The organism is Verrucomicrobium sp. BvORR106 (assembly GCF_000739655.1).
In the GTDB taxonomy this organism is placed as follows: Bacteria; Verrucomicrobiota; Verrucomicrobiia; order Verrucomicrobiales; family Verrucomicrobiaceae; genus Verrucomicrobium.
The window spans coordinates 173015-230063 of sequence record NZ_BATR01000092.1 but is presented as its reverse complement, the minus strand read 5'-3'; the positions used below and the strand labels follow the sequence as shown (position 1 = coordinate 230063).

The 57049-nt window shown below is 60.5% G+C and carries 52 protein-coding genes (1 of these 52 only partly in view); 30 read left to right on the top strand and 22 right to left on the bottom strand.

The features are described from left to right. Positions 1 to 1510: the 5' portion of a DNA polymerase/3'-5' exonuclease PolX gene (gene polX, locus BV106_RS14845; protein WP_038165857.1), read on the bottom strand. Its footprint begins 224 nt before the window's first position; 1510 of the gene's 1734 nt are visible here — the first part of the coding sequence; its start codon is at positions 1508 to 1510; the stop codon falls past the left edge of the window. A 243-nt stretch (positions 1511 to 1753) separates the two neighbouring features. Here polX and ilvB point away from each other — a divergent pair, with 243 nt between their 5' ends. From ilvB to BV106_RS35620, 11 genes are all read left to right on the top strand, one after another. Next, positions 1754 to 3481, top strand: coding sequence for a biosynthetic-type acetolactate synthase large subunit (ilvB, locus tag BV106_RS14840; protein WP_038165856.1), 1728 nt, complete (start codon positions 1754 to 1756; stop codon positions 3479 to 3481). A 52-nt stretch (positions 3482 to 3533) separates the two neighbouring features. Next, on the top strand, positions 3534 to 3896 hold the full coding sequence (locus BV106_RS14835; protein ID WP_038165955.1) for a four helix bundle protein: 363 nt from the start codon (positions 3534 to 3536) through the stop codon (positions 3894 to 3896). 46 nt (positions 3897 to 3942) lie between these two features. Next, positions 3943 to 4488: an acetolactate synthase small subunit gene (ilvN, locus tag BV106_RS14830; protein ID WP_051945865.1), complete on the top strand. Its 546-nt coding sequence runs from the start codon at positions 3943 to 3945 to the stop codon at positions 4486 to 4488. Between the two features lie 238 nt (positions 4489 to 4726). Next, positions 4727 to 6406 (top strand): PAS domain S-box protein, encoded by a 1680-nt coding sequence (locus BV106_RS35630; protein ID WP_265595691.1) that lies wholly within the window; start codon positions 4727 to 4729, stop codon positions 6404 to 6406. Continuing rightward, positions 6351 to 6956, top strand: coding sequence for an ATP-binding protein (locus BV106_RS14825; RefSeq protein WP_051945861.1), 606 nt, complete (start codon positions 6351 to 6353; stop codon positions 6954 to 6956). Before BV106_RS35630 ends, BV106_RS14825 begins: the two co-directional genes overlap by 56 nt. Positions 6957 to 7274: 318 nt before the next feature. Beyond that, the gene (locus tag BV106_RS14820; RefSeq protein ID WP_038165853.1) at positions 7275 to 8600 is read left to right on the top strand and encodes a hybrid sensor histidine kinase/response regulator; all 1326 of its coding nucleotides are present in this window, start codon (positions 7275 to 7277) and stop codon (positions 8598 to 8600) included. Between the two features lie 296 nt (positions 8601 to 8896). Next, on the top strand, positions 8897 to 11161 hold the full coding sequence (locus tag BV106_RS14815) for a TonB-dependent receptor (RefSeq protein ID WP_038165852.1): 2265 nt from the start codon (positions 8897 to 8899) through the stop codon (positions 11159 to 11161). 66 nt (positions 11162 to 11227) lie between these two features. Then, the gene (locus BV106_RS14810; protein WP_051945859.1) at positions 11228 to 11836 is read left to right on the top strand and encodes a YfiR family protein; all 609 of its coding nucleotides are present in this window, start codon (positions 11228 to 11230) and stop codon (positions 11834 to 11836) included. 18 nt (positions 11837 to 11854) lie between these two features. Beyond that, positions 11855 to 13537 (top strand): methyl-accepting chemotaxis protein, encoded by a 1683-nt coding sequence (locus BV106_RS35625; RefSeq protein ID WP_051945857.1) that lies wholly within the window; start codon positions 11855 to 11857, stop codon positions 13535 to 13537. 57 nt (positions 13538 to 13594) lie between these two features. Next, positions 13595 to 15952, top strand: coding sequence for a response regulator (locus BV106_RS14800; protein ID WP_038165851.1), 2358 nt, complete (start codon positions 13595 to 13597; stop codon positions 15950 to 15952). 7 nt (positions 15953 to 15959) lie between these two features. Then, the gene (locus BV106_RS35620; RefSeq protein ID WP_051945855.1) at positions 15960 to 17414 is read left to right on the top strand and encodes a fused response regulator/phosphatase; all 1455 of its coding nucleotides are present in this window, start codon (positions 15960 to 15962) and stop codon (positions 17412 to 17414) included. A gap of 56 nt (positions 17415 to 17470) precedes the next feature. Here BV106_RS35620 and BV106_RS14790 read toward each other — a convergent pair whose 3' ends face one another. The 5 genes from BV106_RS14790 to BV106_RS14770 are packed head-to-tail and all read right to left on the bottom strand — an operon-like array spanning position 17471 to position 22410. Continuing rightward, complete coding sequence (locus BV106_RS14790; RefSeq protein ID WP_051945853.1) at positions 17471 to 18745, bottom strand: response regulator; 1275 nt, start codon at positions 18743 to 18745, stop codon at positions 17471 to 17473. After that, the gene (gene cheB / locus BV106_RS14785) at positions 18742 to 19830 is read right to left on the bottom strand and encodes a chemotaxis-specific protein-glutamate methyltransferase CheB (RefSeq protein WP_038165850.1); all 1089 of its coding nucleotides are present in this window, start codon (positions 19828 to 19830) and stop codon (positions 18742 to 18744) included. The genes BV106_RS14790 and cheB overlap by 4 nt, the downstream gene beginning before the upstream one ends. A gap of 39 nt (positions 19831 to 19869) precedes the next feature. Continuing rightward, complete coding sequence (locus BV106_RS14780; RefSeq protein WP_038165849.1) at positions 19870 to 20424, bottom strand: chemotaxis protein CheW; 555 nt, start codon at positions 20422 to 20424, stop codon at positions 19870 to 19872. Then, the gene (locus tag BV106_RS14775) at positions 20421 to 21932 is read right to left on the bottom strand and encodes a CheR family methyltransferase (RefSeq protein ID WP_051945851.1); all 1512 of its coding nucleotides are present in this window, start codon (positions 21930 to 21932) and stop codon (positions 20421 to 20423) included. Before BV106_RS14775 ends, BV106_RS14780 begins: the two co-directional genes overlap by 4 nt. Beyond that, positions 21922 to 22410 carry a chemotaxis protein CheW gene (locus BV106_RS14770; protein WP_038165938.1) on the bottom strand — a complete coding sequence of 163 codons (489 nt, stop codon included), beginning with the start codon at positions 22408 to 22410 and terminating at the stop codon, positions 21922 to 21924. Before BV106_RS14770 ends, BV106_RS14775 begins: the two co-directional genes overlap by 11 nt. On the opposite strand from BV106_RS14770, the gene BV106_RS14765 reads away from it, so the two are divergent. The 5 genes from BV106_RS14765 to BV106_RS35615 all read left to right on the top strand — a co-directional run bounded on the left by BV106_RS14765 (position 22409) and on the right by BV106_RS35615 (position 24685). Further along, positions 22409 to 22633: a hypothetical protein gene (locus BV106_RS14765; protein ID WP_265595690.1), complete on the top strand. Its 225-nt coding sequence runs from the start codon at positions 22409 to 22411 to the stop codon at positions 22631 to 22633. The genes BV106_RS14770 and BV106_RS14765 overlap by 2 nt on opposite strands. 74 nt (positions 22634 to 22707) lie before the next feature. Beyond that, positions 22708 to 23136, top strand: a complete 429-nt coding sequence (locus BV106_RS14760; RefSeq protein ID WP_038165847.1) for a response regulator — start codon at positions 22708 to 22710, stop codon at positions 23134 to 23136. A gap of 98 nt (positions 23137 to 23234) precedes the next feature. After that, positions 23235 to 23627, top strand: a complete 393-nt coding sequence (locus BV106_RS14755; RefSeq protein ID WP_038165846.1) for a response regulator — start codon at positions 23235 to 23237, stop codon at positions 23625 to 23627. 54 nt (positions 23628 to 23681) lie between these two features. Continuing rightward, complete coding sequence (locus BV106_RS14750; protein WP_038165845.1) at positions 23682 to 24092, top strand: rhodanese-like domain-containing protein; 411 nt, start codon at positions 23682 to 23684, stop codon at positions 24090 to 24092. Between the two features lie 269 nt (positions 24093 to 24361). Next, a complete protein-coding gene (locus BV106_RS35615; RefSeq protein WP_051945847.1) occupies positions 24362 to 24685 on the top strand; it encodes an H-type lectin domain-containing protein in 324 nt (107 codons plus the stop codon). Between the two features lie 14 nt (positions 24686 to 24699). Here the strand turns inward: BV106_RS35615 and BV106_RS14740 are convergent, their stop codons facing one another. Together BV106_RS14740 and BV106_RS14730 are read right to left on the bottom strand one after the other, a co-directional pair. Further along, complete coding sequence (locus BV106_RS14740) at positions 24700 to 25107, bottom strand: type II toxin-antitoxin system death-on-curing family toxin (RefSeq protein WP_038165844.1); 408 nt, start codon at positions 25105 to 25107, stop codon at positions 24700 to 24702. Between the two features lie 270 nt (positions 25108 to 25377). Beyond that, positions 25378 to 27570, bottom strand: a complete 2193-nt coding sequence (locus BV106_RS14730; RefSeq protein WP_051945874.1) for an ATP-dependent RecD-like DNA helicase — start codon at positions 27568 to 27570, stop codon at positions 25378 to 25380. Between the two features lie 155 nt (positions 27571 to 27725). Between BV106_RS14730 and BV106_RS14725 the strand changes: the two genes are divergently transcribed. Continuing rightward, positions 27726 to 28529, top strand: coding sequence for a TerC family protein (locus tag BV106_RS14725; RefSeq protein ID WP_051945845.1), 804 nt, complete (start codon positions 27726 to 27728; stop codon positions 28527 to 28529). Between the two features lie 53 nt (positions 28530 to 28582). Here BV106_RS14725 and BV106_RS14720 read toward each other — a convergent pair whose 3' ends face one another. From BV106_RS14720 to BV106_RS14710, 3 genes are read right to left on the bottom strand one after another with little or no spacing between them, the layout of a single operon-like run. Beyond that, positions 28583 to 28969: a hypothetical protein gene (locus BV106_RS14720; RefSeq protein ID WP_038165840.1), complete on the bottom strand. Its 387-nt coding sequence runs from the start codon at positions 28967 to 28969 to the stop codon at positions 28583 to 28585. Continuing rightward, a complete protein-coding gene (locus BV106_RS14715) occupies positions 28966 to 29487 on the bottom strand; it encodes a CYTH domain-containing protein (RefSeq protein WP_051945843.1) in 522 nt (173 codons plus the stop codon). The genes BV106_RS14720 and BV106_RS14715 overlap by 4 nt, the downstream gene beginning before the upstream one ends. A 10-nt stretch (positions 29488 to 29497) precedes the next feature. Then, positions 29498 to 30412, bottom strand: a complete 915-nt coding sequence (locus BV106_RS14710; RefSeq protein ID WP_265595689.1) for a hypothetical protein — start codon at positions 30410 to 30412, stop codon at positions 29498 to 29500. A gap of 294 nt (positions 30413 to 30706) precedes the next feature. Here BV106_RS14710 and BV106_RS14700 point away from each other — a divergent pair, with 294 nt between their 5' ends. The 4 genes from BV106_RS14700 to BV106_RS38510 all read left to right on the top strand — a co-directional run bounded on the left by BV106_RS14700 (position 30707) and on the right by BV106_RS38510 (position 34546). Next, the gene (locus tag BV106_RS14700; protein ID WP_038165835.1) at positions 30707 to 32221 is read left to right on the top strand and encodes a glycosyltransferase; all 1515 of its coding nucleotides are present in this window, start codon (positions 30707 to 30709) and stop codon (positions 32219 to 32221) included. A 209-nt stretch (positions 32222 to 32430) separates the two neighbouring features. Continuing rightward, positions 32431 to 33594: a L,D-transpeptidase family protein gene (locus BV106_RS35610; RefSeq protein ID WP_051945841.1), complete on the top strand. Its 1164-nt coding sequence runs from the start codon at positions 32431 to 32433 to the stop codon at positions 33592 to 33594. Positions 33595 to 33769: 175 nt separating this feature from the next. Next, positions 33770 to 34255, top strand: coding sequence for a hypothetical protein (locus BV106_RS14690; protein WP_038165832.1), 486 nt, complete (start codon positions 33770 to 33772; stop codon positions 34253 to 34255). A gap of 3 nt (positions 34256 to 34258) precedes the next feature. Further along, positions 34259 to 34546 (top strand): hypothetical protein, encoded by a 288-nt coding sequence (locus BV106_RS38510; protein ID WP_265595688.1) that lies wholly within the window; start codon positions 34259 to 34261, stop codon positions 34544 to 34546. Positions 34547 to 34550: 4 nt separating this feature from the next. Here the strand turns inward: BV106_RS38510 and BV106_RS14685 are convergent, their stop codons facing one another. Further along, positions 34551 to 37115 carry a bifunctional serine/threonine-protein kinase/formylglycine-generating enzyme family protein gene (locus tag BV106_RS14685; RefSeq protein WP_038165828.1) on the bottom strand — a complete coding sequence of 855 codons (2565 nt, stop codon included), beginning with the start codon at positions 37113 to 37115 and terminating at the stop codon, positions 34551 to 34553. Between the two features lie 68 nt (positions 37116 to 37183). Beyond that, positions 37184 to 37942, bottom strand: coding sequence for an outer membrane lipoprotein-sorting protein (locus BV106_RS14680; protein ID WP_265595687.1), 759 nt, complete (start codon positions 37940 to 37942; stop codon positions 37184 to 37186). A gap of 90 nt (positions 37943 to 38032) precedes the next feature. Here BV106_RS14680 and BV106_RS14675 point away from each other — a divergent pair, with 90 nt between their 5' ends. From BV106_RS14675 to BV106_RS14665, 3 genes are all read left to right on the top strand, one after another. Continuing rightward, complete coding sequence (locus BV106_RS14675) at positions 38033 to 39079, top strand: glycosyltransferase family 39 protein (protein ID WP_038165825.1); 1047 nt, start codon at positions 38033 to 38035, stop codon at positions 39077 to 39079. 97 nt (positions 39080 to 39176) lie between these two features. Continuing rightward, complete coding sequence (locus BV106_RS14670) at positions 39177 to 39884, top strand: glycosyltransferase family 2 protein (RefSeq protein WP_038165824.1); 708 nt, start codon at positions 39177 to 39179, stop codon at positions 39882 to 39884. Between the two features lie 132 nt (positions 39885 to 40016). After that, positions 40017 to 40964 (top strand): hypothetical protein, encoded by a 948-nt coding sequence (locus BV106_RS14665; protein ID WP_038165822.1) that lies wholly within the window; start codon positions 40017 to 40019, stop codon positions 40962 to 40964. A gap of 35 nt (positions 40965 to 40999) precedes the next feature. Here BV106_RS14665 and BV106_RS14660 read toward each other — a convergent pair whose 3' ends face one another. The 5 genes from BV106_RS14660 to BV106_RS14640 all read right to left on the bottom strand — a co-directional run bounded on the left by BV106_RS14660 (position 41000) and on the right by BV106_RS14640 (position 45912). After that, positions 41000 to 41788, bottom strand: a complete 789-nt coding sequence (locus BV106_RS14660) for a hypothetical protein (RefSeq protein ID WP_038165820.1) — start codon at positions 41786 to 41788, stop codon at positions 41000 to 41002. Between the two features lie 32 nt (positions 41789 to 41820). Further along, positions 41821 to 42969 carry a lipid-A-disaccharide synthase gene (gene lpxB, locus BV106_RS14655; RefSeq protein WP_038165818.1) on the bottom strand — a complete coding sequence of 383 codons (1149 nt, stop codon included), beginning with the start codon at positions 42967 to 42969 and terminating at the stop codon, positions 41821 to 41823. Next, the gene (locus BV106_RS14650) at positions 42966 to 43910 is read right to left on the bottom strand and encodes a Gfo/Idh/MocA family oxidoreductase (RefSeq protein WP_038165815.1); all 945 of its coding nucleotides are present in this window, start codon (positions 43908 to 43910) and stop codon (positions 42966 to 42968) included. The genes lpxB and BV106_RS14650 overlap by 4 nt, the downstream gene beginning before the upstream one ends. A 72-nt stretch (positions 43911 to 43982) precedes the next feature. Further along, positions 43983 to 44864: a UTP--glucose-1-phosphate uridylyltransferase GalU gene (gene galU / locus BV106_RS14645; RefSeq protein ID WP_038165813.1), complete on the bottom strand. Its 882-nt coding sequence runs from the start codon at positions 44862 to 44864 to the stop codon at positions 43983 to 43985. A 43-nt stretch (positions 44865 to 44907) separates the two neighbouring features. Then, positions 44908 to 45912: a GHMP kinase gene (locus tag BV106_RS14640; RefSeq protein ID WP_038165811.1), complete on the bottom strand. Its 1005-nt coding sequence runs from the start codon at positions 45910 to 45912 to the stop codon at positions 44908 to 44910. A 219-nt stretch (positions 45913 to 46131) separates the two neighbouring features. On the opposite strand from BV106_RS14640, the gene deoC reads away from it, so the two are divergent. From deoC to BV106_RS38505, 6 genes are all read left to right on the top strand, one after another. Beyond that, complete coding sequence (deoC, locus tag BV106_RS14635) at positions 46132 to 46926, top strand: deoxyribose-phosphate aldolase (RefSeq protein WP_038165808.1); 795 nt, start codon at positions 46132 to 46134, stop codon at positions 46924 to 46926. A 357-nt stretch (positions 46927 to 47283) separates the two neighbouring features. Then, complete coding sequence (locus tag BV106_RS14630) at positions 47284 to 47961, top strand: hypothetical protein (RefSeq protein ID WP_038165806.1); 678 nt, start codon at positions 47284 to 47286, stop codon at positions 47959 to 47961. Positions 47962 to 47989: 28 nt separating this feature from the next. After that, positions 47990 to 48298: a transcriptional regulator gene (locus BV106_RS14625; protein WP_038165803.1), complete on the top strand. Its 309-nt coding sequence runs from the start codon at positions 47990 to 47992 to the stop codon at positions 48296 to 48298. Between the two features lie 55 nt (positions 48299 to 48353). Continuing rightward, positions 48354 to 49238 carry a 4-hydroxy-3-methylbut-2-enyl diphosphate reductase gene (gene ispH, locus BV106_RS14620; RefSeq protein WP_038165801.1) on the top strand — a complete coding sequence of 295 codons (885 nt, stop codon included), beginning with the start codon at positions 48354 to 48356 and terminating at the stop codon, positions 49236 to 49238. A 53-nt stretch (positions 49239 to 49291) separates the two neighbouring features. Then, the gene (locus tag BV106_RS35605) at positions 49292 to 50080 is read left to right on the top strand and encodes a ferritin-like domain-containing protein (protein WP_051945839.1); all 789 of its coding nucleotides are present in this window, start codon (positions 49292 to 49294) and stop codon (positions 50078 to 50080) included. 47 nt (positions 50081 to 50127) lie between these two features. Next, positions 50128 to 51192, top strand: coding sequence for a hypothetical protein (locus BV106_RS38505; protein ID WP_265595686.1), 1065 nt, complete (start codon positions 50128 to 50130; stop codon positions 51190 to 51192). Between the two features lie 89 nt (positions 51193 to 51281). Here the strand turns inward: BV106_RS38505 and murQ are convergent, their stop codons facing one another. From murQ to BV106_RS14590, 4 genes are all read right to left on the bottom strand, one after another. Beyond that, a complete protein-coding gene (murQ, locus tag BV106_RS37330) occupies positions 51282 to 53132 on the bottom strand; it encodes an N-acetylmuramic acid 6-phosphate etherase (protein WP_265595685.1) in 1851 nt (616 codons plus the stop codon). An 895-nt stretch (positions 53133 to 54027) separates the two neighbouring features. After that, positions 54028 to 54909, bottom strand: coding sequence for a metallophosphoesterase (locus BV106_RS14600; RefSeq protein WP_038165797.1), 882 nt, complete (start codon positions 54907 to 54909; stop codon positions 54028 to 54030). Further along, positions 54906 to 56177, bottom strand: coding sequence for a PQQ-binding-like beta-propeller repeat protein (locus BV106_RS14595; protein ID WP_038165794.1), 1272 nt, complete (start codon positions 56175 to 56177; stop codon positions 54906 to 54908). The genes BV106_RS14600 and BV106_RS14595 overlap by 4 nt, the downstream gene beginning before the upstream one ends. Before the next feature lie 30 nt (positions 56178 to 56207). Further along, the gene (locus tag BV106_RS14590; protein ID WP_038165793.1) at positions 56208 to 57002 is read right to left on the bottom strand and encodes a thymidylate synthase; all 795 of its coding nucleotides are present in this window, start codon (positions 57000 to 57002) and stop codon (positions 56208 to 56210) included. Between the last annotated feature and the right edge of the window lie 47 nt (positions 57003 to 57049).

The following is a 57049-nucleotide window of genomic DNA, read 5'->3' as shown; positions in this document are numbered from 1 at the left end:
TGGCGTTCAGCTCGATGATGGTGCCGGTGGCGGCTGCCGCCTCAATGATGGCGGGGACATTCACTGCATAAGATGGGCGCTGCAGCAGCAGTCGCCCCGTCAGGTGGCCCAGCATGGTCACATACGGGTTCTCAATGGCGCGGATGATACGCTTCGTCATCTCCGCCTCCGGCAGGGTGAAGACGTTGTGCACTGAGGCCACCACGTAGTCGAGCTCCGACATCAACTCATCTGAAAAGTCGAGCGACCCATCCTTCAGAATGTCCACCTCGCTCCCGGCAAACAGCTTGAACCCCTCATAAGTGGCATTCAGCCGGCGGATCTCTGCGATCTGAGCACGCAGACGTTTTTCATCCAACCCGTTGGCCTGGAAGGAAGCCTTGCTGTGGTCAGCGATGCCCAGATACTGCAGCCCCAGCTCCTGAGCCTCCTCGGCCATCTCCTCCAGCGAGTTCACGCCATCGCTGGCCGTGGTGTGGTTGTGAAACACACCCCTCAGGTTCGAGATCTCCACGAGCTTGGGCAGGTCTCCTTCCTCAGCGGCCTTGATCTCGCCAGTGTTCTCCCGCAGTTCTGGCTCCACGAAGTCCAGCCCCAGCGCGCGGTACACGTCAGCTTCATCATAGCACTCGGGACTTTCCCCACCCGGCTGGGTGGGGGACAGCGCGTATTCATTCAGGGACAGCCCCCTCGCCAGCGCCCGCTGGCGCAGGGCCACGTTGTGCTCCTTGCTCCCGGTGAAGTAAACCATGGCGCAGGCGTACTCTGCACTCGTCACTGCCCGCAGGTCACACTGCACGCCGCTTTCCAGCAGAACGCTCGACTTGGTCTCTCCTTGCGCGAGGATCTGAGCCACCATCGGCATCTTCACAAAGTCCTCCATCACCGGTCCAGGATTCTTGGTGGAGACGAGGAAGTCCAGATCATGCACCGTCTCCTTGGCCCGGCGGTAGCTTCCCGCCACCCCGGCACGCGACACATTGGGATGCTCACGCAGCATCCCTAGAATCAGTTCCACGGTGGGCGCCACCTGTTCCAGACGGAATTCATCGGCATGACTCTCACGGAATGCCAGGGACTCCAGGATCTTCGCTGCGGTCTTGTCGCCAAACCCAGAGAGCTTGGCCACCGCCCCGCTTTCGCACGCTGCTTTCAGGCTCGCCAGGTTTCCCACTTGAAGCTGCTCCCATAGCATCTTGATCTTCTTTCCGCCCAGTCCCTGCACATCATAGAGCGCAAGGATCCCCTCCGGGAACTCTGCCCGCAGCCTTTCATAGAACTCCAGCTTCCCCGTGCTGGCCAACTCATTCAGCTTCTGCTGCAGGGCATCGCCCAACCCTTTCACCCCTTTCAGGTCATTGGCGGCGGCACGGGCCACGATGTCCCCACTGAAGGTCTCCACGATCTCCGCTCCCGTATTGTAAGCCCGGGTCTTGAAGGGGTTTTCCCCTTTGAGGTCGAGCAGGAGCGCGATGTTGCGCAAAACGGTGGCCATCACTTCAGCAGTCATGCTGCGAAGAGTGGCGATGAACTCGAACGACGCAACGAAATGTGCGTCACAGCGTAAATCCATCCAATCTTCACACACCCCCACTGCGCCCCAGACGCATTTCGAGAGACAATTCGCCAATTTTAAGACCGGCACAGTTCACGAAAACTTCATTTTGACCAAAAAAATGCAATTTTCGATTGCTGAACAGCCCTTTCATGCGAGCTTAACCCCCTAAATTCGCACTTTTCAGGAGACCAACTCATGACCACCGAAAAATTGGACGGCGCACAAGCGCTCATCAAGACACTCGACCAATTGGGGATCGAGTACGTGTTCGGGTATTCCGGCGGAGCCGCACTGCCGATCTTCGACGCTCTGGAGACCGTGAAATCGAACATCAAGTTCGTCTTGGTGCGTCACGAGCAGGGTGCCGTGCACATGGCTGACGGCTATGCCCGTGCCACCGGCAGGCCCGCAGTGGTGCTGGTGACCTCCGGCCCCGGCGCTGGCAACACCGTGACGGGCATCATGACCGCCCAGATGGACTCCGTGCCGATGATCGTCATTTGCGGCCAGACCGTGTCGTGGATGCTGGGCAAGGACGCCTTCCAGGAGGCGGACATCTTCAACATCACCACCCCTGTGTGCAAACACAACTACCTGGTGAAGAACACGAATGACCTCCCGCGCATCGCCCGTGAGGCCCATTTCATCGCCACCACCGGCCGCCCCGGCCCGGTGCTCATCGACATTCCCAAGGACATCAGCCAGGGCCCCTTCACCGGCGACCTCAATGCTGAGATCGACCTCCCCGGTTATCATCCTGAGGAGTCCCTCAAGATCGACAAGAAGTCCGTTCAAGAAGCCGCCAAGCTCATCATGCAGGCCAAGCGTCCGCTCATCCTCGCCGGCCACGGCGCGATGATCGCCCGCGCCGACAAGGAGCTCATGGCCCTGGCCGAGACCCTCAACTGCCCCGTGACCAACACGCTGCTGGGCAAGGGTGTGTTTCCTGAAACTCACCGTCTGAGCCTGGGCATGCTGGGTATGCACGGCACCGCCTACGCCAACAAGGCCATCTGCGAGTGCGACTGCATCATCAACATCGGCTCCCGCTTCGACGACCGCATCATCGGCAAGCCAAGCGCATTCGCACGCAACGCCAACATCGTCCACTTCGATATTGATGAGGCCGAGGCCAACAAGATGATCAGGGCGGATGTGTTTGTGAAGGGCGATGCCAAAGCTGCTCTCAAGGAGCTGCTCCCGCACCTCAGCCCGCTCGACACCACCACGTGGAACGAGACGCTGGACGGCTACAAGAAGAAGTTCCCGCTGAATTACAAGAAGCAGGGTGGCCTGCGCATGCAGCAGGTGATCGACGAGCTCTACCAGCTCACCAAGGGCAAGGCCATCGTCTCCACCGACGTGGGCCAGCACCAGATGTGGGCGGCCCAGTTCTACAAGAACGACGAAAGCTTCAAGTGGCTCAGCTCCGGCGGCGCCGGCACCATGGGCTTCGGCTTCCCCGCAGCCATCGGCGCCCAGCTCGGCTGCCCGAATGACATCGTGGTTTCCATCAGCGGTGATGGCGGCTTCCAGATGACCCTGTTTGAACTGGCCACCGCCGCCATCCTCAAGCTGCCCCTCAAGATCATCGTGCTCAACAACCACTACCTCGGCATGGTGCGCCAGTGGCAGGAGTTGTTCTTCGACAACCGTGAAAGCGGCGTGGATCTCATCGGCAACCCCGACTTCGTGAAGCTCGCCGAGGCCTATGGCATCAAGGGCTTCCACATCCGCCGCCCCGCCGATGTGGAGCGCGTCCTCCAGCAAGCCCTCGACTACAACGAAGGCCCCTGCCTCATCGAAGCCGAGTGCATCAAGACCGAAAACGTGTTCCCCATGATCCCCGCCGGCGCGGCCCTGGAGGACATGCTCATCGAGCCTCCGAAGCACAAGATGGAGAAGCCCGTGGGTTCGACGTAGTAGCTAGTAAAAAGTGGTAAGTAAAAAGTGAAAAGTGCCGGAGATGGCTGTCATGGGTGAGATCAAGAGTTATCGAGATCTGGTGGTTTGGCAAAAGTCGATGGCACTGGTGCGGGAGATCTACCTGGTCTCCCGCAAGTTTCCCAAAGAAGAGCAGTTTGGACTGACACAACAAATCAGACGGGCCGCCGTCTCCATCCCCTCAAACATTGCTGAGGGAAATGGACGCGGATCATTCCCTGACTACGTCAGATTCCTGCAATTCTCCAGAGGGTCACTTTTTGAAACCCAAACACAACTCGAACTCTGCCGAGACCTCGGCTTTCTCTCGATCCAAGACCACCAATCTCTAGCCGCTCTCAGTTCCGAAATCGAACGAATGCTCAACACGATCATCTCGAAATTCAGCGGCTAGCTCTCCACTTATCACTTTTCACTCTTAACTTTTTACTTTCCCCAAAATGTCCGACCGCAACATCATCACTACCGATCGCAAACCCGCCCCCCAGCCCGACATCGTGAACGTGCACACCCTGAGCATGTACGTGTCGAACAAGCCGGGTGTCCTGGGCCACATCTGTCAGGTGTTCAGCCGCCGCGGCTTCAACATCGACTCCCTCGTGGTGTCGCAGGGCCGTGATCCCCGCTTCTCCCGCATGACCGTGGGCATCAGCGGCCATCCCGAAGGCCTGCACCAGATCATCATGCAGTGCAACAAGCTCATCGACGTGATCCACTGCTACGAGCACTCCGACAAGGATGCCGTGGTGAAGGAACTCGTTCTCATCAAGATCCTGGCCACTGCCGAGCACCGCACGGAGATCCTTCAGATCATCGAGCACTTCAACGGCAAAACGGTGGACCTGCAGGAGCAGTCCATGGTCATCATGATCACCGGCAACAGCGACAAGGTGGACGCCGCCGTCAACCTGCTGGGCCGCTTCGAGATCATCGAAACGGTGCGCACCGGTAAAGTGGTGATGGCACGTGGCGTGGCCGAGACCTAGCCAACATCGGACTGGCCGAATTCCAGACACTTCCCTTTTTGCCCCGCCTGCCCAGTGCATGCGGGGCATTTTTTTGCCTTGCCACCTTCATACCACCAAAGTGGTACCCAGTACCCCTCCCGCCTGCATAGAGGCCGGCTGGAGGCAGGCCTTCAATCTCAAACTACGTTCTTGCCAAGCGGCAAAGCGTTTCGCTACTATTAATAAACGTGGAACAAATCCTGGGGAGATGAGCATCATGAACAGTGACGAAGCCGATCTGAAAAGCTTCTTCGATCACTCCCTGGATCTGATGTGCATCGCCGGATTTGATGGCTATTTCAAGAGGCTGAATCCCGCATGGGAACGCACCCTTGGCTACACCACAGAGGAGCTCATGGCCCAGCCGTACCGGGCCTTTGTCCACCCGGATGACTTTGCCCGGACTGAGGTGGAGGCCAGTCGCATCAACACGGGGTCCAACACCATTGCCTTTGAGAACCGGTACCGGTGCAAGGACGGCACCTATCGCTGGCTCGAGTGGCGGGCCCAGCCTGACATGGAGCGGCAGATCATCTTCGCTGCCGCCCGGGACACGACGCGATTCAAGCAGCTTGAAGATGAGCTACGCGCCAAGAGCGCCCTGCAGCGCGCCATGCTGGACGGGGCCAACCTCGCCATCATCTCCTGTCGCACCGATGGCATCATCCAGGGATTCAACGTCGGTGCCGAGCAGCTTCTGGGCTACAAGGCCGCGGAGGTCATCGGGAAGACCAGCCCCTCGATCTTCCACGATCCACAGGAGATCGCCCGCCGGGCTGCCGCTCTGACCCAGGAGCTCGGCTTCCCCGTTGAAGTCGGTTTCCATACCTTTGTAGCCAAAGCCCTCCTCGGGCCGCCGGACGAAAACGAGTGGACTTACCTCCGCAAGGACGGCAGCCGGCTGCCGGTGATGCTCACCGTCACCATCATGCGGGATGACGCCGGGCAGCCCACCGGCTTTCTGGGCATCGCCAGCGATCTCACCGCCAAGCGCAAGGCCGACCGTACCCAGCACGAGCTGGAAGCCCGCCTCCAGGCCATTCTGGACAATACCACCGCCGTGGTCTTCCTGAAGGACCGGGACGGGGTTTACCAGATGGTGAACCGGCGCTTCGAAGAGCTGTTTCATCTGACCAAGGAACAGATGGCGGGCAAAAATGACTACGACATCTTCCCCCCAGAGTTTGCCCGCGCCTTCCGCGACAACGACGCCAAAGTGCTCGCCACCGGGCAGGCCATGGTGCTGGAGGAAATCGCCCCCCATGCCAGCGTGGCCCACACCTATGTCAGCGTGAAGTTTCCCGTCCTGGATTCGGATGGTCAAGTCATCGCCTTGGGCGGGATCGCCACGGACATCACTGACCGCAAGCAGGCAGAGATGGAGCTTCGCGACCGGGAAGCACGCCTTAGCTCCATCCTGGAGACGGCGGTAGAAGCCATCGTCACCATGGATGACAAAGGCCTCATCCAATCCATCAATCCTGCCGCTGCGCAGATCTTTGGCTACCAGCGGGGGGCAGATCATCGGCCGCAACATCAGCGTCATCGTCCCTGCTCCCAACCTGCTCTCTCCCGCCCACACCGGCCCGGATGCCTCCAGTGCGACGGATGCCGATCGCCAAGGCCAGAGCCGGGAGCTCCTCGGTCGCCGCAAGGACGGCAGCATTGTCCCCCTCATCATGTCGGTAAGCGTGACCCACACCGGAAACCGGGTCATCTACACCGCCATCATGCACGACATCACGAAGCGCAAGCGGTTCGAGGAAGATCTGCGGCGCTCGAATCAGGAGCTGGAGCAGTTCGCCTACATCGCCTCCCACGATCTTCAGGAGCCCCTCCGCATGATCACCAGCTACCTGCAGCTTCTGGAACGCAGGTACAAGAGCGATCTCAATGAGGAGGCTGGCCAGTTCATCGCCACCGCTGTGGATGGTGCTGCCCGCATGCGCAATCTTATCCAGGACCTGCTCTCCTATTCACGGGTAGGCACACGCGGACGCGAGCTTGCGCCCGTCTCCTGCGGACAGCTCGTCCAGTCGGTCCTCACAGATCTGGAAGTCACCATCAAGGAATCCTCGGCCGTCATCACCGCAGACACGCTCCCCACTGTGAATGCGGATGAGCTGCAGTTACGCCAGGTGTTCCAGAACCTCATTGGCAACGCGCTCAAGTTCCGCAGCGAGCAGGCACCACACATTCACGTCAGCGCCCAGCCTTGCCGGGGAGAGTGGGTCATCTCCGTCCGTGACAACGGGATTGGCATCGAGCCCAAGTTCTTTGACCGCATCTTTGTCATTTTCCAGCGCCTGCACGCGAGGGAGCAGTATCCGGGCACCGGCATTGGCCTGGCCCTTTGCAAACGCATTGTGGAGCGTCATCACGGCCAGATCTGGGTGGACTCCTCGCCCGGCAAAGGGGCCACCTTTTTCTTCAGTCTCCCCAGCTAGACTCCCGTAAGTTCCATAATTCACGCCACGGCACTATGGCATTTACAACTGCGTCGCCATAAAGATGGCTTGGAAACGCCTCTTTTAGGATAATTCCCGACCCACGGCTCTGCCATTTACTTATTAAATTGCAATTTTGAATAAACGTGTCATTAATGGGAAAAATCCGCCGCTAAAAATCAAGAATTCCGGCTGATCCAAACTCGGGGGCCAGAGCCCCCACTTTCCATATCACACCCGGCGCGTTTCCACGTGCTGCTTAGGGCGCTGTTTGTTGCGCGTCTCCCCGTTGTTTCACGACTCCTTCTACGTGCTCACATGAATGCCGAAGAAACGCTGCTGGATGGTGCCCAGCTCAAGGCCGCTGATCTGGCCCGCCTCCCCATCCGCATCCTCTGTATTGAGGACAACGATTCCGACTTCCTTCTGCTCCAGGAGCATCTCAAGGACGCTCCCTTCGACAAAACGCCCCAGTTGATTCACGCCCGTTCGTTGCACGATGCCAGTGCCAGGCTGGAGCAGGCAGGTGATGAGCCCTTCGATGTCATTCTGCTGGATCTCAACCTCCCTGACGGTCATGGACCGGAGACCTACCACCGCGTGCGGGAGCTGGCCCCTCTCACCGCCATCACCATCCTCAGTGGCACCACCGACCACGAACTGGCTCTGACCTTCGTGCAACAAGGTGCTCAGGACTATCTCCCTAAAGACTCGATCAACGGGGACCTGCTCATGCGCTCCATCCTCTACGCTGTGGAGCGCCAGCGCCACCGCCGGGAAATGGCTGAACTCAACGAGCGACTGCGCGCTGCCAAGCTGGAGTTGGAGACCGCGCAGATGCAGCTCATTCAGGCGGAGAAGCTCGACTCGCTCGGCCGCCTTGCCGCCAGTGTGGCTCATGAGGTGAAGAACCCGCTCGCCACCATTCAAATGGGCGTGGATTACTTCCAGCGACGTCGCACCACCTTGCCAGAGCCTGCGTGCACCATGATCGACTACATGCAGGACGCGATCACGCGCGCTGAACGCATCATCCACGAGATGCTGGACTTCTCCCGTTCCGAGACATTGCAGATGCGGCCCTGCTCCTTGAATGATCTGGTGACTGACGCCATCCACATGGTGCAGCATGAACTTACTCGCCGGAAAGTGGAGGTGGTGACAGAACTTACCGAGAATGTGCCCGAAATTCGGGCAGATCGCTCCAAGCTGGTCCAGGTCATCATCAACGTCATCATCAACGCGGCACAGGCCATGCCAAACGGCGGTGTGGTGCAAATTCGCACCATGCATGGCGAGTTGATCACCATGCAGCGCAACGAAGGTCTGCGCGAGATGGATCTGCTGCGTCCCGGGGATCAGGTGGTGCTGATGGAAGTGATCGATCATGGCCCTGGTATCCCGCCGGAGATACTGCGTCGCATCTTCGAGCCCTTCTTCACCACCAAGCCCACAGGTGAAGGCACTGGCCTGGGTCTCCCCGTGGCCAAGCGCATTGTGGAACTGCATCGGGGCCACCTTCAGGTGAAGAACCTCGAGGAAGGCAATGGAGTGAGAGTGCGAATCATGCTCAAAGCAGACTTCACCAACATCTCCAAGTTACAGCCCACGGTGGAAGTTCCGGCAGAAGGCGTGGCCTCATGAATCGCGAAGTGAGGTTGCTTTTTTGCATGCATGAACTTTTGAGCTTCCCAACTTATGTCATTTCCGATATCCATTAGTGCAGCAAGCAAACAATGGCCGCGGAAAGTTCAGCCCATGAGCATGTGCATTCTGCCGATGAACGGCGCTGCCCCCATGGTGAACACAGGCTGGCACCACCTCGCGCTTATTTGCTGCCACCTCCCGTGCCGGGATCGATGACATGGCCATGGCCCATGCCCCGGCAGTAGCGCGCACGCCCAAGGTTTTGTCAGTGCATCATTCATCCCAACCCAGCCATGAACTCTTACCATGCTCTGGCCCGGAGCGGTGCGGCAGCCGTCGCCAGGGCGGCCGGCCGTCCAGGCATCGCCGGGGCCGTCGCCCTCCTGCTCTACGCCCCCGCCACCCCCGCCCAGTCTCCCAACGGTGCGGCCCAGATCAGCACTCCCGCACAGACTCAGCAACTCAAAGAACTGAGCCTTGAAGAACTGATGAAGGTGCAGGTGGCCACGGTCACCACCGCCTCAAAAAAGGCCGAAAAAGCCACGGAAGCTCCCGGCACGGTCATTGTCATCGACAGCACAGACATCAACCTGCGCGGCTACACCCAACTCAGTGACGTCGTGCGGGACCTGCCCGGAATGGATGTCTCAGAGTATCTGTTCACAGAGATCGGCACCCAGGTCTCGGTTCGCGGCATCACCGGCAACAACAAGATCGTGGTCCTGGTGAACGGCATGCGCGTGAACCCGCCCGGTGGCGAATATTTCCCGCTGCGCTCTGACTTCAGCGTCCGCGGTGCCGAGCAGATCGAAGTGATCTACGGACCCGGTTCAACGTTGTACGGGCAGGACGCGATCAGCGCCGTGATCAATGTCAAAACCAAGAACCCACCTGCGGACGGGCGATTTGTCATCGATGGAGCCATTGAAGGTGGGTTTCATGCCGAACGCGAAATATGGGGCTCCTTCGGCAAGGTCTTCGACGCCGAAGAGAACATCTCATTGACGGGCTATGTGCAGTACCATGACTCGGAACTCAGCCGGCTGGACCGTGAGTATCCCGACTGGTGGAAGGAGTTCCGTGACATCGCGAAGACCAAGGGCCATGGCACCAGCCTGGATCGCATGGATTATGGCCTGAACGCCTTTGCCAAGTTTGAGTACGGAGACTTCTCCATTCAGAGCTGGTATCGTGATTCTGAGCGCAGCAGCTCCGAAGGCTACGGCCCAGCCGTGCTCGGATTCCTGCCCGAGGCGCGCTGGCAGGATCGTTCCTGGGTTACGGAAGCCAAGCACGTGTGGCACATGACTGACAAGGTCACGTTGGACTCCGCCATCACTTACAACTGGTACGAGGTCGATCCTCACAGCCGCTACGTCTTCCCCCAGGATCAAAACCACTGGTTCTTCAACGACTACAAGTACGCGCAAGGCATCAGCCTCAGCATTGAGGAGACCTTGCGCATCGAGATCTCCCCAACGGTCTCTGCGTTGTTGGGCGGCATCTACACCAATTACGACATCATCCCCAAATCGACTGTCCCGGGTGGTGCCAATCGTGGCAGCGATGGTAGCATCGTGCAGCAGGGTGGGAGTTTCGTGTATTACACGGAGGCAGGCAATCCCGAGTCCCGCCAGGAGATTCCCCGCGTCGTCGAGGTGGATTTTGAGCGGTACGGAGCCTACCTCGAAGTGGGCTGGGAGATCACCCCTTCCCTGAAAGTCATCGCCGGTGGTCGCGTGGACAAGGACACCCGCATTGAGGACCCCTCCTACACTCCGCGCGGTGCGATCATCTACAAGGTGACCGATGAACTGACGGCCAAGTACACCTACTCCTGGGCGTATATCTCCCCCGCTCCGTACTTCGGATTCGCCACCTACGACCGCGGCGACGTCCTCAATACCTCGAACCCTGAGCTCCAGCCGGAGACCTCCAAGACGCATGAGCTCAGCTTCACCTACGTGAAGGACAAGGTGGACCTCGGGGTGAGCATGTACTACGGGGAGCAGAGCAATCTCATCCTCGTTTCCGATGTGGGGTCTGAGCCCAACATCCTCCAGGATCTGGTGTTCCTGGACGTGGCCGGGACTCAGGGCCGCACGCTCACCCGCACGGTGAACAGCGGCACCAGCCACAATGCAGGCGTGGACTTTTACGGCCGGGTCAAACTGGCCCGGAGCCTCAGCACCTGGTTCTCCTATTCCTACACCACCTTTGAGGCCGAGACGGCGGGAGAAGTCAGCGGGCTCAACGGCATCTCTGCTCACAACTTCCGCCTGGGCGCCACCTGGGCCGTGACCGACAAGTTCTTCATCACCCCCAGTCTCGTGGCCCGGTCCACGCCAAGGAACCTGGATCCCGGATATCTCGCAGATGAGATGAACACGCCGTGGGAGCTCAATCTCCACCTGCTCTACAAGCCGACGGACCGCGTGGAGATCTATGCCAGCATCCGCAATCTGACCAACAATCAAAACGCCACCACCGCCTTTCTCCCCGTTGCGCAGCCTCAGGAGACCTTTGGCGGGGTGCTCGGCCTCCGGATCAGTTTCTGACGACCGCCGAAGACCTGACTTGTTGTTTCCACGAATCACTCTACTCCCACCCGCCGCACTCCCTCCATGAATGCCATGGTTAGCAAAGCGCCCCCCAATCCCGCGAGCCTGCTGCGGCCCCGGGACTGCCGCGCCCCCCGGCCGCCCCTGGGTTTCTTTCTTGCCCTGCTCCTCACCTTTCTCGTGCCGCCATCCACGGCGGAGGCCCAGTCCTCGGAATATCAGGTGAAGGCCGTGTTCCTCTTCAACTTCTCCCAGTTCGTCAAGTGGCCAGCAAGATCGTTCCCGGACGCCAATGCCCCTCTGATGATCGGCGTGCTTGGAGACGATCCCTTTGGCGGAGCCCTGCAGTCCGCCACGCGGGGAGAAACCTCCAACGGCCGCAAGATCGTCATCAAAAATGGCCGCCGGGTGGATGACTTGCGCAACTGCCAGTTCATCTTCGTGAGTCGTTCAGAAGCGGGCCGGCTGGGTGAGATCCTTTCCTCCCTGCAAGGATCCGGCATTCTCACAGTGGGAGAGGCTGATCAGTTTTGTGATCAGGGCGGCGTCATCAACTTCACCCTCCAGGGAGGCAAGGTGGGCTTCGAGATTAATGTGAACTCCGCCCAACGCGCCGGTTTGGAAGTCAGCCCCAAGCTGGTCCGCCTGGGTAAAATTCACCGTGGAGGCTGATTCAGGAAGGATCTCACCATGATTCGATTTCGAGATGTGCCCATCAAACGCAAGCTCATGCTGGGCGTGCTGCTGTCGAGCACCGCCTCTCTCCTCCTCGCCAGTCTCGCGTACGTGGCGTATGAGCGCGCCACCTACCGCGCAGACCAGACGCGCACCCTCACCATCCTGGCGGATGTGCTGGCGGCCAACAGCACCGCCACGCTCTCCCTCTCAGAGGCGACTGATACCAAGGGCGAGGCCGAGGAGATTCTCAGCGCCTTGAGCGCGGAGCCAGACATTGTCTCCGCGGCCCTCTACGGAGCCGATGGCAAGCTCTTCGCCACCTTCCTGCGGGAGCGTGGCGAGCCCCCCTCCGCAACGGCGCCCACCGACGAAACCACTGTATTTTCCGGGAACCGCATCATCCTGCCCCGCCCCGTCACGCTGGGAGGCAAGCGCATCGGCACCATCTGCCTGGTCGCAGACACGCAGCGTATCAATGCCCACCTCCGCCGGTATGTGGAGATCGGGGCGGTGGTGCTTGCCGCCTCCATGCTGCTGACAGCTTTCCTTGCCACCATTTTCCAGCGCATCATCTCCCGGCCCATTCTTGCCCTCGCAAGCGCCGCCCAACAGGTGGCAGACAAGAAGGACTACAGTGTGCGGGCGGAACGCTTCGGCGGCGATGAATTGGGCAAGTTCACCGATGTCTTCAACCAGATGCTCACCGCCATCGACCGGCAGAGCAGTGAGTTGAAGACCGCCCTCAAGGAGATCGACGAAAAACGGTTTGCCCTGGTCTCCGCCAATGAGGCCATGCATACGCAGACCACGCAGATCACGGAGAGCGTGGATGTCCTGGGTTACTCCGCACGGGAGATCCTGAACTTCACCACCCAGGCCTCCGCCACTGCTTCCCAAACTGCCACCGCCATCACTGAGACCACTGCCACCGTGGAAGAAGTGCGCCAGACGGTGCACCTCTCCAGTGAGAAGGCACGCAACGTGGTCGAGTCCTCCCAGAAGTCCGCCCAGATCTCCGAGATCGGTCGCAAGTCCGCTGGCTCCAGCGTGGAGGGCATGAACCGCATCCGGCAGCAGATGGAAGCCATCGCGGAGAGCATGGTCCGGCTCAGTGATCAGACCCAGGACATCGGCCAGATCGTCACTGCCGTGGAGGATCTCGCCGCCCAATCCAATCTGCTCGCGGTCAATGCGGCCATCGAAGCTGCCAAGGCCGGCGAGCAGGGCCGCGGCTTCGCCGTCGTCGCTCAAGAGGTGCGCAGCCTGGCCGAGCAGTCCCGGCAGGCCACCACCCAGGTGCGCGCCATCTTGAAGGACATTCAGAACGCGACCAGCGCTGCGGTGATGGCCACAGAGATGGGCACCAAGGCCGTGGACGCCGGCGTGCAACAATCCACCCAGGCCGGCGAGGCCATCGTGGCTCTTACCGAGAGCGTCAAGCAGGCTGCGCAGGCCGCCGAGCAGATCTCCGCCTCCACCCAACAACAGCTCGTGGGCATGGATCACGTGGCCACCGCCATGGAGAGTGTGAAACAAGCCAGCGGACAGAATGTTGAGAGCGCGCGTCACCTCGAAGCCGCCGCCCGTCGCCTCAACGAAATGGGCGAAAAACTGCAGCACATGGCCAGCCAGTCCGCAGCTCCCGCCTTGGTCCTCCCCAAGCCGGTGACTGGCCCGCCCTCAAATGGTGTTTGAGACAGCTGTGGGCCCATCCCTGCCCGTCCCTCCAGTTGACGTCATCCTCCTCATTCCATGACCGACGACGAGTTCCTCGACAAACTCCGCGAGGCCTTCGCGGTGGAGGCCAGTGAACACGTCCAGGCCCTGACTTCCGGCCTGCTCGCAGTAGAGAAGGCCACTGACCCGGAAACGCGCAAGCCCATCTTCGAAACCATCTTCAGGGAGGCTCACAGCCTCAAGGGTGCAGCCGGTGCCGTGGATCACACCAGCATCCAGACCCTCTGCCAGGCTCTGGAGAGCGTATTCTCCCATTGGAAGCAAAAGCCGGCTGTGCACATCAGTCAGGAAAGTTTCGATGTGGTAAACAGCGCCATCGACCTCATCACCAAGCTCCTTCAGGCAGCCCTGCCTGCTGCGGGAACAGTGCCTGTGCACAACATCACCGGCACCGTGCGGCGCATCCAGTCACTGCTGCATCCTGCCCCCCCTTTCGCTGAACCGCCCCCTGCCGCACCCCAGGCTTCAACCTCGTCCCCAGACTCGCCAGCCGCCCCCCAGGAAACGCCGCCACCACCGCCTCCTGCAACTACTGCCAAAAGCCTCCCGGTGATGCCCGCCGAGTTGACAGACCGAACCCCACCTCCACCGCAGGCCGAGCCAGACATCGCCTACACCGCGGAGACCGTTCGCATTCCCGTCAGCCGCATGGATGCCCTCCTCCGTCAGGTGGAGGAGATGGTGGCGGCCAAGCTCGCCAGCCATCAGCATTCCGAGGCCCTGCGCGTGCTCTCCGACCACATGGTCACCTGGCAGAAGCGCTGGTCCAAGGCGCACCGCCAGCTGCGCCCGTCTCCAGGCGAAGACCCGGGCGCGGCCCTTGCTCGCTGCCAGGAATTCATTCAGTGGACTGCGGAACACCTTCGGCTCATGGAGCGGCAGCTGTCCCTCTCCAGCGCCGCCGCCGCCCAGGACGAGCGGTCCATCAGCGCGCTGGTCGAGCAGTTGCTTGATGACACCAAGCGTCTCGTCATGCTCCCCTGTGCCACCTTGCTGGACTTCTTCCCCAAGGTAGTGCGGGATCTTTCCCGTGATCTGGGCAAGGAGGCGGATCTCGTCATTCGCGGCCGGGAGGTGGAGATGGACAAGCGGGTGCTCCAGGAGCTCAAGGATCCCCTGCTGCATCTTGTGCGCAACGCCATGGACCACGGGATCGAGGACAAACAGGTCCGCCTTGAACGCGGCAAGTCGCCAGGCGGCAGTGTGGTGATCAGTGTCACGCCGAGGGACGGCAACAAGGTGGAGATCCGTGTGGAGGATGATGGGGGCGGCATTGACACAGCCCGCATCAAGGCCGCGGCCGTGTCAGCAGGATACCTGAGCGGAGAGCAGGCCGAGCTTTCGGACGAAACACAGGCTCATGAACTGGTCTTCAAGTCCGGACTTTCCACCAGTGCCATCATCACGGAAATCTCCGGGCGCGGGCTGGGCATGGCCATCGTGCAGGAGAAAGTGGAGAAGCTGGGTGGCCGGATCGCCATCAGCAGCACCGCGGGCACCGGCACCTGCTTTACCATCACTGTCCCGGTGACCCTGGCCACCTTCAAGGGCATCCTCGTGGAAGTCTCCGGCCATGTGTTTGTCGTGCCCACCGCCAGTGTCGACCGGGTGAACCGGCACCGGCGGTCCGACATTCAGACGGTGGAGAATCGTGAAACCGTGCTCGTGGATGAACATCGCCTCCCTCTGGTCTCCATGGAGTCGGTGCTGGAGCTGCCCCCGCGGGAACACCCGTTCCCAAGTGATTTTGTTGTTTCCGTGGTCCTCGGCGACGGTGACCGGCGCGTCGCGTTCTCCGTGGACGGCATCCTGAATGAGCAGGAAGTACTGGTCAAACGACTGCGCAAGCCCATCTCCCGCGTCCGGAATGTTGCCGGAGCCACGGTGCTTGCTTCTGGGGCACCGGCGATCATCCTCAACACTTCCGATCTTCTCCAGTCCGCCGCCCGCTCCCCCTCTCCGGTGCGCAAGCGGCATGCGGCCATGAAATCCCGCCGGCTCGGCGCTCCTGCGCGAAAGATTCTTGTCACTGATGACTCCGTGACCTCCCGCATGCTCCTTAAGAACATCCTCCAATCCGCCGGCTACGATGTGTCCGTTTCCGTAGATGGCGTGGATGCTTACACCGCGCTTAAGACCAATGAGTTCGACCTGCTGGTGTCCGATGTCCAGATGCCCCGCATGGATGGCTTTGACCTCACGGCCAAGATCCGCGCTGACAAAAAGCTGGCAGACCTGCCAGTCGTCCTCGTCACCGCCCTCGGCTCCAGGGAGGACCATGAGCGAGGCGTGGACGTCGGGGCGAACGCATACGTGGTAAAGGGCAATTTCGACCAGTCCAACCTCCTGGACGTCATTCGCAAACTCCTCTAAAAACCTCATGAGTGGCCCCGAAGAAATCAGCATGAAGAATGTGGTGGTCCTCAGTGTGGAGGACAGTCCCACCCAGGCGTTGCGGGTCCAGTTCATTCTTGAGCGCCAGGGTTGCCGGGTGGTCAATGCACGCAACGGCCGGGAAGCCCTGCAGACCATGGCCATGAACCGTCCCACACTGGTCATCACCGATATCAACATGCCGGAGATGGACGGCTATGAACTGTGCCGTCACATCAAGGACGACCCGACGCTCGCCAGCCTCCCGGTCATCCTCCTGACCTCACTCTCAGACCCCAAGGATATTCTGAAAGGCCTGGAATGCGGCGCGGACAACTTCATCGTCAAACCGTACGAGGAGGAGTTCCTTCTCTCCCGCATCCAATACGTGCTGGCCAACCTGGAACTCCGCCAAGCCTCTAAGGGCTCCCACGTCAGGGAGATCTTCTTCGCCGGCCACAAATACGAGCTCAATGCCGCGCGGATGCACTCCATCGACTTGCTTCTCTCCACGTACGAAACCGCCGTGCAGAAGAACCTGGAACTCAGCAGTGCCAAAAACAAACTGGAGCAGCAAGCCGGACAGCTTCGCGAAAAGAATGCTGAGATGGAGGCCGACCTGGAGATGGCGCGTGAGTTGCAGTCATCTTTTCTCCCCCGTCATTATCCGGTCTTCCCTGCCACAGCCTCTCCGGAACAGAGTGCCATCCAGTTCTGTCACCGCTACGCCACCACCACCGAGCTCGGAGGAGACTTCTTTGACATCCTCCGCCTCTCAGACCATCAAGCGGGCGTGTTCATCTGCGACGTGATGGGGCACGGTGTCCGTGCCGCCCTCGTCACCGCCATCATTCGGGGACTGGTTGAGGAAATGGGGGCGGCCGCCTCTGACCCGGGCCGTTTCCTCACCGAGGTGAACCGTTCCCTCTGTTCCATCCTCCATCAGACGGTCACCCCGCTCTTCGCCACCGCCTTCTACCTGGTGGTGGATGTGTCCGGCTCCCGTCTCCAATGGAGCAATGCAGGCCATCCTGCGCCCTACCATATCAACCGTACCACCCAGATCGTCTCTCCCATGCAACTCGCGGACCAGAGGCCTTGCCCGGTACTCGGTCTCATGGACGCCGTCACTTATCCCAGTCTGCAACGCGACCTCGCCGCCGGAGATCTCATCATGCTGTTCACCGACGGGCTCTATGAAATAGAGGCACCGGACGGTTCCTACTTCGAGCAGGAGGAGCTGGCCAGACTCGTGGCCCGACACGTCAAGCTCCGCACCCCCGACCTCTTCGACACCGTCATCGCCGAGCTCAAAAGCTTTTCTGCCTCCGGCGATTTTGAAGACGACATGTGTCTGGTCGGAGTGGACGTGCTCCACCTTCACTCCGCGGCTTCGGCTGCCAATCCGGGCACCCCAATAGAAAAAGAAGAGGCGAGCATCGGCGGTGTATCACGCCCATAGGCGCTCCGCGCAGCCCATGCCGCAGAAAGGGCGCTAGGACGCATCCGCTCCCCCGCTCACCGTCCCGGCTGCGCCCCCAGCGTGAAATGAAACGTGGCCCCCCGGTTCACCGCCCCATCTGCCCAGATCCTCCCGCCGTGACGGTTGATGATCCTCTGCACCGTCGCCAAGCCGATGCCCGTCCCCTCGAACTCGTCATCCCGGTGGAGACGCTGGAATACCCCAAAGAGCCTGTGCGCCTGGCTCATGTCAAAACCTGAACCGTTGTCACGGACGAACATCACGTCATCGCCCCCACCTCCTTCCGCCGTGCCGATCTCGATGACGGCACGCTCCTTGAGCCGTGTGTACTTCACAGCATTGGAGATCAGGTTCACGAACACTTGCCGCAGCAACCCGGGATCAGCCCGCAACACTGGCAGCAGCCCCTGATGCCACTCGATGTACCGTCCGGTCGTTTCCCCCTCCATTTCCCTCCGTACCTCTGTGACCAGTTTTCCCACATCCACCTCTTCCAGCTTCAGCTCCGCATGCGCTGTCCGGGAGAAGGACAGCAGGTCGTCGATCAGGCGTCCCATCTTGTCCGTCGCCTGCTGGATCATCTCCAGGTATTCCTTGCCCTGTGCATCCAGTCCAGCACTGCAACGCTTCGCCAGCAGCCCGACAAAGCCCCGCACGTGACGGAGCGGAGCCCGGAGATCATGAGACACGGAGTACGAGAAGGTCTCCAGCTCCTTGTTCGCGGACTCCAGGCGCGCATTCAGCCGCTGCAGATCCTCCTGCGCTCTCGTCAGCTCGCGGTTTCGATGGATCGCGGCATCGTAAGTGGAGAGCAGGAGATTCAGAATCTGGGTCCGGTTCGCGGAAATCTTGTGCTTCCGCCCCTCCACCACGAAGTCCACCCCCGGACTGTCCATGTCCGCCGGCTCGGCCGGCCCCGCCGCCAGCACCTCCCGCACCCGCCCCAGCAGATAGGCCTCGTCATAGGGCTTCAGGATGAAATTGTCGGCATGGCACTTCAGCCCCATGATCACATCCTCCAGATCGGACAGGGCCGTCACCAGGATCACCGGCACTTGCTTCAACTCCGGTGTCTCCTTCAGCCTCCGGCAGAATTCATATCCGTCCATCTCCGGCATGATGACATCGCTGATCACCAGCGTAGGAGGGCGGGCCCGGGCCGACTCCAGCGCCAGCCTGCCGTTGGACTTGGTCGTGACCGAGTAACCCTGTTGCTTGAGGATGTGCTCCAGCCTGCAAGCCTGGGTCGGGCTGTCCTCCGCCACCAGGATCTCCACTTGTTCCGGTTTGTTATCACTGACGGGGTTCATGTCGTTACCTCCCTCTTGCCGGTCTGGTTTGCCAGGACCACGAGTGCCGCGGCAATTCCTTCTGGGGGCAGCACATACATCGCCGCCCCCAGCGACGTGGCCTCGCCAGGCATCCCGTTGACCACGCACGTTTCCTTGTCCTGCACCAGGGTCACCGCACCCATATCCCTCATCCGGCGCAGTTCCGCCGCGCCATCCTTTCCCATACCGGTGAGCAATACACCGATAGTGTCACTGCCACAGACATCTGCCAGCGAGCGGAACAGATGGGACACAGAGGGGCGCAAGCCATTCTCCGGAGGAGCTTCGTTCACACTCAACAGTCCTCCTCCAGTCAGCGCCAGATGCTTGCTGTCCGGTGCCACATACACAGTACCCGGCTGGGCCGACTGCCCGTCCACCGCCAGTTGCACCCGTAGCCGGCTCTCCTTGCCCAACCACTCCGCCAGCCCGGCAGCAAATCCCGGCGTGATGTGCTGCACCACCAGCACGGGGATGGGATAGCTCCCCGGCAATGCGGAGACGATCTCTTTGATCACCGCGGGTCCGCCTGTCGAGGCACCGATGCCAATCGCCTTGAACCGATGCTTGCCCGCCTCTGCGAGGATCGAGTTCACTGGCAGTGGCAACACGGGTGCCAGCCCGGACGCACGGGCCGGCCAGTGTCGCACCACTTTCACCTCTGACATCAGCTTCACAGTCTGGAGTAAGTTAGCGATTTTTCGGCCATCATCCACTGTGCCCGTACCTACAGGTTTTGCGACACAAGCGACGGCACCTGATTCCAAAACGCGGAACGTGGTCAACATCTCTCGCGGGTCAGACACTCCGGAGCAGATCACCACCGGCACGGGATGTGTCTGCATGATCGACTTCGTTGCCTCACTTCCATCCATCCTCGGCATGTGAAAGTCCATCAGCACCAAGTCAGGACGGTGCATGCGGACAAATTCCACCGCCGTCCTGCCATCCGTCACCGTTCCCACCACCTTGATCCTCGGATCCGTCTGCAGGATGCGCACGAGCACCAGCGTGGCCACGGCGGAATCATCCACCACGAGCACACGGATGTCGTCCTCAGTCATGAGCAGCAAGTAAGCGAGATTGGATGAATCATTGATGCACTACATTTCCTCATGGATCACGATGCCCGGATCCGCCATCACCCGGGCCAGATCGATGACGATGAGGCAGTCTGCCGTCACACCTTTGAGGAACTGAGATTGGATGCCCGGCATGGCAGGCAAATTCATCTGGAGCGCGCCCACCGGCAGAGTCACCATGCCCGTGACGACATCAGCAAGCAGCCCAAATTCCAGGTCATTCCCCTGAACCAGAATCACGCGATGCAAGTCAGTGATGCCTCGCCCCGGCAGATCGAAGAATCGGCGCAGATCCAAGACCGGCAGAATGCGCCCGCGCACATTCACCACGCCTGCGACAAACGAGGGCGCACAAGGCAGCGGTGACAGATCCTTCAGAGGATACACTTCCCGTACAAACTTGGCCTCCACCGCATAGCGCTCTGCCGCCAGGGCGAACTCCAGCACATGCAGCAGGGTGTCTGGTGCCGCCGGGGTTTCCGGCACCCGGGCCAGCTCCATCGCCCGGGCCCGCAACAGCATCCGGTCCGCCTCGGCAGCCTGAACATCAGCGTCTTCTCTGAGGGCAGCATTCATGAATGAAGTGAGTCTTCAGGCACCAGTGATGCAATCGTCTCCATGAGTCTTCCGGCCGTAAGTCCCTCTGATTCCGGCAGCAGATGATCATGCGGCAGTTCTTGTAACAAACGGGTGGCCTGGGCGAAATGGCGCCCCGCATCCCGGTGTCTGTGGGCTCCTAGAGCCAGATGGCCCAGGGCGAAGTGAGCCAGGACAAAATCAGGATCCAGGTACAGGGCCTTCCGAAAGGAGATCCGCGCCTGCACGTGATCCCCACTCTCCATGAGCACCATCGCACGCAGATAGTGACTGGCTCGATTCATCTTGTCAGATGCAATCCAAAGGTCACACCACTCCAGAGCCTCCGTCAGTCGGCCTTGGTTCCCCAACGACCTCGCCAGCAGCCCAAAGATTTCCGCCTGCTTCTTTGCAGGCTCCGCCAAGGCCAGCAACATGTCCGTCGCACTGACGTATCTCCCAGCCTGAAAATGAGCCAGTGCGGCTTCGTAGCTAAGGGGCGTGGGCGGCTCTTGATGCGTCACCGCCCGTCCCTGGAGTAACTCCAGCACCGGAGGGCTGGCAGGGCGCAGAATGTCTGATTGAGCCGCCGGATACCTTCCCTCAGGCCATTCGCTTTTCAGCTCACCTGGCGGCATGGATTCTTGAAGGTCCTCGCCCGGCTTCTCATAGAAAGACAACCCTCCATGGGATCGCTGCACCCAGCCGGGGAAATACACAGCTGAGGCTTCCGTGGGACTCACGCAGAGCGTCCCCCCCACCACCAGACATAGCCTGATCCGCTCAATCACCTTGTTGATCTGGTGAGGCGTGAAGTACATCAGCACATTCCGGCACAGCACGACATCCATGGCATTGGTATCCGTGGCCAGGGAGGGATAAAGATCATCGACCAGATTAAGATGAGCAAAGCTCACCAGATCCTGCACTTCGGGGAGGATCTGATAGCGCCCCGCCCCCACCTGCGTGAAGTATTTCTGCTTCACACTCGGTGCCACTTCGCGGAAGGACCACTCTCCGTACACGCCGCCAATCGCCTGCTTCAGGAACTTCGCGTTCACATCTGTGGCCAGCACGGTGACCTGCCATTTTTTCAGATCAGGCAGCAACTGCGTGACCAGGATGGCCAGGGAGTAGGCCTCCTCTCCGGTGCAGCACCCCGCACTCCACAACCTCAGGCGTTGCTCACCACCCCGCCTCTCCCGGATGATCGCTGGCAGCACCTTTTCCGCCAGGTACTGAAACGTCCTGGCATCACGGAAGAAATAGGTCTCACCGATGGTGAGGTGGTTGGCCAGCAGTTGCAGCTCCTTCTTCGCGGTAGGCTCTGCCAAGACACGTTCGGCAAGCGCGCCCGCATGCTCCAGCCCCAGTTCCAGGGCCGCACGCCCAAGTCCGCGCTCCAAGTCAGGCCACCGTGTCTCGGGATAGGAGAGCCCCAGCCGGTCCGCCACCAGCGCACTGAGACGTGCCCAGTCCACCTTCTTTCTTTCGTGACTACGGGTCATGCGCCCCTCCCCCACCCCCTGCACCTGCCTGGTCCAGAGCCAGCTCTTGATCCGGCGTCAGGCACTTTTCCAAGTCGCATATCACGATGAGCCCGTCTTCCAGTTTGACGAATCCTTGCACCGCACCTTTGCCATCGATCAACTCATCGGCCTTCAGGATCATTTCCGCAGGCACATCCGCCACCTGTTCCACATCATCCACCAGCAGAGCCAGCGCCCGACGGCTGGAGTGCGCGAGGATGAAGTGGTCCGTTATCAGCACCCTTCTCATCTCGCCGTTTCCCCGCCGGAATTTTTGGCGCAGACTTATCACTGGCCGCATCGCTCCTGCGACATCGACTGCACCCACTACCACTTCTGGAAGTTCAGGGATGGGAGTGACTTCTGCGGCTCTCACCACTCTCTCCACATTTGCCAAAGGCAATCCATAACGGGATCCGTCGAGAGAGAACACCACAAGCTGGGAGGTGAGACTCATGCGGGAAAGCATCCGTCCTCAAATGCGCGGTGGTCAGGCCCTGTTGTTTGCCGCCTTTTTCGTGACGGCTCAATTCACCAAGTTTTCCCACACGCCACCATTTAAGACGATCCTTTCCCTCTCTGGCAAGGAATGTTTTCAGGTCATCCAGGATGAACGGTTTAGCATGATCCACACCAGCGATTCGATGTATTTAATTTATATGGAAAAAATAACGGGCTAATTGAATTGCAGTTTTGCATTACATAGCCAATACTTTCATTAGATTATTTTCACGCTGCAACCCGCCCGTTCGCCATGTTGGTCCTACTGGTTGAAGACAATCCGGCTGAGGCCCGGCTTACTCAGGAAGCATTGCAGGAGACCGGATTCAAATATGACCTCAAGATTGTATCCGATGGCGAAATGGCCACGCAGTTCCTGCGCCGGGAGTGCGGCTTTTCTGAAATGCCCACCCCCAACTTGATCCTTCTGGACTTGAACCTCCCCCGCAAACACGGCCGGGAGGTGCTGCAGGAAATCAAGTCTGACCCCCTGCTCTCTTTCATCCCCGTGATCGTCGTTTCCAACTCTCACGCTCCCGACGACATCAACGAAGTCTATCGTCTTCAAGGCAACTGCTACCTCACCAAATCCGCAGATCTGGACGAGTTTTTTTCCGCCATCAAAGCCCTCGCAGAATTCTGGTTGAGCAAGGCCAAGCTCCCTTCCGAATCCGGTCGCTGAGTCGAACGCCTGGCGCACTCCGCAAGTCTAATACATCCAGTCACTTCATTAGTTTCACATCCTTCACCCCGCTCAAGACTCCCCACGATTCTCCTGCCATGAACACCAAGCGCATCCTGATCGTCGACGATGACATGCCTCTGGCCCAGTCACTCAAACTGAACCTTGAAGACACCGGCCTTTTTGAAGTGTGGATTGAAAATCATCCCTCCCGGGCGCTGGCCACAGCCAGAGCGTTTTCACCCGAACTGATCCTGCTGGATTACATCATGCCTGGAATGGATGGCGGGGATGTCAGCTCCCTTCTGCATCAAGACCCGTATCTCTCCCATGTGCCAGTCATCATGATCACCGCCCTCATCTCCAACAGTGAAACCGGAGACGCAGGCGTCGTGTATCGCAACGGACACTACATGGTGGCCAAGCCCATCAAGTTCGACAATCTCCTTCAGTGCATTGAGACTTCTCTCAAGTCCGTTGCCGTGGCCTAAGCGGCCCCCACCGTCCTGGGATTGCGGGCTGGCCATCCTGCCGTAAGGTGGGACATGTCTGCCCGCCCCCTTCTTGTCTTCCTGCTCTCCACGCTCGTTCTGACTGCCCTCGGCTGGAGTGCCGATCCCAAGTCGCCCGCCCTGCCGCCGACCTCAGATGTCAGCCCGGCTGTCGCAGAGAAACTCATCAAGGAGGGCAAGGTCACCGTCATCGACGTGCGGACCAAAGACGAGTTCGACGAAGGGCACATCGCAGGTGCGAAGAACATCGATTTTAAGCAGCCCGATTTCGAAAAGCAGCTCGGCGCTTTGGACAAGAGCAAATCGTATCTCGTCCACTGCCAGGCAGGCGGTCGCAGCAAGGCCTCAATGAGGTTCTTCGAAAAGCTGGGGTTCCAGTCCATCTATCACCTCAATGATGGCATCATGGGGTGGGAAGAGGCCGGCAAGCCGCTTCAAAAGTAGCGATTGGGCGACCTGCAGGTCCGCGACTACACCCCCGGCCTGATCCGAACCGAGACGAAAGGACGTCCGGGGCGACGTCATAAAGGGACAGACACTTTATTGGATGCCATAAAGGGACAGACACTTTATCGGGCCCCGGGCAGTGACCTCGCTGCCGCCAAACAATCTGCAATCTTCTGACGCGCAGGTCCGCATCCTGCTTATTCCATGTAGCCACAGAGCCTTTTCGCTCTCTCCCGTCTCAGCCCCCACCCTATCGATCCCGCTTCATGGAAACACTTGTCCAGCCCTGGAAAACCTTCTCCGCAACCCTCGGCCTGGGAGTATTGAGCGAGGGCTGGAATCTCGCCGAGGTGCCGGATCCCGGCACCGCCCGGGTCTTCACCGTCGAGGTCCCCTTTGCAGAGTCCTTTGCCAATCCCCCGGTCGTCCACGCCAGCCTCACTGGGTTCGATATGGACCACGCCTACAGCGGCCGGCTCAGCTTGAAAGTCAGCGAGATCACGCCGTCCGGCTTTTTCGTGAACCTGCACACCTGGGATGACACCCGGGTCTACGCCGTAGAACTGAGCTGGCTGGCCATCGGGGCGTAGACAGCGCTCAGGGACTATTCTTGTACCAGCAATCCTTGAAGACGTTTTGTGGTGTCTTCACGGCTCAAGCTCCCAGACGCCACGTCAAGCACAAGGGTTTCCCATGCATCGATTGCATGGGTGGTGATGGCATCGTCTGGAAGCAATCCGTTCTGTTCGAGGAACACCAAACAAGAAGCCAGCGCCACCCGCTTGTTGCCATCAACGAAGGCATGATTGCAGCACAGATAGTACAGATAAGCGGCGGCGATTTCCACCGCATCGGTAAACATGGGTTGCCCCATCATCGACGCCTGCGGTGCCGCCACTGCGGATTCCAACAAGGCTTCATCTCGAAGACCAGCAGACCCGCCATGAGCCGCCAGAACTTCATGATGGATGGCCTTTACCGCCTCAGCGGTCAGAAAGATCCACGCACTCATGACAGCCGTCTGAACACTTCGGAGTTCCGTGAAATGATCCGCTTTGCAGCTGCCGCAGCGTCTTCGGTACTGACGGATTTTCGCAGAGGCGTGAGTGTGACTGTCCCTCCTTCATGCACTTCCACGTTCACCTTATCCCCTACTTGAAAGTGAGCCATATCCATCAAGGCGGCATCGAAAATGAGACCCTGTGAATTTCCGATTTTGGTAATCGTCTTGACCATGCCGTAAAACTACGTTTTACACCCGAATTCCGCAAGGGAAACTTTGTCACGCGGGACCAACCCCAGCCAGCCGCGCCACCAGCCCCGTCCACCGTTCCCGCGCCCCTGCCTGGCGGGCCGCCATGCCCAACGCCTTGGACTCCCCCACCACAACGACCAGCTTCTTGCCCCGCGTCACCGCCGTGTAGATCAGGCTGCGCTCCAGCATGACGAAGTGGGCCATCGCAAAAGGGATGACCACACAGGAAAACTCACTGCCCTGGCTTTTGTGGATGGTGATGGCATACGCCAGTTGCAACTCGTCCAGCTCACCTGGCTCGTAGGCGACGTTCCGCCCGCCGTCGAATTGCACCGTGATTTTCACCGGCTCACTTTCGATGCTGGCGATCCGACCGATGTCACCGTTGAACACCTCCTTGTCATAGTTGTTCCGAATCTGAATGACCTTGTCCCCCGCCCGGTAGATCTGACCGAAACGCTCTACCTCGAACCCCATCTGACTGCCAGGGTTCAGAGCCTTCTGTAGCACTCCGTTCATCACCCGGGTGCCCAGCAGATTCCGGTTCATGGGGCAGAGCACCTGAATGTCCCGCACCGGATCAAAGCCATAGCGCGCAGGCAGACGGTCCCTGACCAGGGAGACGATCGTGTCCTGGATTTCCTGCCCCTCTCCCCGTTCGAGGAAGAAGAAATCACCATCCGCCGCCGGCTTCAGATCCGGCATGTTGCCCTGGTTGATGGCATGGGCGGCCGTGATAATCCGGCTCTCCGCCGCCTGCCGGAAGATCTCCGTCAGCCGGACGCTGGGGATGGCTCCGCTGACGAGCAGGTCATGGAGCACCGCGCCCGGGCCCACGGAGGGGAGTTGATCTGCATCTCCCACCAACAGCAGGTGCGCCTCTTTGGGCAGCGCCGCCAGATATTGCGCCATGAGTGGCGCATCCATCATGGAGCATTCATCCACAACAAAGTAGTCGCCGTCCAAGGGCTTGAGCGCATTGCGCCCCCAGACTCCATCTCCTTGAAACTCCAGCAGCCGGTGCACGGTCCGCGCCTCGCGGCGGGTGCTCTCTGCCAGCCGCTGGGCCGCCCGGCCCGTGGGCGCACCCAGCACCATCTGCACCTTTTTGGCTCCTAGAACGGTCAGCACTGTGTTGACGATCGTCGTCTTGCCCACCCCCGGTCCGCCTGTGAGGATCAGCACCCGCTCCTGGAGCGCCCGCTCCACCGCCTGGCGCTGGCTCGGCGCGAGCTGCCGCCCTGTTTTTTCCTGCGCCCATTCCAGGGCCTTCTCCATCTCTATTTCCGGGAACCCTGCCGGCCGCGATGCCAGCTCCAGCATCCGTTTTGCGATGGATTGCTCCGCGCGATACAGGGGCGAGAGAAAGATGCGCAGACCGTCCTCCGCCTTCTCAGACACGAGGGCCGGCTCCCGGAGCATCTCGCTCAACACCGACTCCACCAGCACCGGATCCACCCCCAGAATTTCGCCCGCCTGCTGCTTCAGCACCGCTTCTGGCAGACATGTGTGCCCCGCCTCAGACGCCTTTTCCAGCGCATACATCAGCCCCGCCCGCAGCCTCTGCGGTGCCTCGGGAGCAATCCCCATTTGCCCGGCGATCTCGTCGGCCGTCTTGAACCCCACCCCGTGGATGTCCATGGCCAGCCGGTAGGGATTTTGTCGCAGCACCTCCACCGCCTCCTCCCCATAGGTCTTGTGGATGCGCAAGGCCCGGGCCGTGCTGATGCCCCGCTCATGCAAGAACACCATGATGTCGTGGATGGACTTCTGCTTCATCCAGGAATCTCGAATCTCCTGCCGTCGTTTTTTGCCGATCCCCTCCACTTCCTCCAGCCGGGCAGAGTAATTCTCAATGATGTCGAAGACTTCATCGCCAAACTTTTCCACCACTCGCTGGGCATACTTGGGCCCGATCCCATCGATCAGGCCGCTGCCCAGATACCGCACGAGACCATCCGAGGTGTCGGGCCGCGAGAGCCGCATGCTGGCCGCCTTGAACTGCCTGCCATACTCCGCATTCTGTACCCATTCACCGGTGGCCTCGATTCGCTCACCCGCCACCACTCGGGGCGTCTTCCCCAGCACAGCCACCACTTCACTGCTGCGGTCCGGCCGCACCTTGAGCACACAGTACCCCGTCTCCTCTGTGTGAAATGTCACCCTCTCCACCAACCCGCGAAGCCGGGCATGCTGCGGGTGGGAAATGGAGGGTGGCATGCTCCGACCTTCCCGCATCCCATTTCCAGATTCCAGAGAAACTTCACCTCCCCCGGCACAACATCTGCCCCCACTTCCAATTCCTGACGGATTTCTCCGGGTAAGTTTTAAGTTTGTCGTTTGCAGTCTCAATCATCCTCCCTACTCTCGCGCCCATGGAACTCTTGGCTGCCCTTCCCCTCTTCGACTTCTCCTGGGTCTCACAACCCGAGGCATGGATCGCCCTGCTGACGCTCACCGTTCTGGAGATCGTGCTCGGCATCGACAACATTGTTTTCATCAGCATCCTCGTGGACAAGCTGCCGGCGGCCCAACAGCCCCGGGCCCGGTTCCTTGGTCTCGCTCTGGCGATGATCACGCGCATCCTCCTGCTGTTCTCAATCACTTGGGTCATGTCGCTCAAGGACGAGCTCTTCAACGTTTATGGCCATGGCATCTCCGGCAAGGACCTTATCCTCATTGGCGGCGGATTGTTCCTCCTCTTCAAGAGCACCCATGAGATTCACGCCAAGATCGAAGGCGACCCCGAAGGCGATGTCGACAAAAAGGCCTCCAAGGGTGCTGCGTTCGGCATGATCCTCTTCCAGATCGCCATGCTGGACATCGTGTTCTCCCTCGATTCCGTGATCACCGCCGTCGGCATGGCCAAGTCCATCATGGTCATGGTCATCGCTGTGATGATCGCCGTGGGCTTCATGATGATCTTCGCCGGTGCCGTGAGTAACTTCATCAACCGCCACCCCACCATCAAGATGCTGGCCCTCAGTTTCCTCATCTTGATCGGCGTGATGCTCATGATCGAAGGCCTCGCCCCTGACAAGGCCCACGACCTGCACCTGAAGAACTACATCTACTTCGCCATGGCCTTCTCGATCATGGTGGAGTTGCTCAATATCCGTGCTTCCCGCAAGAAAGGCCACTCGGTCAAGCATCCCGAGATTCCCACCAAGGCGGCTTAAGCTGCCTCTCCCTGGAGACGGGCGTTCCCAACGACCCGTCTCCGGGTTTCCGATCAATCAAAGAGCGATCCGACCGCGGAGAAGATCCCCTCCATGATCAAGCCAAACAGCTCAGCGCTGTGGGCGACGTCCAGCCCGTCGAGAACTTTTGAGAGCGTCCGACGGATGCCAAAGATGGCGAAGCAGAAGAAGAGCAACGCCAGCACTGCCAGCACAAAGCCCCAGCCGTCCATCTTCAGAGAGAAGGTGTACCAACTGCCACCCGCAGAGCCCATAGCCAGGATCGCCGAGACCCACCGTGACCAGGCCGAAGCCACCTGCACCTTCAGCTTCAAGAGCTCTTCCTTGGTCGGCGCATGCCCCTCTCGCCGGCTCATGCGCAACCCCGCCCGCTGGGCATTGCGGACAATCCGCTCGTCCTGACGCGTCAGATCACTCACGGGGGCAGCTCGGGATTCGACCGCACATCGAACTCCAGATCACGCGCCCGGCTCCCACCCCACTCGGAATAGGGATGCTCCGCCAAGCGTGAGTTAAAGTACCTGGGATCATGAGAGACCTCCGTCCCCGCCCAGGAGGGCTTGTCGAAGGGAGTCTCCTCAGAGGGCAGCTCGATCTCGGCCACTACCAGTCCGGCATTCTCCCCATGAAACTCGTCGATCTCCCATACAAACCCTCCATGAGCCCGGAGGTAGCGGGTCTTTTCAATGAGGGGCGGGAGGCACATCTGCAGCATCAGTTCTGCATCTGCCGGCGGGATGGCATACTCAAACTCCGCCCGGGACAGGCCTGAGCGGGCCCCCTTGATGGTCACATAGGCTTGAGAGCCCGCCAGGCGGACTCTCACCGTGCGCTCCTTGTCACGACAGAGATACCCCTGACGGTAGGCCACCCCAGGGGGCCCAGACCGCCAGAGATTGGAGCAAATGAGGAACTTTCGTTCGATCTCGACTCCCATGGTCGTGACCCTACTTTTTGGGCAGATGCTCCTGCACCACGAGGGAGAGCAGCTTGGCTTTCTCCTGCAGATCCTTCACCTCAGGGAGCGTGAAGGCCTTTCCTTCCGGCACATCCAGCAGTGGCAGCATCGCCGCCAGGCCGTCGTGCAGGTCTTTGATGTAGGGTTGCTCCTGCACCGTGGGGTGCAGAGACTCCAGGCTGGCCAGGAAATACTCCACGATGTCCGCCCGGCCCAGATTGCGGCTCTTTTCCTCGCTGTAATTGGACGCCACCGCCTGGGTGCTGATTTCAAAGGCCCGGAGCCACCCACCAAGAGAGATGAGGTGCGCCACATCGGCATCGCGGAGGAGCACCATTTCTGCCTCCACATCCGCTTGCGTGGACGCCAGTTCCTTTCGCAGCGTGTCCCAGTCACCCTTGATGCTGTTTTCCAGCAGGCTCTGGCTGTGCTTGTTGATCCGCATGCCAGCACCCAGTGCCTTGGCGTACTTCAGCAGCGCCCGGCCCACGTTGTCCATCTCCTCGATCTTCTCGCACTGCACCACGAGAAAGCCGTCCCCGATCAACACTCCCAGACCGAGGGCGATGAGCACGCGGTCAGAGGGAGCTTTGTCACTGATCGGGCGCTTGAGTTGGTCATAGGGCAGCGTGCCCAAGGCATCCAGCTGGTCAAAAATCTTCCGGATCGAGGGCGTGGTGAAATCATTGACGCCGAACTCTTCCCGAATGTGCTCATTGCCCACCAAGTCCTCGGGGACGACGGCCTTGGTTTTGGCTGGTTTGGCAGGAGCCTCCTCCTTGCCCTTGCCCGTCTTGGCCTTTTCCTTCTCCTGGGCCTGTGCCATTCCACCAAGCGCCACGGACGCCATCAGCAGACCACCGACGAGGCGCTGACTGACGTTGCCTTCAAACCATGTTCTCATGCCGCGCATCCTAGGCGGACTTTTCAGGATTGCCAATTTTTCTGCATGGCAGGCAGGGGATGGCGGACAGCCGGTGGAGAGCATAGCGGGATTCGACACGGATCACCTCGAAGTGTTGTCGAAGTCTTGGCCAAAATCGAGAACTCGGCTACTCTGCGCACGTTTCCTGCTGGAGGGAGAGGGAATCCCCCCGTGGGCTTATGTTGCGTCGGAAATGCCACTTGACGACGCCTCAGCCCTTAACATCCTTCCGTTTCCGTTTTTCGTGCTCTGCCTCAACGATTAAATCTCTTTATGACCGATTGGAATGTGACCCTCTGGCTCGTGTGCTATGTGGCCGTGTTCCTGGGATTGAGCGTGTTCGGAGCCCATCGCTTGCGGATTCTCTGGCTGTACTGGCGTCACCGCAAGGCCGAGCCCCAAGTCACCAGCACCTTTGAGACCCTTCCTCAGGTCACCATCCAGCTCCCGCTGTTCAATGAGATGCACGTGGTGGACCAGCTTCTGGAAGCCGTCAGCCAGATCGACTACCCGCAGAATCTCCTGCAGATCCAGATTCTGGATGACTCCACAGACGACACCACCCAAGTCTGCGAAGACGGTGCCGCCCGGCTCCGCGCCCGTGGTTTCGATGTCGAGTATCGCCATCGCGACAACCGCACGGGTTTCAAAGCAGGGGCACTGGAGGAGGCCATGCCCTCCGCCAAGGGCGAGTTCCTCCTCATTTTTGACGCCGACTTCCTTCCGCCCTCGGACCTGCTGCAGAAGATGATCCACCACTTCAGCGACAAGAAGGTCGGCATGGTACAGGCCCGCTGGGGGCACATCAACAAGCGCGACAGTCTGCTGACCCGCCTCCAGGCCATGATGCTCGACGGTCACCTGGTGCTGGAGCAGACCGCCCGCAGCCGCGGCGGATTCTTCCTCAATTTCAACGGCACCGCAGGCATCTGGCGCAAGTCCACGATCATCGACGCTGGCGGCTGGGAGCACGACACCCTTACTGAGGATATGGACCTCAGCTACCGCGCCCAGATGAACGGCTGGCGCTTCGTCTATCTGAAGGACATCCTCGTCCCCGCAGAACTTCCGCCAGACATGGATGGCTTCAAGAGCCAGCAGCACCGTTGGACCAAGGGAAGCATTCAGGTGTGCAAGAAGATCCTTGGCACCGTCTGGCGCAGCGAGGAACCCTTGTCCGTCAAACTCGAAGCCACCGCCCATCTGGCCGCCAACTTTGCTTACCTCCTCATGTTTGGCGTGGTCATCCTGATGTACCCGGCCAACTTCGTCTTCCAGAACTCCTGGCAGAAAGCCGTCTTCCTGGACCTTCCCGTCTTCTTCTTCGCCAGCTTTTCGGTCATTCTTTTCTATCTCACTGCCCAGGGTGCGCAGCGCCCTTGGGGCTGGCTCAAGGCCCTCCCGTACCTGCCCCTCCTGCTGGCACTGGGCATCGGGATGTCCATTAACAACGGCAAAGCCGTTCTCGAGGCCCTCTTCAATCAGCAGTCCGAATTCGTCCGGACCCCCAAGTACGGCCAGCAAACCGCTCCTGTACGCAAGCGCAGCAAATACAAGGCCGCCCGCTCCGTCACCTTCTGGATTGAAGTTGCCCTTGCCGGATACTTCTCATTCCTGGTCGTCATGGCCCTGATCAAAGGCCAGTGGATGTCGGTCCCCTTCCTGGCCATGTTTCAGTTCGGCTTCCTCTACGTGGTGGTCGGCTCCATGAGCAAATGGTGGAGCTTCCCCACCCTGTTCCCCCCGGCTCCTCCGGAGGAACCTTCCCAAGATCCTGCTGTGGCTTGAAGTTGGCACAAAATTCGCTATCGTTACTAATGACGGGAGCGGTGGTGCGAAATTGATGGAAAAATTGAGCAACTTTTGCTCCCGGCACACTTATCCGCCGCCACTCATTCCAGTGGCGCGGGTTGGAAACCAGACATCCAGCTTGCAAATCCATTAACATCGTTTAATTAGTTTTACCACCCCCAGTTGTGAATCACCGGCTCTCGTGCATGAACTTCCGTCGCCTGTCTTCCAACCTGACCAGATCCCTCTGTGTCGTCGGAGCAGCCACTTTGCTCAGCCAGTGCACCACCAGCAAGGTGGACCGGAATGCCAATGTGGTCGTGAGCGTGAAGGAGCAGAAGCTCGCGCTCTACTCCAGCAACGGAACGCGTCTCAAGGAGTACCCGGTTTCCACCTCCAAGTTTGGCTTGAACGACAAGCCCGGAGCCTACGGCACCCCGCTCGGTCGGCACGAGATTGTGGCCAAGATTGGTCAGGGTGTGAAGCCCGGATCCGTTTTCAAGAGCCGCCAGCTCACTGGCGAGGTGCTCAAGCCGGACGCCCCCGGTCGTGATCCCATCGTCACCCGCATCATGTGGCTTCGCGGGATGGAATCCCAGAACAAGAACGCCTACGGCCGCTGCATCTACATCCACGGCACGGCTGAGGAGCGCAACGTCGGCAAGCCCGTCAGCTACGGCTGCATCCGCATGAAGTCGAAAGACGTCGTCGATGTTTTTGACCGCACCAGCATTGGCTCCAACGTCCTTGTGGTGGAAGGCAAACTGCCCGGCCATGTCCCGGCCGCCATGCCCTCCCCTCTGCCTGCCACCCCGGAGAACGCCCCTCCTATTTTCCTTAGCCCGAATCCCAACATGCAAGGTCCTCTCGGCAAGCCTGAGGGCACCGAGGCCATGCTGGCCCAGTCGAAGCAGGTTGCGCCTGTCTCAGCCCCCGCTTCCACGACGGCTCCCGTCAGCCATGCCGCCCCCTCCGGCCCGGCCCCCGAGCTCGCTGCCAATACCACGCCATCCGCAGCTCCTGCCAAACGGTCCCTCTTTAACTTTGGCAACATGCTGCGTCGCCTCAGCCCTGAGGAAGAGGCCGTCTCAGCTCCCGCACCTGCCCCTGTTTCCACGCATGCGGCACACGCTCATGCCCCAGCAGTTGCGGCCGCTCCCAGCAACGGCTCCCCTTCGCCCGCCCTCGCCTCCGAAGAGGAAACTCCAGTTCCTGGCAGCGAATCCAGCGCGGGCAATTTCGCCTCCCGTCGGCTTCAGAGCGGTGCCACCGTCATCTATTCTGCGGCCAGTGCCACTCCTGCCACCCCAGTGGTGTTGAAGTCCAAGCGCACGACGCCCCAGAAGAAGGTCGCCGCGGCCACACCTTAAGCAATTCTAATGGAACCGTCTCCGTTCCAAACTGGCGGAGACGGATGGCAAGTATCGAGGCTGCATGGACAGCACGTCGGCAATTCATACGGGCAAGCGCGACCGTTGCAGAGACTTACTTCCCCGCTGACTTTCTCCCAGCCCCTGAGCGCCGACCTCTGCACGTACGCATCTTATGACTCGATCAGAGATCGCGGACCAGATCGTCGCCATCCAGCAATTCGCCCATAACCCGCAAAACTCCCGGCTCGTTCTGGCAGGTGTCATCAGCGGGATGCTGCTGGCAGGTGGGTCCATTGCGATCTATCAGCACTTGTGGGAAGGCCAGCACTCATGGCCCAAGGCATCGCTCGCGGTCGTCCTCATCTTGATGCTTGGCCCCATGATTGCCTGCATCACCGTTGTGGAGCGACGAAAGCGCCGCCACTTGGAGATGCACCCCGCTCCCGTTTGCCCGCACTGTGCACTCCCCTTTTCCAAGTACAGCTCCTCCACCAGGCTGCGCGCCATCGGCTCCTGCCCCCGGTGCAAAAAGTCCGCAGTGAGTGATCCTCGCTTCCAAAACGATCCCATGCTCGCCAATGAGGAGACACTCCTCGATCACGATGACTTTTGCGCCCGGGTCGAGTCCTACGTTCGTGAGGGCCGCCGCTGGAGATGACCCTTGCTCGCGTCGATCCTGATCCTGCCTTCGGCCGGTATTGCCATGGCCGTCCACCAGCAGGCGCTTTCCGCAAAATGGGGAGGCCTGGCGTGGTTTGTCGCCAGTTTGCTGGGCTTGAATCTCGCCATAAAGATATCCAGCAGCCTCAAGCGTCCGCCCGCTCTAACCTGCCCTCGTTGTCAAAAGCCACTCGACCACCGGACCGCGCACACCAGCGAGTGCCATCATTGTCATCATCAAATCATCGATCGTACCCCGTACTTTGCGCAGGGCGATTCCATGCCCTGAAAGGCTACTGCCCCGCCGTCTTTCCAGCTTCCGCCACCACCCCATCCCTTGCCAGCACCATCCGGAAGCCAATCGTGTCCCGCCGGGCATTGACCGGCGTGGCCATCCTGGCTGAAGACAGCAGCTCATCGGGATTCGAAGTGCGCCAGTTGCCTCCTCGCACCGTCCCCATCACCGTCGCCCCGGGTTGTTTCGAAGCGGCATTGTCATAGTCGGTGTCCACCCACTCGCTGACATTCCCGGCCAGCCCGGTAAAGCCCTTTTTGCTCATGGGCAGCGACGTCACCGCGCCGAGCGCCGGATAGCGATCGTCGTAGTTGGGAATCGTGGCCGTCAGGCTCATACGACGGGCTCCCGCCTCGTCAGCGAAGTTGTCGATCCCGCGCGGCGGCGGCCAGTCATAACCCCAGGGATAGACACCCCGGATGCGGCTGTTGCGCTCCGCCGGATCACGTCCCCGCTCCAGAGGTAGCCCCACTGCACGACTCCACTCTTCATCGGTCGGGAGCCGATAGCGGTCACGCTTTTCGATCAAACCAAGCTCACGTTCCTTCTGAGTAAACCATTCGCAGAAGCTGCGGGCTTCAGCCCGGTCCACCGCCACGACCGGGAAGGCCGCGCCCTTTTGCTGCTCGGGTGCGGTCCCTGGCCTTCTTGCACCGGTGGCTTTCACAAATTCTGCATAGTCCCGCCGCCGGGTCTCAAAGGAGGCCATCAAGATGTCCCCCAGTGGGATGAACTTCATGCCCATGGAATTCCGCCACTCCCGCCCATAAGTCACATTGCGCCGGGCCTCCATGTCCGCGTAGAGTTCGAGGAGTTCATTCTCGCTGACGTTCCCCTCCAACACAAAATCGGTCATTCCCTCACCCTTCAGATCATACTCGACATCGCCTGTCCGCACCCGGGGTAGCTCCAACGGCGTGATGCCTAGCAACTCGTCTCGCTGGAAGACCTTCACCCCGCTCGGGTTCGTTCGCACCAGTACACTGCCGTAACCCTGGCGCTCCACGCGCAGGGAGAACGCCAGGCCCTCTCGCGACTCGTCCCGGTTGTTGTCCACGCCCGGCACACCATCCACGTCCGGCAGAGTTCCACCGCCTTCCGCATACGGCAGGGGTTCGATCTCGTAGTGATGCTCGTTGGCCAGGAATCCCTTGGAACGGTCCGCATCCGCCAGCCAGTAGCGGAACGCCTCGATATCACCCGGAGGCACCACCACAATATAGATCGGGTTCTTCTCTCCACGCAGCAGATAAGGCACCACCCGCCCCTCGAAGGGACGCCCCGTCGCCTTGAGAAACCCGTCGAAGGCCTTCATCTCCACCGGACGCTCGCTGGCGTGCCCCGCCTGACGCGGTAAAAAGGTCATGCTCAGGCTGTTCACCCACCGCTCGCCGGGCTGCGGCAGTTTGGAGGGTTCGAGCTTCAACTCATAGGTGGTGGGAGCCTTCTTGTCAGCCCGATGCTCCACCTCCTGCAACCGGAAGCCCGCCAGCCGCAGCTGATAGATCGCCGGCACGCCTTCTGATGGATTCAGCGACAGTGGCGTCACCCCCAGCTTGAGTCCGTTGGAGTACACTTCCGCCCCCGGCGGCTCAGTCCGCAGATTTAGAAGCGGCTCCGCCCGGCGCAAGGAAGCCTTCACCGGCTCTTGTCGTGCCACCCAGGCCCCCAGCCCCACCAGAAGCACGGCCGCAGCCACACCAGCCATGATCAGCTGCTTGCGTCTGGCCCCTCGCTCAGGCACACGCTGCCCCTGGAGCGCCAGCACCATGTCCTGAGCAGAGGCATATCGCTCCGCCGCGTGCTGGGCACAGGCCCGGCAGATCACCCGGTGGAGCAGGCGCCACTGCTCCATCCCCTCCCCGGTCTCTTCCGCGCTTGGCAGATCGGGAAAATCCAGCCGGTCCTTCCCCGTGCTGGCCTCATACAAAACCATTCCCAGGGAAAAGATGTCCGACTGCGCGCTTCCCGGGCCTTCCGGTGCCACGAAGCCTTCTGTACCGACAAAGCTGCGCTGACCCAGCAGCGCCACCAGCCCGATGTCCGCGAGTCGGCACACACCATCAATGAAGATCAGATTCGAGGGCTTCACATCGCGGTGGATCAACCCATGCTCATGCATGAAGTGCAGCGCATCCGCCACCGTCTCCCCGAGCTTCAGGCACTCCGCTGCCTTGAGCCGCTTCACCTTGTGCATCCGCGCCGTCAGCGTGAGGGAGCGATAGGTCTCCGGATCGATGTCCCTCCCCCGCTCCACGTCATCGGCCAGCTCCATGACATAGTAGTAAAATCCCTCCTGGTCGTTTCGTCCGACCTGAAGGATCGGCACCAGACCGGGATGTCGCCGGGAGACGGGCTCGTATCGCTTAATCGCCTCGAACTCACGTTCGAAGGCCTCGGGGTAATCATAGTCCGCCCGCCAGACCACCTTCACCGCGCGCAGTGCCCCGGTCACCCCACGTGCCAGCCACACCTCTCCATAGGCCCCACGCCCAATCAGACGCAGAGTCTCATGGTCATGGATGCGAGGGCGGCTGCGATCGCTGGAAGTAAATGGATTCACGATTCCTTGGTCACATTACGCGGCCGCATGCCGGTTTGTTCAACACCGGTCCGCAGGGCAAGTTGCCCTCAGCCCGCAGGATCTTCAATCTCCAGGTACGTGATGCCGTTCACCTTGTTCTTGTCCGTGTCATAGGACTGCACGCGCATCTGTTTCAAGATGTAGGCATTCTTGAACTTCTGCCCTTTGCGCACCAGAAACTCCTTCTGCAGTTTACCCTGCTGATCATAGGCTCGCATCTTCATCATCGCGCCGCTCTCCTGATCCACCCAGATACGCACCTGCCGGTAGGGGCCACGATTGTCTGGATTGATGACATGGACCACCCAGCAGGTTTGAAAGCTCACCTTCTCCGCCCCGACCAGTTCTGGTTTGGGCCAGTAGAGGAAGCGCATGGAAAGATCCTCGTAGTTCAGGTGGGTGCCCTTCACCGTCTCTGAATAGAGCGAGACCGGCATCTCCACCTTGCCCGAGCTGGTGGTGCGGGTCAGCTTTGTGCCATTTTCCTTGAGGTCCAGGTTAACGACCTCCTTCGATCCGCCCGTGAACGTGAAGCGGATGACATTGTCAGCCATGGTCAGGTCGAAGGGCACCTCCTCACCAGTCTCCTGGTTGCGCAGCTTGCCCTTGAGGTTCTTCAGGTCTTGCAGAGCCTGGCTCATGCGGACCAGCCGCAAGATGTCCTCACCGGCCTTGACCTTGTCTGCCCCATCCTCGGTTGCCGCCGCAGGTTGTTGGGCATGCGCAACGCTCACCGGCATCACCACCCCCAGGCTACAGGTCACGATGGCAACTAGCGGTGCGAGAAGGAAGATTCTGGGGGTCATGGATACTTTTGTTGGAGGCGGCTTTTGACAGCCAGCCGTGAGCATTTACTCAAAGACAGAGGCCCTGACAGAAAGTCTGCACGTGAACGCATGAACCGCCAACGTTTTCTCCTGCCTGCCATGGTCATCCTGACCCTGGCGCGGAGCCTGTTGCTGCCCATGTCCGGCCTCACGTCTCTGGAAGAGTATGTGTTGCGATGCGCCCACGAGCCTCTGTCCTGGCATGAAGGGCTCGGCCCGCTGCTGCCTTGGCTGGTAAAGATCAGCACCACCGCGTTTGGAGAGGGCTCGTTTGGCGTCCGATTCTTTTCACCGTGGATCATCTTTGCCGCTGGCTGGCTGCTCTGGGAGCTGGCCCGTGGCTTGTTCGACAACACCACGGCCTCCTGGGCCCTGCTCCTCTTCCAGGTGATCCCGGCGGTGAATATCGCCGCCACCACCATGACCCCCACCACGCTGGGGCTGGCTGGGTCAGTGGCGGTGCTGGCAGCACTCAGGCTTGCCCTGCATCGCACCCACCCCTGGCACCTGTACTGGTGGATTCTCGGTTGCGGCCTCCTGGCCTTGTCACTCGTGGACTGGCGCTTTGCCATGCTCGGCGTCGCCGGCTGCGCCAGCATGGCGCTCACGCAGCGGGGCCGCCGGGCTCTGACCAAGTGGCCGGTGCTTCCCGTGCTAGGAGGCTTTCTCGTGCTGGCGATCATTCTGTTCTACCTGGGAAACTCGCGGAATGGCTGGGCTGGCCTCAATCATTTGCCCATGGCTCCCGCTTTCGACGGCGTGGACATCTTGCTCCACCTGCTCGTAGCCTGCTCCCCGCTGCTCTTGATTGCCTTCGGCTGGGTGCTCGTGCGCAGCACCCAGCGGCGCAGCATGACCTACCACATGGCCTTCGTTTACGCCTTCATGTGGCCGCTGCTCACGCTGGACATGCTCATCTGGCGGAGCCTCCCCTGGCCCTGCAGCGGTAGCGGAGCCTGGCTCGCCCCGGTGTGCATGCTTCTGGCGCACCTGTCGCTCACCTACGAGCCCGCCCCTCCCCGGCTGAAAGTGGCGGTCCGCAGCTTTACCGTGCTTGCCGCAGCCGCCCAGTCCTGCTGGCTGGTGAAGGGTACCTGGCTCATTCTGCCCTTCTGAGCCAGATGCCACTCTTAACCTGACAAGCCTGTCATGTTCAGGGTGCAACGAACTTTTCGCTTGCCTCCGCCTCCCCGCACGGCAGGGATAGCCGCCCATGCCAGACACCCAGCCGCAGATTTCCGTCGTCGTCCCTCTCTACAACGAGGAGGAGAACGTCGCCGAACTTCAGCAACAACTTACTCAGGCTCTGGCAGGCCATTCTCACGAACTCGTCTTTGTGGACGATGGGAGCACCGACGCGACATCCGCGCATGTGAAGAAGTCTGCTCAGGTTCGCCTCATCTGCTTCCGCAAGAATTCAGGCCAGAGCGCTGCCATGTATGCCGGGATCATGGCCGCACGCGGCGATGTGATTGTCCTCATTGATGGCGACCTCCAAAACGATCCGGCAGACATCCCCGCTCTGGTGAGCAAACTCCACGAGGGCAGCTACGACCTCGTCTGCGGCTACCGGGCCAAACGGAAAGACACCGCCTTCAAGCGCCTCCAGAGCCGCATCGCCAATGCCGTGCGCAGCCGTTTCATCGGTGACGGCGTGCGTGACACCGGATGCTCGCTCAAAGCCATGCGCCGTGAGTGCCGCAGCGCGCTGCTGCCTTTCAATGGCATGCACCGCTTCATCCCCGCGCTCATCCGGCACTCAGGTTTTAAGATCACCGAGGTGCCCGTCAATCACCGTCCCCGCATTCACGGGGTGAGCAAGTACACCTTTGCCAACCGCGCCTGGCGCGCCACCAAGGACATGGTGGGAGTGAGCTGGCTCCTGAGCCGGATGGTAAAAATTGATGCTGAGGAGCGATAACCTCCTTCATCACAGCGTTAGTTGCAATGCCGATACTCCCCGTGCCAGCGGGAGTTGATTGACTGCATCGTTGGATTCCCTCTTGACTCAACACCCGCAGTCAGCATCCTCGGCAAGAGTTTGTTCCAATCCATGAGCCTACGTGAACAGCTGCGGGAGATCCTGCCGCAAATCCTTCCTTCAGATCCCGCGGAGGCCATCAAAGGCACCGAGTTGATCCGTCTTGTGCGGTTCCGCCTGGGGGATGAGTACAGCGATGCCACGCTGCGCTACCATTTTTCCATCCTTTCGTATGATCCGGCCTCGCCGATCGCCAAGGTGGACCAGGGGCAGGGATACTACATGCGACTCGGCAAAACGGAGACCCGCTCCGGAGCGCCTCACCTGGGAATGTTCAGTCAGATTGATGACGTCCAGGATCTGCAAAGCATGCGCTTTGCCCGCTTCCGCGCCATCGTGGAAAGGCACTGCGTCAACGGAGCCCGCTACCCCTATCTGCTCACCGAGCCTCCGGGAAACAACTGGGAGCTGCCGGATGTGGTCGTGACAGACTGGGACTTCGAAACGGACAATGACGACACGCCCCGCCTGGATGAGACGATGCTCAGCCTCAAGCGGCACCTCGGGGTCTCCACAGTGCGCCTCTCTGCCGTGCAGTTGAAACTGGAGGCCACGCTCGCCACCTGCAATGCAGACTTCTTCCAGGCCATGAGCGCCACCCGCTGGGCCAACCACGGTGAGATCTGGATCGCAGACAAAGTGAGTGATGAAGCCCTCGTGGAGAGCCTGCGCGTGCTGGGCCACCAGTATGGCGTGGGCGTCACCAGCTTTGGCCTCGACCTCACCCTGCTGGACGAACTGCCCGGTCCGGATGAGATCCGCCGGATGACGGCATCAGAGTTCGAGTCCCTCCAGACCCTGCTCAAGTTTCAGCGCCTGTCCGTGGGCACCTCCCGCCCGCATCTGGACTGGCTGCACCTCGCAGCCTTGAAGAAGAAGCATGAAAGCCTCGCCGGCATGCTGGCCTGGCTCAACAGCTGCCTGGAGAACCGCAAGCCGGTCTGGCCCGGGCGGGAGTAAGTTCCACGAACTCCTCCGCGTCCTTTCTTCTCCTGCTACTGGGCCGCCTTCCGGATGTCGGCGGCCATCTCCTTCAGCTCTGCGAGGGTGGTTTTCGTCGTCACTGTGAGCTTCGTATAGGGCACGTCCTTCCAGATCTCCGGGAGGCGGAACGGCTCCGGCACCCCGCCTGAGTTCAGCGCTAGGATGCGCGTGAATTTCAGGTCGTTGATCAGCACGTGCTGCGCGGCCTGCCAGCAGCCGTTGGCGTCATCACGGGGGGCAAGGCCGTTGGGGGCAGCCAGAAACACGATGGTGCGTGGCTGAGGATCTCCGGCAAAACTGTGGGCAATGCCCAGCAGGGCGGCGGGTGGGGCCGCTTCATCCGGTGCGTTGGCTTCGGTGGTGTCCAGCGGAGCCAGCACCAGTACGGCCTCATCCGCCTTGGCCTTGCCCATCAGGGGAACCATGATGTTTTCCAGAGCCTTGTCACCTGCGGTGAACTCCTGCCGGATGACGCCGTGCCCCATGTTGTCCGGCCCCATGGTGGACTCCATGAAGGCCGCTGCCGCGTCCAAGTTCTCGACATGACGAAGCGAGCGCTCCCCGAGATCCCGGCCCAGGATGCGTTGATACCTCTCAAAATCGGACGTGTTCAACTCACGCCGGAGAATGGCCGCAAACTGTGAGGGCTGTACGTCAGGCTTGTTCTTCTTGTTGAAGTAAAAGACAAACGACAAGGCCCCCATCAACACCAGCCCCCAGGGCAAGCCGCCGACAAAGAGGCGCACAATGCGGCCGGAAGGAGTGATCTGAGAGGCGGGATCTGGTTCTTGCTGATTCATGGTCGCTGAGGCTCACTGCGGACGCTCTTATCTTACGCTTCAACTTTGGCATGCGCCACCTGCTCCCATACGGCCTTCGCTGCCCTTTGGTAAGCACCACCCTCCCCCAGTCTGTCCACGGTTTCGCGTAGATCCTGGAGCAGCCGGCTCCGGGCAGCCCCCTCGTCCATGAGTTCCAGCACGCCGGACGCCAGGGGCTCCGGTCGGAAATCGCCCTGGACCATCTCCTGCACCACCTGGCGTCCCGCCAAGATGTTCACGATCCCCAGGAACTTGATACGCATCACCGCCCTGCCCACGACGTAGGTCAGCGGATTGACTTGGTACACCAGGATGTAAGGCATGCCGAAACAGGCAGACTCCAGGGTGGCAGTGCCGCTGGCCACCACCCCCACCTGAACCTGCTGCATGAGGTCATACACCGTGCCGATCTCGATCCATCCCTTCGCTTCAGGGAAACCTGCCGCATCCGCCAGCTCCTCCATGAGGCCTGCCAGCCGAGCATTGGCCGCACTCACCACGAACCGCGCCCCGGGCCGCTTGGACTGCAAAAGGCGGGCCGTTTCGATGAGCGTCGGAAAAAGCCGCCGCACCTCATTGGCACGGCTTCCAGGAAAGAACCCTACGAGATCCGGCTGCCGCGAGATGTTTTTGGTCAGCGACTTGACGCGGTCCACCATGGGGTGTCCGGCAAACTCCGTCTTGAGACCGCTCTTTTCATAGAGCTCCTTCTCGAAGGGGAAGATGCAGATCATCAGATCCAGCAGCTGCGCCATCGTCTTCACGCGGCCCTTCTTCCAGGCCCACACCTGCGGGCTGATGTAGTAGATGATGGGGCGGTCATAGCCAGCCTCGCGCAGAGACTTTGCCAGCCGCAGGTTAAACCCGGGGTAGTCCACCAGGATCACCGCGTCTGGCTTCTCACTGGCCACGATGGCCAGGGCGTCGGCCATCTTCTGTTTGAACCAGCCATAAACCTTGAGGACCTCCCAGAGGCCCACCACCCCGGCGTCCTCCACCCAGTCGAGCATGGCTTCACCGCCCACCTCCTTCATCAGGGGGCCGCCATAGCCATAAAACCGCACCTCTTCCCCGCCCGCGAGTTCGAGGAGACTGCGCATCAGCCCGGAGCCGTGCGTATCCCCGCTGATCTCGCCCGCCAGGAGAAACAGCTTCCTCATGACAATGGCAGCTGGACCGGTGCGTTCTTCTCAATGGCCTCCGTGATCAGGATCGCCAGCTTCAACGCCTCCGTCCCTTGCTGACCGCTCACCAACGGCGTTGCCCCCTTCCGGGCGCAGTCCACAAAGGCGGCCAGCTCCAGCTTGAGGGGCTCATCCTTTTCCACCGGCACATCTTCACGGGCGATGCTCATTCCGTCACGGCGATACATGTGTCCGGACTGCTCTTGATAGTCGAGCGAGATGTAGCCTTCCCCGTGGAAGACCTGAATCTTGCGCATCTTCTTGTCGCTCACGCGACTGGAGGTAACGTTCGCCACACAGCCGTTGGCGAAGCGCAACCGTGCGTTGGCGATGTCCTCGCGCCGGGTCAGCACCGGCACCCCCACCGCATCCACACTCACCACCGGAGAGCGCACGAGGTGCAGGATGATCTCCAGGTCATGGATCATCACATCCAGCACCACGCCGATGTCCATGCTGCGGTTGGGGAAGGGGGAAAGCCGGGTCGCCTCAATGAAGCGCGGCTGTTGCATCCGGCTCTCCAGCTGCTTCATGACCGGGTTAAAACGTTCGATGTGCCCCACCTGCAGCACCAGGCCCTTCGCATCAGCCAGTGCCACCAGTTCCTGCGCCTCGGTGAGGGACTCACTCAGCGGCTTCTCCACCAGGACGTGCTTCCCCTGTTCCAGCAGGAAGCCAGCCACCTGGCGGTGGGCGATCGTCGGCACCGCCACCGCGGCCGCATCCACCTCAGCGGCCAGATCCTCCAGAGTCGTCACCGCCTTGGCACCATAGAGGGCAGCCAGCTCCTCAGCACGAGCCCGGTCCAGATCAAAGATCGCAGTCAAATGCGCGTTCGGCAGGCTCGCCAGCACTCGGGCATGGTTCTTTCCCATGGCGCCGACTCCGGCGACTCCAACTTTGATGCGATCACTCATGTGGCGCGCATGTTGGCCAGCACGACAGTCAGCCGCAAGTGAAAAGGGGTGCGGCGAAAGGCCGCCCTCTCCCTATTGTTCGAGCAAGCCAGCCAGGTACCGTTTCAGCTCGTCGCGCATGTCTTCCCGCTGGAGCCCCCACCAGAGATTGGCCTTCACAAAATCGAGTTTGTTGCCGATGTCATGACGCCGGCCTTGATAGCGCACGCCATAGAGAGCCTCCCGCTGCATCAGCGCCGCCATGGCGTCAGTCAGCTGGAGTTCCCCACCTTTCCCAGTCGGGGTTTGATCCAGTTGGGCAAAGATCGAGGGGGACAGGATGTAACGCGCAGACACCGCCAGACGCGAGGGAGCCTCAGCCACACTGGGCTTCTCCACAAACTTATCCGCCTTGAAGACGCCGGGCTCGACTTCTGCCCCGCCCAGAATGCCATATCGGCTCACTTTCTCCGCAGGGACTTCTTCGAGGGCCACCGTGGAGCCACCATGGCGCTCATGCACATCCAGCAACTGGCGCAGCACCGGCTTGGCGCCATCTGTGGGTGAGACCAGCGCGTCCCCCAACAGCACGGCAAAGGGCTCATCCCCCACGTGCTCGCGAGCGCAGCGCACGGCATCCCCCAGACCACCCATCTTGGGCTGAAACACGTAGTGAATTCTGGCCAGGGACTGCAGGTGACGCAGTTCAGCAAGCGTCTCATGGCGGCCCTTTGCCTCCAGATCGGTTTCCAGTTCCGGATTCGCGATGAAGTGCTCCTCAATGGACCGCTTGCCGCGGCTGATGATCAGCAGGATGTCGGTGATGCCGCTGGCCACGGCTTCCTCCACCACGTACTGAATGACCGGCTTGTCCACCACAGGCAGCATCTCCTTGGGCACCGCTTTGGAGATGGGAAGGAAACGGGTTCCGAACCCAGCGGCCGGGATCACGGCTTTGCGAACTTTGGCAATCATGTTGAATCGAAGTCTGTCGGGCGTGAAGTGAAGGGTTCTGGGATCAGGGGAGGATTTGCGGCCTGATCACCTCGATATCCCGGTTGCGGAAGGCCTCCACCAGCGTGCCAAACATGGCATCGTCTTCATAGGTACCCACGATCGCCCCGCCGCTGCCGGTGAACTTGGCACTGGCCCCCACATCGCGGGCAATGTCCACCATCTCCAGGTTTCCCGGGCTGATCTTGTAAAGCCGGCGGCGCAGGTCGAAGTTCTCATTGAGGAGCGGTCCGATCTCGCGCCCCCTTCCGGCGAGCAGCATCTCCTTCACACGCTCCGCCAGATTTGCCCACTGGTACATGGCAGACACGACGTCACGCTCCCCCCGGTTCCAGCGGCTGCGGATGTCGTTGTGGAACACCTCCGTGCCTTCACTCAGGCGCTTCGTATAGGCCACATACACATTGGGCAGGAGGGCGGGATCCAGCTCCTCGTAGATGCCGTGTCCGGACGTTTCCATGTGGCCGCGGTTGAAGTCCATGAAGACCACCCCCTCATAGACCTGGATCACGCGATCCTGAAGCCCGGCGGGGATCCCCAGTTCATCATTCTCCACACTCAGCACCAAATTGGGCTGGATGTGCTTCGGGATCTGGTCCTCCACCTCGTAAAACTCCATCAGGGCACGCAAGCAGGCGCAGATGATGGCACTGCTCCCCGCCATGCCCACCTGCGGCGGGATGTTGCTCCGGTAGCGCAGGGTGAAGTTGCGGTCATGCAGGGCGATCCCTTCCTTCGTGCAGTAGTCGTGGAACCGCTTCACCGTCGCCTTCAGCAGGCGAATGCCACCGTAGTATCCAAACTGGGCCACGTCCCGTGCCAGCTGACCAATGCTGGGAAACACCGAGTGGTCCCGCTCGCTCGGTTCAATCGTCAGTTCCGGCGTCTCAAACAAGACAATTTCCGCCTCGTAGTTCCGGATCACAAAGGAGATGGTCTTCCCAAAATATCCGTCGGAGGGATTGCCGACCAAGCCGGCACGCGCGTGTGCTTTTTTACGAATGACCATGTGGGAGAAAAACTGCTGTCTGGCGGAATGGGGCGCGATGCTATAGCCGCGCCGCTCCGTTTGACAACCGCAAAGCAGCGGCTCTGGGGCCTCCCCCCCTTTTGTGGGTTGTACGACTCCCTCACGAAACCACCTTGACCCCCACCTATTGCCACCCTAGGTATCGCCCCGCTCCGCCCTGGCCCCCAAGTTTGTCCGCAGCCTCCAACACTTTTTGCCATGAAGTACTGCTACGAAGATCTCGCCGGGATGATCGATCACTCCCTGCTCCATCCGACGCTCACAGACGCAGAGCTGGAGGCGGGTTGCAAGCTCGCCGCAGAGTATCAGGTGGCTTCCGTCTGCATCAAACCTCACGCCGTGAAACAGGCCGCCACCTGGCTGGCGGGGACTGCGGTGAAGGTGGGTACGGTCGTCGGGTTTCCCCATGGCAACAGCCAAACTGAGGCCAAGCGCTATGAGACGGAGCTCGCCTGCCGTGACGGTGCTGTAGAGATCGACATGGTCATCAACCCCGGCAAGGCGATTGGCGGTGCCTGGGATGAGGTGGAGCAGGAAATCCGCACCATCTGTGACACGGCCCATCAGCACGGTGCCAAAGTAAAAGTCATTCTGGAAACTGACTACCTTCGCACAGGCGGAGCCGGGCTCTCCAGAGATCAGTTGATCACCAAGCTCTGCCAGCTCTCAGAAAACGCCGGGGCCGACTGGGTGAAGACCTCCTCAGGCTTCGGGTTCGTAAAACAACCCGGCGGTGGATACAACTATTGCGGAGCTACCGAGCACGACCTGGAACTGATGCGCGCGAGCGTCTCCGACAAGGTCCAGGTGAAAGCAGCCGGTGGCGTTCGCGACCTGGATGCACTCATCAAAGTGCGCGACCTCGGAGCGACCCGCTGCGGAGCCTCCGCCACCAAGGCGATGCTGGACGAGTACCGCCGCCGCGAGAAGTCCGAACGGGCTGGCGTCGCTCCCATCCCCACCGCCGGCGTGCTCGGCGCAGGTGGGTATTGAGCAGCCGTCCTCTGCTTGTTTTCACCCTCCGTATTCCTCGCTCTGATAAGCTCCCCTCATGGATTCGAACCCGGAGGGGTTCACCATGAATAGCCATGTGGTGCAACGAGCGTAGCGAGTGAAACCCATGGAACACGTAGGTCAGAAACTCCACTGCGGAGCGGTAGACCATCATCGCAATCAAACACATCAGGCAGGCGCTTCCCGCCCAGCGCCTACCCCTTCACGGGAGGCACAGTGTTGCCGGGTTTCCACGGATCTGGCACGCTAGACGCCTGGGCGACTGAGTTTCGCCAGAATGGAAAATACCAAAATCCGTTTGCACCCCCATCACACTTTGTGATACAAAGTGAACCCATGGCCTCCGCGTCTCCCCATGACACCGCCTTGGAACATCTCCGGATCATCCGGACCCTGATGGAGCGCTCCCACATCTACCGGGCCGTCTCCGCCCCCGCTGCCTTGGTTGGTGGCACTCTCGCCCTCCTGGTCAGCGGCTATGGCATCTGGCAAGAGTACCTGCGGGAAGCGGTTACCGGCGGGGATCCCGGTTTTCGTGGCACCCGCTTTCTCGTGGTGTGGCTGGCGCTTCTCGTCCTGGCCAGCGTCATCAACCTGTTTCTTCTGATGCGGGAATCCAGCGACAAGGGCGAACCGGTCGTCACCGATGGATTGAAGATGGCTCTGCGGGCTGTCGTGCCTCCTCTTCTGACGGGAGGCGTTCTTGGCATCTGTCTTATCGTGTATGTCAGGCAGATCGAGCTGGCGGCGCTAGTTTGGATTCTCTGCTACGGGCTCGCCCTTCAGGGCACCGTCAGCTTTGCCCCGCGCTCCATCATCCATCTGGCCCGGGCCTTTCTTATCACGGGGCAGGTTCTTACCGTTCTCTGGTTCGCGTTCGGCGGCCCGGGCCTGGCCATCTGGAATGGCGCGGTCGCTTCCGCATTTCTGGGGCTGACGTTCGGTCTGTTTCATGTCATCTATGCCGTGGCCGTCTTCCTGAAGTCGTCCACCGCCACCGGCCCGCTCGTCTGAGCTTCAGCCCGCCGCCCGCCACGGAATAATGATCGACTTCTCCCAGCTCGACCGCGTCATCCATGAAAAAGGGCGGCTCGCCATCATGACTGTGCTCGCTGCCCGCAGCCCACGGGCATTCCAGGACCTCAAATCTGAACTCGGCATGAGCGACGGCAACCTCATCTCTCATCTGCGGACCCTGACGAAGGAGGGCTACGTCCGCGAACTTAAGACCACCGCTGCGGACAGCTCACGCCCCTGCACCAGCTACGAGATCTCCGGCGCAGGGAAAAGCGCTTTCAACGCCTACCTCAAGGTGCTGGAAGCCATCGTGAAGCAATCCCGTCCCTCGTGAGTTTTTTTGCCCACTAACTTTGCGCCACAAAGTAAAATACCCCACCCTCTGCCATATGAATATCACCTTGGCCAAACATCACGGCATGTGCTTCGGCGTTCGCCAGGCCCTGCGCTCCACCCACGACGCTGCCAAGCGCGGCCCCGTCACCCTGCTGGGTCAGCTGGTTCACAATCCCTTGGTGGATGCGCATCTGCGCACCCTCGGCGTCCAGCAAGGTGAGCTGGACCGCCTCGGAAGCGCATCCACCCAGGGGGTCATCATCTCCGCCCACGGGGCGTCCGACCGGGACCGCTCAGCTTGGAAGCAAACCGGCCATCAGGTCACAGACACCACCTGCCCACTCGTCCGCAAGGCTCACGACGCACTGGCCACCTTGGTGGAGGGCGGCTACTTTCCCGTCGTCATCGGTCAATCCACCCATGTGGAAGTTAGAGGGCTGGTGGGCGATTTCCCTCAAGCCCGGGTGGTGCTGGAAGAAGGCGACCTGGACCAGCTGCCGCATCATCGCCGCTACGGCGTCATCAGCCAGACCACCCAACCCCTGCTCCGGGTGCTGCGCTTGGTTGAAGCGCTGAAACAGCAACATCCTCAATCAGAAGTTCGCTTTGTGGACACCGTTTGCCACCCGACGAAACAACGTCAGAGCGCCTTGGAAGATCTCTGCCGCCGGTGCACTGTGATCATCGTGGTGGGCGGCCGCAACAGCAACAACACCCGCCAGCTCACGGAAGCCGCAAGGCAGTTTGGCTGCACCGCACACCAGATCGAGCACCCATCAGAGCTCAACGCCACCTGGTTCTCACGCGGCTTGGAGGTCGGCGTTACGGCAGGCACATCCACCCTGGATGAAACCGTTCGCGACGTGGTGGAGCATCTCAAGATGATCGCCGCCAACCTGCCCCAACCCGGCATCCTCTCAAGCATGCTCGGCCGCTAAAGCCCACAGCCTCCGAAGTCCCCCATCTCAAAACACCCTCCCCCAAAAAAACCATGAACATTCCCAGCTGGATTCAGTACTTCGAACGCAATCGCACGAGCTTTGAAGAGCCTCCGCTTGATCCGGACGCGAGCCCCCTGCGTGATGGCCTGCGCCTGCCCCTGGCGGAATCGCTGGCCGTATTCCAGCTCGGCGAGACCGGTGGTGGTACTCGACTGATGCGCTACGTGAGGCGAACTCTCCGTCACCAACCCGACGCTCTGGAGGGATACGATCTAGCCGTGAGACTGTTTGTGGCGGAGGAACAGCGTCACGCCCTGCTGCTCGAAAAGCTCGTCATCTATCTCGGCGGCACCTTGTTGCAAAAGCACTGGACCAACACCGTCTTCCGCCAGCTCCGCACGCTCCTCGGCATGGAGTTCAATATCCAGATCCTGCTCACGGCCGAGCTGATCGCCGAGGCCTACTACGGGATGATCTACCGCAGAACCACGGATGATGCGGTCAGAACTTGTTGCCACAAGATTCTCCGGGACGAGATGCGCCACATTGCCTTCCACACCAACTTTTTCCAGGAACGGCTCGCCCGCCTGTCTCGACCGCTCCGCAGCTTGTGGCGCTTGGGCTTTAGAATATGCCACCGGGTTACTGCCACCATCGTCGCCTGGGACCACCGCCGGTTTTTGCATTCATTGGACGTCAGCCAGGGCGAATTTATCCGCCTCACTCTGAAGGCTGGACAACGATTTCTTCGTCGGCTTGACTCCTCATCATCTTCCTGGCAGCCTGAGGTTTCTTTGCGTTCCCGCCAAAAAGCTTCGCAACTTGCCACCCCCGGCTAAGTTTCATCGCGACCGCACGTTACGGCAACATGTCCCTGCACGACACCATGAAACGGTTTCTCACTCCCGCATTGCTCTGCGCTCCGGTGCTGGCCCTCTGTCCGACCGCTTCCGCCCAGGAAGCCCCCGCGCTCACACCTGAGCAGACGGCGAGCATCATGAAGCAACTCGAACAAATCGAGGGGCAGATCACCAAGAACCGCGGAGACGCCCTCGGTGCCGCCTTGACCCGGTTCCGCAGCGCCATGGCCGGCGACAAGGAGGCGATCGACCTGTGGTTTGCCTGCAACAAGCTGGAGAACTATGACAAAAAAGACCTCAAGGCGACTGATTTCCAAGCTTGGAAAGATGGCCAGGAAAACCGGGTGAAGGATCCCGATTTCCCCATCGGACTCCGCCTCCAGCTCGAATATCTTGTCCTGAGCATCCAGGCCCAAGACATCAAGGACATCGAAAAGATGGGACCAACCGTCGCCGCTCTGCAGGCGTTTGTTCCCAAGGCGATCAATGCCGTGCAATCCACCATGAAGCACAGCGCTTCCGGGGCGATTGAGGAGAAGAATCCTGGGGGCCGTGGTCCCGGAGGTCCTCGAGGAGGCGGTGGCGGCCCGCGCGGCGGCGGAGGCGGTGGCGGTTTGGGGCAGACGTTGCGTCAGCCTGTGAAAGGCACCATCTTCAGCCAGGCTTACACGCTGGACCAGCTGCTGAACCGGCAGGATTGGGAGTACTCTCCTCTCAACATCAATGGCATCTACAAGAACGTCATCCTGCCCTTCTACCTCGACCAGAAGCCAGCCGAGGTTCCGGCCCAGTATGATGCAATGATCAACGCAGAGCTCGCCATCCGCAAGGGGACCATGAGCGAAACGGAATTTGCCCAGTACTACAAGGAAGAAGGTCCTGATCTCCAGTGGGGCAAGGCCAACTACCTCCTCCAGCACAAGATCACGCCCATCCTGGCGATGGCCGACATGCTCAAGATCATCCGTGAGAACCCCACCCACCCCAAAGCGGGCGGTTGGGTGAAACAACTACGGGAAGCGGTCAACCAGACGCAAATTCCGACCACGCCGACCTCCACAGAGCCGGCCCCGGCTGCTCCCCAGACCTAATCGCGGCAGGAACACTCTTGCATCTCGTTTCCCAAAGCCGGGTCCCCCAGTGGGGCCCGGTTTTTTTGTGCAGCCAAACCAACTGCGGTTCATGCGACCGAAGCCTGAAGCTCCTGCACCAGCCGAACGGCCTCCTTCACCCGCCAGCCGGCAGACTCCAGCATCGCCAGCGCCATACCGGCCTCACATTCGGTAATTTCCTGTACCAGACGTACCGCACGATCCTTGAGCTTCACATTGCTCGCGTTCAGGTCCACCATGAGATTGCTCACCACTTTGCCAGTGTGCACCATGGCCAGCGTGGTCAGGGTATTGAGCACCACCTTGGTGGCCGTGCCCGCCTTCAACCGCGTGGATCCCGTGAGCACCTCCGGCCCCGTGTTGATTTTCAGAATGCGATCAGGAGCGTGCTTCGGAGCCACCTCTAGCGCGGGATTAAAACACAACAGGGCCGTGACCGCACCGAGCTGACGAGCCGCATGCAAAGCCCCCCAGACGAACGGGGTACGACCACTCGCCGCAATGCCCAGCACCACATCGCCTCGTCGCACTCCACGATAACGCACCGCATCGGCACCCGCCGCCGTGTTGTCCTCCGCCCCCTCCACGGCGGACCAAATGGCCCGCCGTCCCCCAGCCATGATTCCTTGAACCTGATCCGGTGGCACCCGAAACGTGGGCGGACACTCACTCGCATCCAGCACCCCCAGACGGCCACTCGTGCCCGCACCCACATAGTAGAGCCGTCGCTCAGCCTTGAAGGCCTGCACCACTTGCTCCACCAGCCACTCCAGATCCTCCGCCACCTCCAACACCGCAGTGCAGGAAGCTTCATTCTCCCGGATCATGAGGCGCACCGCCTCTGACAATGGCATCGTGTCCAGATGCGTGGAGGCGGGGTTGCGCTGCTCAGTGGGGGACTTTGCCAGTGAGGACAGAGCGACCACCTCTACTTCTGCCGGCAACGGCGTGGCCGCTCGGGAGCGCACGGTCTGTCCAGCCTGCGACGCAGGCGTCAAGGATCGGGCCAGCGCCACCGCCCCCCACACGCTTTCCCGTTCCAGGGGGCTGATGCTTGAATGGGGTCGCTGGATGGAAAGCAGGCTCGATACCTCACCCGAGAAACGAGGTTGTTTAAGGAGGGTGCTGCCAGCCAGAATGTACTGAACCCCGGCATCTGCATGCACCAGATGGTTCGTGCACCGGGCCGCCATGTCTGCCAGCTTCTGCGCCGCATCGTGCACGAGTTGCGCCGCCAGATCGTCCCCTCTGCCCGCCTCTGTAAAGACGGTGATCGCCAGTCGGGCAATCTCCTGTTTCTCAGCCTCCTGGGTCCAGGGGATCAAGTCATCCGGATGATTCAGCAGCAAGGCCTGCAATATCGCCTCGCCCAGAGCAGGAAAGCGGCCGTTGACGTCATGCTGGTACACCACGGCACGGAGCGCTTGCAGCGCTATGTCTGAGGCGCTGCCCTGGTCACCCAAGATGTGCCCCCTGCCTCCCACCTTCACCACGCGTCCTTCGGAGTTCCGACCGTAGGCACAGGAACCGGTGCCACTCAGCAGGAGCACGCGTGCCTCCGCGCTATCCGGCCAGTCGCCTGCAGCCTCTAGCGCCGTTTCCAGGTCGTCAGAGGCCAGAAACGGTGTGTCCGGCCAGATGCCTTGAACCAAGTTCACCACCCGCCTCCGGTCATCTTCGTTGCGCAACCCGGCAAAGCCGCCGCCAATGGCAGAAGGAACCATGGTGAGCCGGTCACGAATCGACTCAAACAGGTGGGTGAGCTCCGCAGAAGTGGCCAACCGGATGTTGGCCGGCCCGAGATCAAAGCGATCCACCACTTCATTCTCTCCCCGGACTGAAAGCACCGTGGTGTGCGTGGCTCCCGTTTCAATGCCCAGCCAGACAGGACCTGACAGGCGGCTCGCAGCAGTGCTCATGGGTGTTGGGCGGGCAACGTGCCCCATAAAGATACGCCTTCCGGTGGCAGAGCAACCGTGAAAAACGCCCCCCTCAACCGCAACCCCCATGTCACCGTCCACGAACACCTTGCCCGAGTTTCCGAGACGGCATCCACAAACACTCTAGCCGTGATGGGTTGCCGGTCCGAGGCAGATCTGCCCCCCCTCTACCATGGGTAGTTCTCACCTCACTCAGCCCCCACATTGCTACCGGTGGGAGGTTCATGAGTCAATCATCCGAATCTTGGCCTCCGCCCCGGCAATCCCGAACCCGGAGGGTTCACCATGAATAGCTACAGGTCGACCGAGCGTAGCGAGGGCTACCTGTGGAAATGCGTCCGACGACCTGCTACCGCGGAGCGGTAGGCCCATCGCGTTGCGAACCCCGGACGCCGATCCCGCGAAACACCCCATCCGCCGTTTGGCCCCGCATGGCCTACCGCTCCGCGGTAGAACTCCCAATACCACCTTCCATAGGTAGTCCTCGCTATGCTCGGCCGACCCATGGCTACGCATGGCGAACCCTCCGGGTTCAATGAGTCAACCGCATCACAGCCTTGTGTCCGCCCCGGCAAACCGAACCCGGAGGGTTCACCATGAATAGCCACAGGTCGACCGAGCATAGCGAGGGCCACCTGTGGAATGCGTCCGACGGCCTGCTACCGCGGAGCGGTAGGCCCATCGTATTGCGAACCCCGGACGCCGATCCCACGAAGCACCCCATCCGCCGTTTGGTCCCGCACGGCCTACCGCTCCGCGGTAGAACTCCCAATACCACCTTCCATGGGTAGTCCTCGTTCCACTCGGCCGCCCCATGGCTACGCATGGCGAACCCTTCGGGTTCATGATATAACACGCAAGAGAACCACCCCCCCTAAATCACATCCGTGTTCACCACATCAAAGCACGCGATCTCAGGCGGGCACAAGAAACGCACATGATACTGGATCGTACCGATCCCGCGGTTCACATACAACTTGATGTTGTCCACGTCATAGAATCCGGCCTGGAACTTCACCCCCCAACTGGGAAGGCGCAGAGCGCCGATCCCAGGAAGGCGGATCTGCCCTCCGTGGGTGTGGCCGGAGGCCTGAAAGACGATTTGTTTCTCCCCCGCCAGATGACTGGCATAGTCCGGCTCATGCACCAGCATAAGGGTCCGGTCGTCCGGCTTCAAGCCTTGGGAGGCCACCGCCCAGTTAGGGCGACCTCCCCACACGCTCTGCAGCCCGGTCAGCACCACCTCGCCCCCGGCACAGGGCACCCGCGTGTGCCGGTTCACCAGCACGTCGATGCCCTGTTTCACCAGGATGTTCTGAATGCGACTCGGCTGGTGCCAGTGATCATGATTGCCCAGGCAGGCAAAGACACCACAGGTGGACTGGAACCCACCGACCACCTGGCCAAACTCCTCGAACTTGTGGCTGGTGGCGGAAATGTAATCCCCCGTCAGCATGATGATGTCCGGCTTGAGGGCATTCGTCCGGCGCACCACCTCCGCGAGGTACTCCTCTTCAAACAACGGGTCGAAGTGGAAATCCGTCAGGCTCACGGCCCGGAACTTCGCCGGAGCCCGGCTGCCAAGTGCCAGACGCAGGTCATGGCGATCCACCGTCACACGATGACGCTCAATGAGAGACGAGTACCCGTAGGTGGCACCGCCGCCCATGATCATGGAGGGGGCCGCCAGCAACCGGAACCGCTTCAGGAAGGCGCGTCGCTTTTCGCTCAAAGGGGATTGTGGATCAGCGTTCATGGGGTACCCACACAATAAAGAGCATTCTGGGTGCGGATGAGGAACTGACGACCATTGACCGCATAGGAGGCGAGCGACTTCTGCCCCAGTGCATTGGTGGAAAGCAGCTCCAGCTGGCGGCTGGCTTTGATCACGTAGCCATTGCCCAGCTCATCCTGAATGTAGATCTTGCCATCCGCGTACAACGGAGAAGCCGAGGTGGCCCGGGCCACTCGCTCCTGCCAGAAGAGCTTGCCGGTCTTGGCCTCAAAGCACGAGACAATGCCATTGTCCGCCACGGAGAAAAGATCCTCTCCCACTGCCAACATGGAAGGCGTCAGCGGAGCCCCCTTCTCCATGCGCCAGACCACGTGGGTTCCCGTGACATCTCCTTTGCCGTCTGGACGAATGGCCAGACCAGTGGGTTTGTCGTACCCGGTGCTCAGAAAGACGAGGCCCTGCGCGTAGATGGGCCTCGGCACCACGGAGTAGCCTTCGTAGCTGACTTTCCAGATCTCACGCCCGTCCTTCGGATTCAAGGCGCTCACCACGTTGCTGCCGGGAGTGATGAGTTGCTTTTCACCATTCACCTCGATGACCAGAGGGGTGGAAAAGGAGAATGTCTTCTTAGCACCCGCCGTACGGTCCGTCTTCCACTTCATCTTGCCGGTGCGCTTGTCCAAAGCGACCACAAAAGGATTGCTGGCCGCATCAGCCGGGAAGATGAGCAAATCATCCACCAGCACCGGGCAGGCCCCGCCCCCATGCACCGGACTGTAAGTGACCTGCTGGTTCTTCCATTGAACCTCCCCTTTCGTGTTCAGACAGGCGGTGCCGAAGTGCCCAAAGTGAGCATAGATCCGGTCGCCCTCCAGCACAGGGGTGGGGCTGGCATAGCTGTTCTTCCCGTGGATGCCAAAGGTGTGCGGATCCTTGATGACAAAGGCCTCTTGATCCCAGATGACCTTGCCATCGGTGGCGTTCAGAGCCATCACCCGAAGCGAGAAGGTATCATGCGGATCCGTGGAATCCTTGGCTCCGACGGCGTTGGTGAGATACACCACCCCATCTCCCACCACCGGGGAAGACCACGCCCGGCCGGGCAGGTCCGCCTTCCACGCGATGTTTTCCGTGGCAGACCATTTCACCGGCAAGCCGGTAGCATCAGAGCTGCCCTGTCGAGTGGGCCCGCGGAACTCCGGCCAACTGGCCTCCCCGGCGGGTGCTGACCAGGCCAGCGAGGTGCTGGCGACGAAGGAGAGGGTGAGCACAGCGCGGATAAAAGTCATGGCGGGAAATAGTCGGCTCAGGAAGTAGCGTTAAACGGCGATCTCGGCCTTGATGGCCGGCCACGGGTCGTAGTTTTCCAAGGTAAAGTCCTCGAACTTGAAGCCATCGATGTCCCGCACCTCAGGATTGATCTTCATCACGGGCAGGGACCGCGGCTCGCGCTCAAGCTGCAGGCGGGCCTGATCCAGATGGTTGGCATAAAGGTGAAGATCACCAAAAGTGTGCACAAACTCTCCGGGCTGAAGATCACATACCTGCGCCACCATCATGGTGAGCAGCGCGTAGGAGGCGATGTTGAAGGGCACCCCCAGAAAGAGATCCGCACTGCGCTGGTAGAGCTGGCAGCTCAGACGACCGTTATCCACAAAGAACTGGAACATCAGATGGCAGGGAGGCAGGGCCATCTCCCCAATGCGGGCCACATTCCAGGCGCTAACGATGTGACGGCGGGAGTAGGGATTCTTCTTGATGCTGGAGATCACGTCCGCGATCTGGTCGTGCACCTGCCCATCTGCCCCCTGCCAGCGGCGCCACTGCGCCCCATAGACCGGGCCCAGATTGCCCTCCTCATCCGCCCACTCATCCCAGATGGTAACCTTGTTCTCGTGGAGGTACTTGATGTTGGTGTCCCCCTTCAGGAACCACAGCAGTTCGTGAATGATGGACCGCAGGTGCAGCTTCTTGGTGGTCAGCACGGGAAACCCGGCGCTCAAGTCATACCGGGACTGCTCGCCAAACACGGAATAGGCGCCCACACCAGTGCGATCCTGGCGGAAGCTGCCATGCTCCAAAACTTTCTTCAACAGGCGTTGATATTCGAGCATGAGTAAGAGTGCACAGGTGGGCTAAGGTTGCAACGATTTGACGGCAC

Excerpts from the sequence above, each read along its gene's own strand:
- ilvB (WP_038165856.1), top strand. The coding sequence starts at position 1,754 with ATGACCACCGAAAAATTGGACGGCGCACAAGCGCTCATCAAGACACTC.
- BV106_RS14835 (WP_038165955.1), top strand. The coding sequence starts at position 3,534 with ATGGGTGAGATCAAGAGTTATCGAGATCTGGTGGTTTGGCAAAAGTCG.
- ilvN (WP_051945865.1), top strand. The coding sequence starts at position 3,943 with ATGTCCGACCGCAACATCATCACTACCGATCGCAAACCCGCCCCCCAG.
- BV106_RS35630 (WP_265595691.1), top strand. The coding sequence starts at position 4,727 with ATGAACAGTGACGAAGCCGATCTGAAAAGCTTCTTCGATCACTCCCTG.
- BV106_RS14825 (WP_051945861.1), top strand. The coding sequence starts at position 6,351 with ATGATCACCAGCTACCTGCAGCTTCTGGAACGCAGGTACAAGAGCGAT.
- BV106_RS14820 (WP_038165853.1), top strand. The coding sequence starts at position 7,275 with ATGAATGCCGAAGAAACGCTGCTGGATGGTGCCCAGCTCAAGGCCGCT.
- BV106_RS14815 (WP_038165852.1), top strand. The coding sequence starts at position 8,897 with ATGAACTCTTACCATGCTCTGGCCCGGAGCGGTGCGGCAGCCGTCGCC.
- BV106_RS14810 (WP_051945859.1), top strand. The coding sequence starts at position 11,228 with ATGAATGCCATGGTTAGCAAAGCGCCCCCCAATCCCGCGAGCCTGCTG.
- BV106_RS35625 (WP_051945857.1), top strand. The coding sequence starts at position 11,855 with ATGATTCGATTTCGAGATGTGCCCATCAAACGCAAGCTCATGCTGGGC.
- BV106_RS14800 (WP_038165851.1), top strand. The coding sequence starts at position 13,595 with ATGACCGACGACGAGTTCCTCGACAAACTCCGCGAGGCCTTCGCGGTG.
- BV106_RS35620 (WP_051945855.1), top strand. The coding sequence starts at position 15,960 with ATGAGTGGCCCCGAAGAAATCAGCATGAAGAATGTGGTGGTCCTCAGT.
- BV106_RS14790 (WP_051945853.1), bottom strand. The coding sequence starts at position 18,745 with ATGAACCCCGTCAGTGATAACAAACCGGAACAAGTGGAGATCCTGGTG.
- cheB (WP_038165850.1), bottom strand. The coding sequence starts at position 19,830 with ATGACTGAGGACGACATCCGTGTGCTCGTGGTGGATGATTCCGCCGTG.
- BV106_RS14780 (WP_038165849.1), bottom strand. The coding sequence starts at position 20,424 with ATGAATGCTGCCCTCAGAGAAGACGCTGATGTTCAGGCTGCCGAGGCG.
- BV106_RS14775 (WP_051945851.1), bottom strand. The coding sequence starts at position 21,932 with ATGACCCGTAGTCACGAAAGAAAGAAGGTGGACTGGGCACGTCTCAGT.
- BV106_RS14765 (WP_265595690.1), top strand. The coding sequence starts at position 22,409 with ATGCGGGAAAGCATCCGTCCTCAAATGCGCGGTGGTCAGGCCCTGTTG.
- BV106_RS14770 (WP_038165938.1), bottom strand. The coding sequence starts at position 22,410 with ATGAGTCTCACCTCCCAGCTTGTGGTGTTCTCTCTCGACGGATCCCGT.
- BV106_RS14760 (WP_038165847.1), top strand. The coding sequence starts at position 22,708 with ATGTTGGTCCTACTGGTTGAAGACAATCCGGCTGAGGCCCGGCTTACT.
- BV106_RS14755 (WP_038165846.1), top strand. The coding sequence starts at position 23,235 with ATGAACACCAAGCGCATCCTGATCGTCGACGATGACATGCCTCTGGCC.
- BV106_RS14750 (WP_038165845.1), top strand. The coding sequence starts at position 23,682 with ATGTCTGCCCGCCCCCTTCTTGTCTTCCTGCTCTCCACGCTCGTTCTG.
- BV106_RS35615 (WP_051945847.1), top strand. The coding sequence starts at position 24,362 with ATGGAAACACTTGTCCAGCCCTGGAAAACCTTCTCCGCAACCCTCGGC.
- BV106_RS14740 (WP_038165844.1), bottom strand. The coding sequence starts at position 25,107 with ATGAGTGCGTGGATCTTTCTGACCGCTGAGGCGGTAAAGGCCATCCAT.
- BV106_RS14730 (WP_051945874.1), bottom strand. The coding sequence starts at position 27,570 with ATGCCACCCTCCATTTCCCACCCGCAGCATGCCCGGCTTCGCGGGTTG.
- BV106_RS14725 (WP_051945845.1), top strand. The coding sequence starts at position 27,726 with ATGGAACTCTTGGCTGCCCTTCCCCTCTTCGACTTCTCCTGGGTCTCA.
- BV106_RS14715 (WP_051945843.1), bottom strand. The coding sequence starts at position 29,487 with ATGGGAGTCGAGATCGAACGAAAGTTCCTCATTTGCTCCAATCTCTGG.
- BV106_RS14710 (WP_265595689.1), bottom strand. The coding sequence starts at position 30,412 with ATGAGAACATGGTTTGAAGGCAACGTCAGTCAGCGCCTCGTCGGTGGT.
- BV106_RS14700 (WP_038165835.1), top strand. The coding sequence starts at position 30,707 with ATGACCGATTGGAATGTGACCCTCTGGCTCGTGTGCTATGTGGCCGTG.
- BV106_RS35610 (WP_051945841.1), top strand. The coding sequence starts at position 32,431 with ATGAACTTCCGTCGCCTGTCTTCCAACCTGACCAGATCCCTCTGTGTC.
- BV106_RS14690 (WP_038165832.1), top strand. The coding sequence starts at position 33,770 with ATGACTCGATCAGAGATCGCGGACCAGATCGTCGCCATCCAGCAATTC.
- BV106_RS14680 (WP_265595687.1), bottom strand. The coding sequence starts at position 37,942 with ATGACCCCCAGAATCTTCCTTCTCGCACCGCTAGTTGCCATCGTGACC.
- BV106_RS14675 (WP_038165825.1), top strand. The coding sequence starts at position 38,033 with ATGAACCGCCAACGTTTTCTCCTGCCTGCCATGGTCATCCTGACCCTG.
- BV106_RS14670 (WP_038165824.1), top strand. The coding sequence starts at position 39,177 with ATGCCAGACACCCAGCCGCAGATTTCCGTCGTCGTCCCTCTCTACAAC.
- BV106_RS14665 (WP_038165822.1), top strand. The coding sequence starts at position 40,017 with ATGAGCCTACGTGAACAGCTGCGGGAGATCCTGCCGCAAATCCTTCCT.
- BV106_RS14660 (WP_038165820.1), bottom strand. The coding sequence starts at position 41,788 with ATGAATCAGCAAGAACCAGATCCCGCCTCTCAGATCACTCCTTCCGGC.
- lpxB (WP_038165818.1), bottom strand. The coding sequence starts at position 42,969 with ATGAGGAAGCTGTTTCTCCTGGCGGGCGAGATCAGCGGGGATACGCAC.
- BV106_RS14650 (WP_038165815.1), bottom strand. The coding sequence starts at position 43,910 with ATGAGTGATCGCATCAAAGTTGGAGTCGCCGGAGTCGGCGCCATGGGA.
- galU (WP_038165813.1), bottom strand. The coding sequence starts at position 44,864 with ATGATTGCCAAAGTTCGCAAAGCCGTGATCCCGGCCGCTGGGTTCGGA.
- BV106_RS14640 (WP_038165811.1), bottom strand. The coding sequence starts at position 45,912 with ATGGTCATTCGTAAAAAAGCACACGCGCGTGCCGGCTTGGTCGGCAAT.
- deoC (WP_038165808.1), top strand. The coding sequence starts at position 46,132 with ATGAAGTACTGCTACGAAGATCTCGCCGGGATGATCGATCACTCCCTG.
- BV106_RS14630 (WP_038165806.1), top strand. The coding sequence starts at position 47,284 with ATGGCCTCCGCGTCTCCCCATGACACCGCCTTGGAACATCTCCGGATC.
- BV106_RS14625 (WP_038165803.1), top strand. The coding sequence starts at position 47,990 with ATGATCGACTTCTCCCAGCTCGACCGCGTCATCCATGAAAAAGGGCGG.
- ispH (WP_038165801.1), top strand. The coding sequence starts at position 48,354 with ATGAATATCACCTTGGCCAAACATCACGGCATGTGCTTCGGCGTTCGC.
- BV106_RS35605 (WP_051945839.1), top strand. The coding sequence starts at position 49,292 with ATGAACATTCCCAGCTGGATTCAGTACTTCGAACGCAATCGCACGAGC.
- BV106_RS38505 (WP_265595686.1), top strand. The coding sequence starts at position 50,128 with ATGAAACGGTTTCTCACTCCCGCATTGCTCTGCGCTCCGGTGCTGGCC.
- murQ (WP_265595685.1), bottom strand. The coding sequence starts at position 53,132 with ATGAGCACTGCTGCGAGCCGCCTGTCAGGTCCTGTCTGGCTGGGCATT.
- BV106_RS14600 (WP_038165797.1), bottom strand. The coding sequence starts at position 54,909 with ATGAACGCTGATCCACAATCCCCTTTGAGCGAAAAGCGACGCGCCTTC.
- BV106_RS14595 (WP_038165794.1), bottom strand. The coding sequence starts at position 56,177 with ATGACTTTTATCCGCGCTGTGCTCACCCTCTCCTTCGTCGCCAGCACC.
- BV106_RS14590 (WP_038165793.1), bottom strand. The coding sequence starts at position 57,002 with ATGCTCGAATATCAACGCCTGTTGAAGAAAGTTTTGGAGCATGGCAGC.